Source organism: Streptomyces sp. NPDC031418 (assembly GCF_055581605.1).
Map to the genome: position 1 here is coordinate 57069 of NZ_JBVIJC010000016.1, position 56015 is coordinate 113083.

52 protein-coding genes and 1 pseudogene (2 of these 53 cut by a window edge) are annotated in these 56015 nt (G+C 72.3%); 38 read left to right on the top strand and 15 right to left on the bottom strand.

From position 1 onward, the window contains the following. The 3 genes in view from ACZ5CZ_RS23905 to ACZ5CZ_RS23915 are tightly spaced (at most 42 nt apart) and all read left to right on the top strand, a layout consistent with a single transcriptional unit that may run on beyond the window. Positions 1-850, top strand: the 3' portion of a protein-coding gene (locus tag ACZ5CZ_RS23905) for an amino acid permease (protein ID WP_467549740.1). It extends 617 nt beyond the left edge of the window; 850 of the gene's 1467 nt are visible here — the last part of the coding sequence; the start codon falls outside the window, past its left edge; it ends in the stop codon at positions 848-850. 42 nt (positions 851-892) lie between these two features. Continuing rightward, positions 893-1381: a macro domain-containing protein gene (locus tag ACZ5CZ_RS23910; protein WP_468945782.1), complete on the top strand. Its 489-nt coding sequence runs from the start codon at positions 893-895 to the stop codon at positions 1379-1381. Beyond that, positions 1378-2286 (top strand): adenosine kinase, encoded by a 909-nt coding sequence (locus tag ACZ5CZ_RS23915; RefSeq protein WP_468945784.1) that lies wholly within the window; start codon positions 1378-1380, stop codon positions 2284-2286. The genes ACZ5CZ_RS23910 and ACZ5CZ_RS23915 overlap by 4 nt, the downstream gene beginning before the upstream one ends. 3 nt (positions 2287-2289) lie before the next feature. On the opposite strand, the gene ACZ5CZ_RS23920 is transcribed toward ACZ5CZ_RS23915, so the two are convergent. Beyond that, the gene (locus tag ACZ5CZ_RS23920; protein WP_385845858.1) at positions 2290-3780 is read right to left on the bottom strand and encodes a M1 family metallopeptidase; all 1491 of its coding nucleotides are present in this window, start codon (positions 3778-3780) and stop codon (positions 2290-2292) included. A gap of 187 nt (positions 3781-3967) precedes the next feature. Here ACZ5CZ_RS23920 and ACZ5CZ_RS23925 point away from each other — a divergent pair. Continuing rightward, positions 3968-5952: pseudogene (locus ACZ5CZ_RS23925) on the top strand (Xaa-Pro dipeptidyl-peptidase). Here the strand turns inward: ACZ5CZ_RS23925 and ACZ5CZ_RS23930 are convergent. After that, positions 5871-6788: an FAD-dependent oxidoreductase gene (locus tag ACZ5CZ_RS23930; protein WP_468946007.1), complete on the bottom strand. Its 918-nt coding sequence runs from the start codon at positions 6786-6788 to the stop codon at positions 5871-5873. The pseudogene ACZ5CZ_RS23925 and the gene ACZ5CZ_RS23930 sit on opposite strands and share 82 nt — an antisense overlap. Positions 6789-6907: 119 nt before the next feature. Here ACZ5CZ_RS23930 and ACZ5CZ_RS23935 point away from each other — a divergent pair, with 119 nt between their 5' ends. Beyond that, on the top strand, positions 6908-7939 hold the full coding sequence (locus tag ACZ5CZ_RS23935; RefSeq protein WP_468945786.1) for an oxidoreductase: 1032 nt from the start codon (positions 6908-6910) through the stop codon (positions 7937-7939). Between the two features lie 39 nt (positions 7940-7978). Next, a complete protein-coding gene (locus ACZ5CZ_RS23940) occupies positions 7979-9619 on the top strand; it encodes an ABC-F family ATP-binding cassette domain-containing protein (RefSeq protein ID WP_468945789.1) in 1641 nt (546 codons plus the stop codon). Positions 9620-9708: 89 nt separating this feature from the next. Here the strand turns inward: ACZ5CZ_RS23940 and ACZ5CZ_RS23945 are convergent, their stop codons facing one another. After that, a complete protein-coding gene (locus tag ACZ5CZ_RS23945) occupies positions 9709-12096 on the bottom strand; it encodes a Tex family protein (RefSeq protein WP_385845854.1) in 2388 nt (795 codons plus the stop codon). Beyond that, positions 12093-12245: a hypothetical protein gene (locus tag ACZ5CZ_RS23950; RefSeq protein WP_468945792.1), complete on the bottom strand. Its 153-nt coding sequence runs from the start codon at positions 12243-12245 to the stop codon at positions 12093-12095. The genes ACZ5CZ_RS23945 and ACZ5CZ_RS23950 overlap by 4 nt, the downstream gene beginning before the upstream one ends. Here ACZ5CZ_RS23950 and ACZ5CZ_RS23955 point away from each other — a divergent pair. Further along, positions 12244-13203 (top strand): GlxA family transcriptional regulator, encoded by a 960-nt coding sequence (locus tag ACZ5CZ_RS23955; RefSeq protein WP_385845852.1) that lies wholly within the window; start codon positions 12244-12246, stop codon positions 13201-13203. The two genes, ACZ5CZ_RS23950 and ACZ5CZ_RS23955, sit on opposite strands and share 2 nt — an antisense overlap. A gap of 29 nt (positions 13204-13232) precedes the next feature. Beyond that, positions 13233-13868, top strand: a complete 636-nt coding sequence (locus ACZ5CZ_RS23960) for a DJ-1/PfpI family protein (RefSeq protein ID WP_468945795.1) — start codon at positions 13233-13235, stop codon at positions 13866-13868. On the opposite strand, the gene ACZ5CZ_RS23965 is transcribed toward ACZ5CZ_RS23960, so the two are convergent. Next, the gene (locus tag ACZ5CZ_RS23965; RefSeq protein WP_385845850.1) at positions 13855-14607 is read right to left on the bottom strand and encodes an enoyl-CoA hydratase/isomerase family protein; all 753 of its coding nucleotides are present in this window, start codon (positions 14605-14607) and stop codon (positions 13855-13857) included. The genes ACZ5CZ_RS23960 and ACZ5CZ_RS23965 overlap by 14 nt on opposite strands. 124 nt (positions 14608-14731) lie before the next feature. Between ACZ5CZ_RS23965 and ACZ5CZ_RS23970 the strand changes: the two genes are divergently transcribed. Then, positions 14732-15301 (top strand): HdeD family acid-resistance protein, encoded by a 570-nt coding sequence (locus ACZ5CZ_RS23970; protein ID WP_468945798.1) that lies wholly within the window; start codon positions 14732-14734, stop codon positions 15299-15301. Positions 15302-15503: 202 nt separating this feature from the next. Then, on the top strand, positions 15504-15998 hold the full coding sequence (locus ACZ5CZ_RS23975) for an ATP-binding protein (protein WP_468945800.1): 495 nt from the start codon (positions 15504-15506) through the stop codon (positions 15996-15998). A 24-nt stretch (positions 15999-16022) separates the two neighbouring features. On the opposite strand, the gene idi is transcribed toward ACZ5CZ_RS23975, so the two are convergent. The 3 genes from idi to galE form a co-directional block, all read right to left on the bottom strand. Further along, complete coding sequence (idi, locus tag ACZ5CZ_RS23980) at positions 16023-16616, bottom strand: isopentenyl-diphosphate Delta-isomerase (RefSeq protein WP_385845846.1); 594 nt, start codon at positions 16614-16616, stop codon at positions 16023-16025. A 182-nt stretch (positions 16617-16798) separates the two neighbouring features. After that, positions 16799-17734 carry a cation diffusion facilitator family transporter gene (locus tag ACZ5CZ_RS23985; protein ID WP_385845844.1) on the bottom strand — a complete coding sequence of 312 codons (936 nt, stop codon included), beginning with the start codon at positions 17732-17734 and terminating at the stop codon, positions 16799-16801. Positions 17735-17905: 171 nt separating this feature from the next. Beyond that, on the bottom strand, positions 17906-18877 hold the full coding sequence (galE, locus tag ACZ5CZ_RS23990) for a UDP-glucose 4-epimerase GalE (RefSeq protein ID WP_468945803.1): 972 nt from the start codon (positions 18875-18877) through the stop codon (positions 17906-17908). 264 nt (positions 18878-19141) lie between these two features. Between galE and ACZ5CZ_RS23995 the strand changes: the two genes are divergently transcribed. The 19 genes from ACZ5CZ_RS23995 (at position 19142) to ACZ5CZ_RS24085 (ending at position 39154) form a co-directional block, all read left to right on the top strand. Further along, a complete protein-coding gene (locus tag ACZ5CZ_RS23995; protein ID WP_468945805.1) occupies positions 19142-20935 on the top strand; it encodes a DUF5941 domain-containing protein in 1794 nt (597 codons plus the stop codon). Beyond that, positions 20932-21684 carry a phosphocholine cytidylyltransferase family protein gene (locus ACZ5CZ_RS24000; protein ID WP_385845839.1) on the top strand — a complete coding sequence of 251 codons (753 nt, stop codon included), beginning with the start codon at positions 20932-20934 and terminating at the stop codon, positions 21682-21684. The genes ACZ5CZ_RS23995 and ACZ5CZ_RS24000 overlap by 4 nt, the downstream gene beginning before the upstream one ends. Continuing rightward, entirely contained in the window at positions 21672-22733 is a 1062-nt protein-coding gene (locus tag ACZ5CZ_RS24005; RefSeq protein ID WP_385845838.1) for an iron-containing alcohol dehydrogenase family protein, read from the top strand. The genes ACZ5CZ_RS24000 and ACZ5CZ_RS24005 overlap by 13 nt, the downstream gene beginning before the upstream one ends. A gap of 13 nt (positions 22734-22746) precedes the next feature. After that, on the top strand, positions 22747-23490 hold the full coding sequence (locus tag ACZ5CZ_RS24010; RefSeq protein WP_385845837.1) for a CDP-alcohol phosphatidyltransferase family protein: 744 nt from the start codon (positions 22747-22749) through the stop codon (positions 23488-23490). A gap of 5 nt (positions 23491-23495) precedes the next feature. Further along, positions 23496-24368 carry a glycosyltransferase family 2 protein gene (locus tag ACZ5CZ_RS24015; protein ID WP_468945809.1) on the top strand — a complete coding sequence of 291 codons (873 nt, stop codon included), beginning with the start codon at positions 23496-23498 and terminating at the stop codon, positions 24366-24368. A 55-nt stretch (positions 24369-24423) separates the two neighbouring features. Further along, positions 24424-25353, top strand: coding sequence for an ABC transporter permease (locus ACZ5CZ_RS24020; protein WP_385845835.1), 930 nt, complete (start codon positions 24424-24426; stop codon positions 25351-25353). After that, entirely contained in the window at positions 25346-26125 is a 780-nt protein-coding gene (locus ACZ5CZ_RS24025) for an ABC transporter ATP-binding protein (RefSeq protein ID WP_385845834.1), read from the top strand. The genes ACZ5CZ_RS24020 and ACZ5CZ_RS24025 overlap by 8 nt, the downstream gene beginning before the upstream one ends. A 360-nt stretch (positions 26126-26485) precedes the next feature. Further along, positions 26486-27382 carry a squalene synthase HpnC gene (hpnC, locus tag ACZ5CZ_RS24030; protein ID WP_468945812.1) on the top strand — a complete coding sequence of 299 codons (897 nt, stop codon included), beginning with the start codon at positions 26486-26488 and terminating at the stop codon, positions 27380-27382. Further along, positions 27379-28341: a presqualene diphosphate synthase HpnD gene (hpnD, locus tag ACZ5CZ_RS24035; protein WP_385845831.1), complete on the top strand. Its 963-nt coding sequence runs from the start codon at positions 27379-27381 to the stop codon at positions 28339-28341. Before hpnC ends, hpnD begins: the two co-directional genes overlap by 4 nt. Before the next feature lie 23 nt (positions 28342-28364). Beyond that, a complete protein-coding gene (locus tag ACZ5CZ_RS24040; RefSeq protein ID WP_468946010.1) occupies positions 28365-28469 on the top strand; it encodes a DUF6380 family protein in 105 nt (34 codons plus the stop codon). Continuing rightward, positions 28466-29893 (top strand): hydroxysqualene dehydroxylase HpnE, encoded by a 1428-nt coding sequence (gene hpnE / locus ACZ5CZ_RS24045; RefSeq protein ID WP_385845828.1) that lies wholly within the window; start codon positions 28466-28468, stop codon positions 29891-29893. Before ACZ5CZ_RS24040 ends, hpnE begins: the two co-directional genes overlap by 4 nt. Further along, complete coding sequence (locus ACZ5CZ_RS24050) at positions 29893-31032, top strand: polyprenyl synthetase family protein (protein ID WP_468945815.1); 1140 nt, start codon at positions 29893-29895, stop codon at positions 31030-31032. Before hpnE ends, ACZ5CZ_RS24050 begins: the two co-directional genes overlap by 1 nt. 120 nt (positions 31033-31152) lie before the next feature. After that, positions 31153-33174 carry a squalene--hopene cyclase gene (shc, locus tag ACZ5CZ_RS24055; protein ID WP_468945818.1) on the top strand — a complete coding sequence of 674 codons (2022 nt, stop codon included), beginning with the start codon at positions 31153-31155 and terminating at the stop codon, positions 33172-33174. A 1-nt stretch (position 33175) separates the two neighbouring features. Then, on the top strand, positions 33176-33817 hold the full coding sequence (locus ACZ5CZ_RS24060; RefSeq protein ID WP_385845824.1) for a phosphorylase family protein: 642 nt from the start codon (positions 33176-33178) through the stop codon (positions 33815-33817). Positions 33818-33822: 5 nt separating this feature from the next. Further along, positions 33823-34848 carry an adenosyl-hopene transferase HpnH gene (hpnH, locus tag ACZ5CZ_RS24065; protein ID WP_385845823.1) on the top strand — a complete coding sequence of 342 codons (1026 nt, stop codon included), beginning with the start codon at positions 33823-33825 and terminating at the stop codon, positions 34846-34848. 223 nt (positions 34849-35071) lie between these two features. Then, a complete protein-coding gene (dxs, locus tag ACZ5CZ_RS24070) occupies positions 35072-36970 on the top strand; it encodes a 1-deoxy-D-xylulose-5-phosphate synthase (RefSeq protein ID WP_468945822.1) in 1899 nt (632 codons plus the stop codon). Further along, a complete protein-coding gene (locus ACZ5CZ_RS24075) occupies positions 36967-38352 on the top strand; it encodes an aspartate aminotransferase family protein (protein WP_468945825.1) in 1386 nt (461 codons plus the stop codon). The genes dxs and ACZ5CZ_RS24075 overlap by 4 nt, the downstream gene beginning before the upstream one ends. Positions 38353-38423: 71 nt before the next feature. After that, positions 38424-39035 (top strand): helix-turn-helix domain-containing protein, encoded by a 612-nt coding sequence (locus tag ACZ5CZ_RS24080; protein ID WP_385845818.1) that lies wholly within the window; start codon positions 38424-38426, stop codon positions 39033-39035. After that, on the top strand, positions 39032-39154 hold the full coding sequence (locus ACZ5CZ_RS24085) for a DUF6126 family protein (RefSeq protein ID WP_385845817.1): 123 nt from the start codon (positions 39032-39034) through the stop codon (positions 39152-39154). Before ACZ5CZ_RS24080 ends, ACZ5CZ_RS24085 begins: the two co-directional genes overlap by 4 nt. 9 nt (positions 39155-39163) lie before the next feature. Here ACZ5CZ_RS24085 and ACZ5CZ_RS24090 read toward each other — a convergent pair whose 3' ends face one another. Beyond that, positions 39164-39961 (bottom strand): tyrosine-protein phosphatase, encoded by a 798-nt coding sequence (locus ACZ5CZ_RS24090; protein ID WP_385845816.1) that lies wholly within the window; start codon positions 39959-39961, stop codon positions 39164-39166. Between the two features lie 169 nt (positions 39962-40130). Here ACZ5CZ_RS24090 and ACZ5CZ_RS24095 point away from each other — a divergent pair, with 169 nt between their 5' ends. Both ACZ5CZ_RS24095 and ACZ5CZ_RS24100 read left to right on the top strand, forming a co-directional pair. Continuing rightward, on the top strand, positions 40131-42215 hold the full coding sequence (locus ACZ5CZ_RS24095) for an alpha-galactosidase (protein ID WP_468945831.1): 2085 nt from the start codon (positions 40131-40133) through the stop codon (positions 42213-42215). A gap of 160 nt (positions 42216-42375) precedes the next feature. Next, the gene (locus tag ACZ5CZ_RS24100) at positions 42376-43161 is read left to right on the top strand and encodes an SGNH/GDSL hydrolase family protein (RefSeq protein WP_385845814.1); all 786 of its coding nucleotides are present in this window, start codon (positions 42376-42378) and stop codon (positions 43159-43161) included. A gap of 123 nt (positions 43162-43284) precedes the next feature. Here the strand turns inward: ACZ5CZ_RS24100 and ACZ5CZ_RS24105 are convergent, their stop codons facing one another. Then, complete coding sequence (locus ACZ5CZ_RS24105) at positions 43285-43905, bottom strand: TetR/AcrR family transcriptional regulator (RefSeq protein WP_385845813.1); 621 nt, start codon at positions 43903-43905, stop codon at positions 43285-43287. A gap of 91 nt (positions 43906-43996) precedes the next feature. Next, the gene (locus ACZ5CZ_RS24110; RefSeq protein WP_468945835.1) at positions 43997-45175 is read right to left on the bottom strand and encodes a Glu/Leu/Phe/Val dehydrogenase dimerization domain-containing protein; all 1179 of its coding nucleotides are present in this window, start codon (positions 45173-45175) and stop codon (positions 43997-43999) included. Between the two features lie 236 nt (positions 45176-45411). Here ACZ5CZ_RS24110 and ACZ5CZ_RS24115 point away from each other — a divergent pair, with 236 nt between their 5' ends. Then, positions 45412-46596 (top strand): MBL fold metallo-hydrolase, encoded by a 1185-nt coding sequence (locus ACZ5CZ_RS24115; protein WP_468945837.1) that lies wholly within the window; start codon positions 45412-45414, stop codon positions 46594-46596. A 40-nt stretch (positions 46597-46636) separates the two neighbouring features. On the opposite strand, the gene ACZ5CZ_RS24120 is transcribed toward ACZ5CZ_RS24115, so the two are convergent. After that, entirely contained in the window at positions 46637-47818 is a 1182-nt protein-coding gene (locus tag ACZ5CZ_RS24120; protein WP_468945839.1) for an enolase C-terminal domain-like protein, read from the bottom strand. A gap of 276 nt (positions 47819-48094) precedes the next feature. Here ACZ5CZ_RS24120 and ACZ5CZ_RS24125 point away from each other — a divergent pair, with 276 nt between their 5' ends. Next, positions 48095-48838 carry a TetR family transcriptional regulator gene (locus tag ACZ5CZ_RS24125; protein ID WP_385845806.1) on the top strand — a complete coding sequence of 248 codons (744 nt, stop codon included), beginning with the start codon at positions 48095-48097 and terminating at the stop codon, positions 48836-48838. A 71-nt stretch (positions 48839-48909) separates the two neighbouring features. On the opposite strand, the gene ACZ5CZ_RS24130 is transcribed toward ACZ5CZ_RS24125, so the two are convergent. Genes ACZ5CZ_RS24130 through ACZ5CZ_RS24140 form a run of 3 tightly spaced genes read right to left on the bottom strand, consistent with a single transcriptional unit; the run spans position 48910 to position 51345 of the window. After that, positions 48910-50310 carry a hypothetical protein gene (locus ACZ5CZ_RS24130; RefSeq protein ID WP_468945843.1) on the bottom strand — a complete coding sequence of 467 codons (1401 nt, stop codon included), beginning with the start codon at positions 50308-50310 and terminating at the stop codon, positions 48910-48912. Positions 50311-50316: 6 nt separating this feature from the next. After that, entirely contained in the window at positions 50317-51075 is a 759-nt protein-coding gene (locus ACZ5CZ_RS24135; RefSeq protein ID WP_468945845.1) for a hypothetical protein, read from the bottom strand. A 24-nt stretch (positions 51076-51099) separates the two neighbouring features. Then, complete coding sequence (locus tag ACZ5CZ_RS24140) at positions 51100-51345, bottom strand: ABC transporter permease (RefSeq protein ID WP_385845802.1); 246 nt, start codon at positions 51343-51345, stop codon at positions 51100-51102. 401 nt (positions 51346-51746) lie between these two features. Here ACZ5CZ_RS24140 and ACZ5CZ_RS24145 point away from each other — a divergent pair, with 401 nt between their 5' ends. The 5 genes from ACZ5CZ_RS24145 to ACZ5CZ_RS24165 form a co-directional block, all read left to right on the top strand. Next, entirely contained in the window at positions 51747-53963 is a 2217-nt protein-coding gene (locus tag ACZ5CZ_RS24145; RefSeq protein ID WP_468945848.1) for a sensor histidine kinase, read from the top strand. Positions 53964-54050: 87 nt separating this feature from the next. Continuing rightward, the gene (locus ACZ5CZ_RS24150) at positions 54051-54488 is read left to right on the top strand and encodes a roadblock/LC7 domain-containing protein (RefSeq protein WP_385845801.1); all 438 of its coding nucleotides are present in this window, start codon (positions 54051-54053) and stop codon (positions 54486-54488) included. Positions 54489-54490: 2 nt separating this feature from the next. Next, entirely contained in the window at positions 54491-54865 is a 375-nt protein-coding gene (locus ACZ5CZ_RS24155; protein WP_385845872.1) for a DUF742 domain-containing protein, read from the top strand. After that, the gene (locus tag ACZ5CZ_RS24160; RefSeq protein WP_450784175.1) at positions 54843-55436 is read left to right on the top strand and encodes a GTP-binding protein; all 594 of its coding nucleotides are present in this window, start codon (positions 54843-54845) and stop codon (positions 55434-55436) included. The genes ACZ5CZ_RS24155 and ACZ5CZ_RS24160 overlap by 23 nt, the downstream gene beginning before the upstream one ends. A 76-nt stretch (positions 55437-55512) precedes the next feature. Then, positions 55513-56015 carry the 5' portion of a GAF domain-containing protein gene (locus ACZ5CZ_RS24165; protein ID WP_385845798.1) on the top strand. The gene runs 73 nt beyond the window's last position, so 503 of the gene's 576 nt are visible here — the first part of the coding sequence; its start codon is at positions 55513-55515; its stop codon lies off the right edge, out of view.

Here is a 56015-nt window from a genome sequence, read left to right on the forward strand (position 1 = left end):
CGGTCTGAGCGTCATCACCGACCACGGCGGTCTGTTCCCGCACGGCATGATGCCGGTCGTCCTGGTCATGCAGGGCGTGATCTTCGCGTACGCCGCGCTGGAGCTGGTCGGCGTGGCCGCCGGTGAGACCGCCGAGCCGGAGAAGGTCGTCCCGCGCGCGGTGAACTCGATCATGTGGCGGGTGGGCCTCTTCTACGTCGGCTCGGTCGTGCTGCTCGCGCTGCTGCTGCCCGGTTCGGTGTACTCCGCCGACGAGAGCCCGTTCGTGACCGTGCTCTCCAAGATCGGTGTCCCGGCGGCCGGCGATGTGATGAACCTGGTCGTGCTGACCGCCGCCATGTCCTCGCTCAACTCCGGTCTGTACTCCACCGGCCGCATCCTGCGCTCCATGGCCATGGCGGGCTCCGCGCCGAAGTTCACCGGCCGGATGAACCGCAGCCAGGTGCCCTACGGCGGCATCCTGCTGACCTGCGCCGTCTGCGTGCTCGGCGTCGGCCTGAACTACCTGGTGCCCAGCCAGGCCTTCGAGATCGTGCTGAACATCGCCTCCCTGGGCATCATCAGCACCTGGGTGATCATCATGGTCTGCCACATGATCTTCGTCCGCCGGGCCCGCGCCGGCCTGGCGACCCGGCCGCACTTCCAGCTGAAGTTCAGCCCGGTCACCGAGATCGCCACGATCGCCTTCCTGCTGGTCTGCCTCGGCATGATGTGGAACGACCCCGACGTCGGCCGCAAGACCATCCTGCTCATCCCGGTCATCGCCGTCATGCTGGTCGCCGGCTGGTTCGGCGTCCGCCGCCGGGTGTCCGAGAACACCGCCCAGGAGCCGTCCGAGCTGACGAAGTAGCAGCTCACCGCCACTGTCAGTGGCATCGCCTACGGTGGCGTCATGTCGGAAGCCCAGTACATCCGAGGTGACGCCACCGCTCCGTCCGCCAAGGGCACCAAGGTGATCGCCCATGTCTGCAACGACATCGGCGGTTGGGGCAAGGGCTTCGTCCTCGCCCTCTCCCGCCGCTGGCCGGAACCCGAGGCGGCCTACCGCGCCTGGCACCGCGACCGCGCCCGGAACGACTTCGCGCTGGGTGCGGTGCAACTCGTCCAGGTGGAGCGTTACCTGTGGGTGGCCAACATGGTCGGCCAGCGCGGGATCAGGGCCGGCAGCAAGGGCGTCCCGGTGCGCTACGAGGCCATCGACACCGCCCTCGGCCGGCTCGCGGACCGCGTGACGGAACTCGGCGCCTCCGTGCACATGCCCCGCATAGGCTGCGGCCTGGCGGGAGGCAAGTGGTCCCGCGTAGAGCCGCTCATCACCGAACGGCTCGTACGGCGGGGGATCGCCGTGACGGTCTACGACCACGAGGAGGGCCGCGGATGAGCGTGCGGAACGATGTGCTGGTGCTCGGTGGGGCGGGTGTGGACACCATCGTGCACGTCCCGGAACTGCCCCTGCCGTACGCCGACAGCTACATGATCGGCTCCGGGATCCGCACCCGCGCCGGGCAGACCGGCGACTTCGTCGCCCTGGGCCTGGCCGCGCTCGGCCTGCGCACCCACCACCTCGACCTGCTCGGCGACGACCCCGAGGGCGAGCTGGTCCGCGCCCTGCACGAGGCGCACGGCATCGGGCTGACCGCGCTCCCGCAGCCCGCCGGGACCAAACGCGCGGTCAACCTCGTGGGCCCGGACGGCCGCCGCCTCTCCCTGTACGACACGACCCGCGCCCGCCCCGGCGACCGCTTCCCCGAGGCCATCCTGCGCGAGCTGGCGGCGGCGAGCCGCCATGTGCACGTGACCCTCACCCAGCCCTGCGCCGACGCCCTGCCGGTGCTGCGCACGACGGGCGTACCGCTCTCCACCGATCTGCACGACTGGGACGGCGAGAACCCCTACCACGAGCCGTTCGCCCACACCGCCGACCTCGTCTTCCTCTCCGCCGCCGCCCTCACCGACCCCGAGCGGACCATGCGGCGCATCGCCGAGCGGGGCCGGGCCGAGGCGGTCGTGGCCACCGCCGGGGCGGACGGCGCCCATCTGCTGGCCGACGGCGAGCTGATCCGGATCCCGGCGGCGGTCCCGCCCGCGCCGGTGGTGGACTCCAACGGCGCGGGCGACGCCTTCGCCGCCGCCTACCTCTACGGCCGGCTGAGCGGCGAGCCGCACGAGCGGTGCGCCCGCTACGGCGCGATCGCGGGCGCGTACGCGTGCACCGTCCCGGCCGTCCGCGCGGACGCGATAGACCGGGACGGGCTCCTCGAAGCGGCGGCGGAGCCGGCCGGGTGAGACTCAGCGCACGTCGTTCGTGGCCTCGATCTTCTTCCACGACTTCGGCTGCGTGACCTTCGCACCCGTCGCACCCGTGGCGGCGAAGGAGCGCGCGGCCGGCGCCGCCGGCTTCGACGGCTGGAACAGCCAGGTGTCGAACAGCGCGTCCAGCGGCTTGCCCGACACCTGCTCCGCGTACTTCTCGAAGTCGGCCACCGAGGCGTTGCCGTACGCGTGCTCCGCGGGCCAGCCCTTCAGAATGGCGAAGAAGGCATCGTCGCCGACCGCGTTGCGCAGCGCCTGCACGGCCAGCGCGCCCCGGTCGTAGACGGCGATGTCGAACTGGTCGTCGGGACCGGGGTCACCGGGCTTCACGGTCCAGAACGGGTCGTCGGCCGGGTGCGAGGCGTACACGTAGTCGGCAAGTTCCTGCGTGGTGCCCTCGCCCTCGTGCTCCGACCACAGCCACTGCGCGTACCGCGCGAAGCCCTCGTTGATCCAGATGTCCTTCCAGCCCTTGAGCGACACGTCGTCGCCGTACCACTGGTGGGCCAGCTCGTGCACGACGACGGAGGTGTTGGCGCCGTTCGCGAACTGCTTCGGGCTGTAGTAGACCCGGGTCTGCGTCTCCAGGGCGTACCCGGTGGTGGTGTTCGGCACATAGCCGCCGGCGCTGCTGAACGGATACGGCCCGAAATAGCCGCTCAGCCAGTCCACGAGTTCCCCGGTGCGCTCCACACTGGCCCGCGCCGCGCCGTCGTTGTCGCCGAGGTCCTTGCTGTAGGCGTTGACGATCGGCACCCCGCCGTCGGAGGTGCCGGTGGTGATGTCGAACTTGCCGACGGCGAGCGTGGCCAGATAGGTCGCCTGCGGCTTGTTCTCCCGCCAGTTGTAGCGGGTCCAGCCCAGCTTCGAACTCGACGACTGGAGCGTGCCGTTGGAGATGGCCTGGGTGCCGTCCGGCACCGCCACCGACACGTCGTAGGTGGCCTTGTCCAGCGGGTGGTCGTTGCTCGGGAACCACCACCAGGCGGCCTCGGGCTCGTCGGCGGCGACCGCGCCGTCCGGGGTGCGGTGCCAGGTGGTGAAGCCGTACGCGCTCTTCGTCGACGGCACCCCGCTGTAGCGCACCACGACCGTGATCGGCGTGTCCTTCTTCAGCGGGGTCTTCGGCGTGATCACCAGCTCGTGCTCGCCGGAGTGCGCGAAGGCCGCCGCGCTGCCGTTGACCCGTACCTCGCTGACGTCCAGCAGGAAGTCCAGGTCGAAGCTGGACAGGTCCTGCGTGGTCCGGGCCAGGATCGTCGCCGTGCCGTCCAACTCGTCCGTCGCCGGCTGGTACCGCAGCCGCAGGTCGTAGTGGGAGACGTCATAGCCGCCGTTGCCGTAGGACGGGTAGTAGGGGTCGCCGATGCCCGGCGCGCCGGGGGAGTAGCTCGCGGCCGATGCCGGGATCGCCAGCAGGAGGGAGGCCGCCGCCAGTGCGCCCGGCGCGATGATTCTGCGGTGCACGTCAGCTCCAAGTCGTCTGGACTGCAAGTCCGTTCGGAGAAGGTGTTCGGAGCCTATTCAGTCTCTGTGGTTCCTGACCTGTCCATGGCCCCTGCTGTCACACGATCGCCATTCAGCCGTCACGCGGCCACACGTGTCGCCCGTTTTCGCTCTCGTGCACCGCAGTTGCCGGGAGTACCGTCCGCCCATGCCGAGACACTCATCGGAAGACCCGCGCCGCACACCCTGGCGGGCGCCGGCCGTGGCGGTCGTCGCCCTCCTGACGGCCGCCCTCCTCACCCCGGCCGTCGCCCATGCCGCGCCCCGCGAGAACCACGGGAACCGCGAGAGCCGGCCCGTCTACTCCTATGCCCACGCCGTCCGTGAGTCCGTCTGGGTGGACACGGGCTTCGACGCGGACGGGGACGGCCGGACCGACCGGGTCGCCGCCGACATCGTCCGGCCCGCCGAACCCGCCCGGCAGGGCCGCAAGGTCCCGGTCGTCATGGACGCCAGCCCCTACTACGCGTGCTGCGGGCGTGGCAACGAGAACCAGGTCAAGACGTACGACACCCATGGCCGGGTGGTCCGTATGCCGCTCTTCCTCGACAACTACTTCGTGCCCCGCGGCTACGCCTTCGTCGGCGTCGACCTCGCCGGCACCGGCCGCTCCGACGGCTGTGTGGACGTCGGCGGCCGCTTCGACATCCAGTCCGCGAAGGCCGTCATCGACTGGCTGGGCGGCCGCGCCCGCGGCTACAGCAGCCGCACCGGCGGCAGGCCGGTCAAGGCGACCTGGACCGACGGCACGACCGGCATGATCGGCAAGAGCTGGGACGGCACCGTCGCCAACGGCGTCGCCGCCACCGGCGTCCGGGGACTGAAGACCATCGTGCCCATCAGCGCCATCTCCTCCTGGTACGACTACTACTTCGCCCAGGGCACCCCGCTCCACGACAGCGGCCCCGACCGGCTGGCAGGCGCCGTGGAGAGCGAGGGCGCGCGAGCCCACTGCGCCGCCGTCCAGCGAAGGCTCGCCGACGGCAGCCCGCGCAGCGGCGACTGGACCCCGCTGTGGACCGAGCGGGACTACGTCAAGGACGCGGCCAAGGTGCGCGCCAGCGTGTTCCTCGTGCACGGCATGCAGGACCTCAACGTCCGCACCCGGCACCTCGGCCAGTGGTGGGACGCCCTGGCACGGCACGGGGTGCGGCGCAAGATCTGGCTGTCCCAGAGCGGCCATGTCGACCCCTTCGACTACCGGCGCGGCGCCTGGGTCGACACCCTGCACCGCTGGTTCGACCATGAACTGCTCGGCTACGACAACGGGATCGACCGCGAGCCGATGGCCGACATCGAGCGCCACCCCGACCAGTGGGTCACCTCCGCGACCTGGCCCCCGCGCACCACCCGCACCGTCACCCTGCACCCGGCCCCGGGTGCCCGGCCCGGCGTCGGCACCCTCGGGGCGCGCTCCGCCACCGGCACCGAGGCCTTCACCGACGACCCGACGCTCGGCGAGACCGACTGGGCCGCGCACCTGACCACGCCCACCCCCGAGAAGGCCGGCTTCCTGACCGCACCGCTCAGCCACGACCTGCGCCTGTCCGGCTCCTCCCGGGTGACGGTCACCGCGACCCCGAGCACCGCGTCGGCCCATCTGTCCGCCGTACTCGTCGACCTCGGGCCCGACACCCTTCGCGACTACGCCGACGACGGCGAGGGCATCAGCACGCTGACCCGGCGCACCTGCTGGGGCGAGAGTACGGCCGGTGACAGCGCCTGCTTCAAGGAGACCCGGGCGAAGACGACCGAGGCCGGCTTCACGGTGTTCAGCCGCGGCTGGGCCGACCTCGGCCATCACGCCTCGCTCGACAGAGGCGTGCCGCTCACCCCGGGCACGGCCTACACCATGACCCTGAACCTCGCGGCCACCGACCATGTCGTACCCGCGGGGCACCGGCTGGCCCTGATCATCGCGGGCACCGACCGGGACCTCATCGAACCCCCGTCCACCAGGCCGACGCTCACCCTGGACCTCTCCCGCACGACAGCCGACCTCCCGCTCGCCTAGCCGGTGCGGCCGCCGAGGGGCGCACAACCCGCGCCCCTCAGACGGCCGTGAGCGCCAGCCCGGCCGCCTCCCGCGCGCATCCCCACGCCACCGTGACCCCGGCGCCGCCATGGCCGTAGTTGTGCACCAGCACCGGGCCGCCGCCCGGCAGCGCCTCCCGCTCCAGCCGTACCGCATCGCGCACCGGCCGCAGGCCCACCCGATGCTCCAGCACCCGGGCTCCCGCGATCTCCGCCCGTACCGCCGCACAGCGGGCGACGATCGCCGCGGCCACGGCCGGGTCCGGCTCCGGCGACCAGTCGTCCTCCTCCGCCGTACCGCCGAGCAGCAGTCTGCCGGGCTGCGGGATGAAGTAGGTGGAGTCGGTGGGGGAGCGGTCGACGGAGACGTACCAGTTCGTGATCCCCGGGTTCGCCACCACGACCAGCTGCCCGCGCACCGGCCGTACCGCCGGGTCCGGCACCAGGGACCGGGCCCCGAGTCCCGTGCAGTTGACCACGACGGCCGCCGGCACCGCGGCCAGGTCGGTCACCTCGCGCGACTCCACCGCGCCACCGGCCCGTACGAGCCGCTCCCGCAGCCAGCCCAGATACACCGGCATGTCGATCACCGGCAGCCGCGCCGCCAGCCCGTCCGGCACCGCCCGCAGCCCCGGCACCCGGCCGGCCCAGTCGCCCAGCTCGTCCAGCCGGACCCCCTCGTGTACGCCCTCGACCAGACGTACGCCCGTCTCCCGCGGCCGGTGGGCCAACTCCTCGTACACCGCGAGGGATTCCAGCGCCCACGCCCCGGCCAGCGGCTCCGGTTCGATGCGGTACGGCCACCACAGGCCGCCGGCGACCGCCGAGACCGTCCGCTCGGCCGGCTCCCGCGCCCACACCCGCACCCGCCGCCCCGACTCGGCCAGCACCACGGCCGTCGTGAGGCCGGCGACCCCGCCCCCGACCACGATCACTTCGTCACCCGGCTCGCTGTCCACGCCAGGACGATAGGCCCTGCCCGGACTAAGGGACAGCGCCCGGCGAATATGTCATGCGGCGCTCACATCCGCCCCGGTGTGGGGATACTCACAGCATGTCTGCCGTATACACGACCTTCGGCGTGGCTCCGGCGATGCGCGCCGGGGGTGTCCTCGCCGACGGCGGTGTCCGGACCCACCGCGACTTCCTGGACTTCGTCGTGGACGGCCGCCCCCTGCTGCCGCTCCTGTCCGACCTGGACGCCGTCTCCCCGCTCGCCTCCGACGTGCCGCCCGCGATCTTCACCGCGCACGTCCGGGCGCTGCTGCTGGAGGCCGGACCCCCGCTGCCGGACGGCCGGTTCGTCCTCTACGGCTGCCCCGAGTGCGAGGACCTGGCCTGCGGAGCGGTCACGGCCGTCATCGAGCGCGACGGCGAGGACTACGTGTGGCGGGACCTCGCCTGGCAGACGGGACCGCGGGCGGACCTGGAGCGCGACGGCTATCACGGCATAGGACCGTTCCGCTTCCACGGCCCCGAGTACCGCGCCGCCCTCACCGCCCTGGTCGACGGCCCCGCCGCACCCCGCCGCCGGGTCCTGCTGATCGGCGCCCGGGCCGGTGGGCTCGCCCGGACGGCCGCCGCGCTGCGCGCCATCGGCGTCGGTGCGGACATCACCCCGGACGCCCGGGACGTGCCCGCCGAGGAACTGCGCGGATACGGCGCCGTCGCCTTCGCCGACACGGTCACCGCGGCCGAACGCGCCGAGATGCGGCGGGCGTTGGAGCGCGCCGGCATCGAGGCCGGGTGCGTCGAGGCGCCCGCCCCGATCGTGCCGGTCTTCGTCGCCCAGATCGAGCAGGCCCTGGACCGCGGCCCGCTCCCGGGGCGCCGGCTGACGGCGCTGGCCGCCGCCGACGGCACGGCGGTCGTGGAGGTGACCTCGGCGTGCCGGGTGCGGATCACCGCGTACCGCCAAGGCCGGCTCCGCCGCAACCGCGCCCACGAGGTCTTCGACGGCACCCTGACACCCGGCCGGCACCGCGTCCCCCTGGACCCGGGGGCCGTCAAGGGGGACGCCTACCTGGTCGCCCGGACCGCACAGGCCGTGCTCGTGGCACCGGTGCACCACGGCACAACAGGCTGAGGCACACCCGACCAGCCAGCCCCTTAAACTCGGCGTCTGATGACTGCCACTCTCGTCGCCAAGAACCTCGCCGCCGGGCACGGCGACCGCTCCCTCTTCTCCGGGCTCGACCTCGTCGTCGCGCCCGGCGACGTGATCGGGCTGGTCGGTGCCAACGGCGCGGGCAAGTCCACCCTGCTGCGGATGCTCGCCGGGCTGCTCGCGCCCGAGCACGGCGAGCTGCGGCTGTCCCCGCCGGCCGCGACCGTCGGCCATCTGCCGCAGGAGCCGGAGCGCAGGCCGGGGGAGACCGTCCGGGAGTTCCTCGGCCGCCGCACCGGCGTGACCGCCGCACAGCGCGTGATGGACGAGGCCACGCAGGCGCTGGTGGACGGCGCCCCCGGTGCCGACGACGCCTACGCCACCGCCCTGGAGCGCTGGCTCGGCCTCGGCGGCGCGGACCTGGAGGAGCGTGCGGAGGAAGCGGCCGACTCGCTCGGCCTCGCCGTCGGCCTGGACCAGCCGATGACCTCCCTCTCCGGCGGCCAGGCCGCCCGCGCCGGCCTCGCCTCCCTCCTGCTGTCCCGCTACGACGTCTTCCTCCTGGACGAGCCCACCAACGACCTCGACCTCGACGGCCTGGAGCGCCTCGAACGCTTCGTCACCGGTCTGCGCGCGGGCACGGTCGTCGTCAGCCACGACCGCGAGTTCCTCACCCGCACGGTCACCAAGGTCCTGGAACTCGACCTGGCCCAGCAGCAGATCAACCTCTACGGCGGCGGCTACGCGGCCTACCTGGAAGAGCGCGAGGTGGCCCGCCGGCACGCCCGCGAGGACTACGAGGAGTACGCCGACAAGCGGGGCGCCCTCCAGGACCGCGCCCAGATGCAGCGCACCTGGATGGACAAGGGCGTGAAGAACGCCCGGCGCAAGGCCGGCAACGACAACGACAAGATCGGCCGCAAGTTCCGCAGCGAGGCCAGTGAGAAGCAGGCCGCCAAGGCCCGCCAGACGCAGCGCATGATCGAACGCCTGGAGGTGGTTGAGGAGCCGCGCAAGGAGTGGGAGCTGCGCATGGAGATCGCGTCCGCCCCGCGCTCCGGAGCGGTGGTCGCCACCCTGCGGGACGCCGAGGTACGGCGCGGGGACTTCACCTTCGGACCGGTGTCCCTCCAGATCGACTGGGCGGACCGGGTCGCGGTCACCGGCGCCAACGGCGCGGGCAAGTCGACCCTGCTGGGCGCGCTGCTGGGCCGTGTCCCGCTCGACTCCGGGCACGCCGCGCTCGGCTCCGGCGTCCTGGTCGGCGAGGTCGACCAGGCCCGGGGGCTGTTCCACGGCCCGGAGACCCTGCTGGACGCCTTCTGCGCGGCCGTGCCCGACACCGAGCCGGTCGAGGTCCGCACGCTGCTCGCCAAGTTCGGCCTGAAGTCGGAGCACGTCCTGCGCCAGGCCGCGACCCTCTCCCCGGGCGAACGCACCCGTGCCGCCCTCGCCCTGCTCCAGGGCCGGGGCGTCAACCTCCTCGTCCTCGACGAGCCGACGAACCACCTCGACCTGCCCGCCATCGAACAGCTGGAGCAGGCCCTGGACGCCTACACCGGCACCCTCCTCCTGGTCACCCACGACCGCCGCATGCTGGACGCGGTCAGCGTGACCCGCCACCTGGAGGTCGCGGACGGAAAGGTGACGGAGCGCTAGCAAGCGGAAGCCGGGTGCCGGGTCAAGGCGGTCCCCGGTTAAGGCGGGTCCCGGGTTTCGGCCCGGGACCCGGACAGTGCCCCGCCGGGCTACCGCTTCTTCGGGTCCAGCAGGCCCGCCCGCCGCAGCGCGTCGGCCATCGCGCTGTTGCCCGGCGGCGGGGCCTGACGTCCGCCCCGGTCGCCGCCCTTGTCGCCACCGCGGCCCTGGCGCTGGCCCTGCCGCTGCTGGGGCGGCCGGGCGCCGCCGCCGCGCTGCTGCCGGCCGCCGCCCTGGCCCTGCGGCGACGCCTCGTCGTCCAGGCGCAGGGTGAGCGCGATCCGCTTGCGCGGGATGTCCACGTCGAGGACCTTCACCTTGACGATGTCACCCGGCTTCGCCACATCGCGAGGGTCCTTGACGAACGTCTTCGACATCGCCGACACATGCACCAGGCCGTCCTGGTGGACGCCGATGTCCACGAACGCGCCGAAGGCGGCCACGTTCGTCACCACGCCCTCCAGGACCATCCCGGCGGCCAGGTCGGAGATCTTCTCCACGCCCTCCTTGAAGGTGGCCGTCCGGAACGCCGGACGCGGGTCACGCCCGGGCTTCTCCAGCTCCTTCAGGATGTCCGTCACCGTCGGCAGACCGAAGGTGTCGTCCACGAAGTCGGCGGGCCGCAGCGAGCGCAGCACGCCCGTGTTGCCGACGAGGGAGGCCACCTCCTGGCCCGTGGTCTTCACCATGCGGCGCACCACCGGATACGCCTCGGGGTGCACGCTGGACGCGTCCAGCGGGTCGTCGCCGCCCCGGATCCGCAGGAAGCCCGCGCACTGCTCGAACGCCTTCGGACCGAGCCGCGCCACCTTCTTCAGCTCCGAGCGGGAGCGGAACGGCCCGTTGGCGTCCCGGTGCGCGACGATGTTCTCGGCGAGCCCGGAGGAGATGCCCGACACCCGCGCGAGCAGCGGCACGGACGCGGTGTTCACGTCCACGCCGACGCCGTTCACACAGTCCTCGACGACCGCGTCCAGCGAGCGGGACAGCTTCACCTCGGACAGGTCGTGCTGGTACTGGCCGACTCCGATCGACTTGGGGTCGATCTTCACCAGCTCGGCCAGCGGGTCCTGGAGCCGACGGGCGATGGAGACCGCGCCGCGCAGCGACACGTCCAGGTCCGGCAGCTCCTGCGAGGCGTAACTCGAGGCCGAGTACACCGAGGCGCCGGCCTCGGACACCATCACCTTGGTGAGCTTCAGCTCCGGGTGCCTGGCGATCAGCTCGGTGGCGAGCTTGTCGGTCTCACGGGACGCGGTGCCGTTGCCGATCGCGACCAGCTCGACCGCGTGCTCCTTCGACAGCCGCGCCAGCTTGGCGATCGCCTCGTCCCACTTGTTGGCGGGGACGTGCGGGTAGATCACGTCGGTGGCCACCACCTTGCCGGTGGCGTCGACCACGGCGACCTTCACACCGGTGCGGAAGCCGGGGTCCAGGCCCAGGGTCGCCCGGGTGCCGGCCGGCGCGGCGAGCAGCAGGTCGCGCAGGTTCGCGGCGAACACGTTCACCGCCTCGTCCTCCGCCGCCGTACGCAGCCGGAGCCGCAGGTCGATGCCGAGGTGGACCAGGATCCGGGTGCGCCAGGCCCAGCGGACGGTGTCCGTGAGCCACTTGTCGGCGGGCCGGCCGCGGTGGGCGATGCCGAACCGCGCGGCGATGATGCCCTCGTAGGAGGACGGGCCGTCGGTGGCCTCCTCCGGCTCCAGGACGAGGTCCAGGACCTCCTCCTTCTCACCGCGCAGCATCGCCAGGATCCGGTGCGAGGGCAGCTCGGTGAACGGCTCCGCGAAGTCGAAGTAGTCGGCGAACTTGGCGCCCGCCTCCTCCTTGCCCTCGCGCACCTTCGCGGCCAGCCGGCCGCGCACCCACATGCGCTCGCGCAACTCGCCGATCAGGTCGGCGTCCTCCGAGAACCGCTCGGTGAGGATCGCCCGCGCGCCGTCCAGCGCGGCCTGCGGATCGGCGACGCCCTTGCCGGCGTCCACGAACGCGGCGGCGGCCGCCAGGGGGTCCACCGTCGGGTCGCCGAGCAGGCCCTCGGCCAGCGGCTCCAGGCCCGCCTCGCGCGCGATCTGCGCCTTGGTGCGCCGCTTGGGCTTGTAGGGGAGGTAGATGTCCTCCAGCCGCGCCTTGGTCTCGGCGCCCCGGATCCGGGCCTCGAGCTCCTCGGTCAGCTTGCCCTGCTCGCGCACCGACTCCAGGATCGCGGTCCGCCGCTCCTCCAGCTCCCGCAGATAGCGCAGCCGCTCCTCGATCGTGCGCAGCTGCGCGTCGTCGAGCATCTCGGTCGCTTCCTTGCGGTAGCGGGCGATGAAGGGCACCGTCGAACCGCCGTCGAGCAGCTCCACCGCGGCCTTCACCTGCCGCTCCCGTACGCCGAGTTCCTCGGCGATCCTGCCTTCGATGGATCCCGCTCCGATGGATCCGGGTGTCGTCACGATCCGGTACCGCCTTCTCCGCTGAGGTTGCGCGGCAATTGTGGCAGGTGGCGCCGACCACCGGGGATCAGGGCGGTACGCGGCATGGCGGAAAAGGTGGGAAATCCGTCGTTGCCGTCATCGCGCGGCCCGCCAACAATCGTGGACATGACGCCACGCACCCTTCTCGTCGTCCTCTTCGACGGCGTCCAGAGTCTCGACGTCACCGGTCCCGTGGAGGTCTTCACCGGTGCCGAGCGGCACACCCCCGGCTCGTACCGCCTCCGTACCGCCTCCCTGGACGGCGGCCCGGTGCGCACCTCCAGCGGGCTGACCGTCGTACCGGACGGGTCCCTGGCCGGGGAAGCCGGTCCGCACACGCTGGTGGTGCCCGGCGGGGAGGGCACCGAGGGACCCGATCCGCGGCTGGTGGAGTGGCTGCGGGCGCACGGCCCGCGGGCCCGGCGCCTGGTCTCCGTCTGCACCGGTGCCTTCCTGCTCGCCCGGGCCGGGCTGCTGGACGGCCGGCGGGTGACCACGCACTGGGCGTACTGCGCGAAGCTCGCCCGGGACCACCCGGCCGTCGAGGTCGACCCGGACCCGGTCTACGTCCGGGACGGGCCCGTGGCCACCTCGGCCGGGGTCACCGCGGGCATCGACCTCGCGCTCGCGCTGGTCGAGGAGGACCTCGGCCGGCAGGCCGCGCTGACCGTCGCCCGGCACCTGGTGGTGTTCCTGCGCCGGCCGGGCAACCAGGCCCAGTTCAGCGCCCAGCTCGCCGCCCAGACCGCCCGGCGCGAGCCGCTGCGGGACGTCCAGCAGTGGATCACCGAGCACCCGGACGCCGATCTGGGCGTCGAGGCGCTCGCCGCCCGCGCCGCCCTCTCCGCGCGCCAGTTCACCCGCGCCTTCCAGGCCGAGACCGGCACGACGCCCGGCCGGTACGTCGACCGGGTCCGCCTCGAACACGCCCGGCGGCTGCTGGAGGACACCTCCGACGGCGTCGAGCGGATCGCCCGCGCCAGCGGCTACGGCACCCCCGAGGCCATGCGCCGCGCCTTTCTGCGCACCCTCGGCACCTCCCCGGCCGAGTACCGGCGCCGGTTCCGCCCGGCGACCGCCCTCTGACCCCTCACCCTCTACGGAAGGACAAGCCTGTGCAGATCGCCGTCGTTCTCTACGACCGGTTCACCGCCCTCGACGCCGTCGGCCCCTACGAGACCCTGGGCCGGCTCCCGGACGCGGAGACCGTGTTCGTCGCCGAGCGCACCGGACCCCACCGCACCGACACCGGACACCTCGCGCTCACCGCCGACCGCACCCTCGCCGACGTACCGTCCCCGGACATCGTGGTGGTGCCGGGCGGTCCCGGCCAGAACGCGCAGATGGACAACCCGGTGCTGCTGGACTGGCTGCGCGCGGCCGACGCGACCAGCGCCTGGACCACCTCCGTGTGCACGGGCTCGCTGCTGCTGGCCGCCGCCGGGCTGCTCACCGGGCGCCGCGCCACCTCGCACTGGCTGGCCCTGGACCAGCTGCCGGGCTTCGGCGCCGAGCCCACCGGGGAGCGGGTGGTCGTGGACGGGAAGTACGTCACCGCGGCCGGGGTCTCCTCCGGCATCGACATGGGGCTGACGCTGCTCGGCAGGGTCGCGGGCGACGAACACGCCATGGCCGTCCAGCTGCTGACGGAGTACGACCCGCAGCCGCCCTACGACGCCGGCTCCCCTCAGAAGGCCCCGGCCCACCTGGTCGCGGAGTTCCGCACCAGGAGCCGCTTCATCCTGTCGTAGGGACGCTCCAGCCGAACCGCGGCGGCCGGCGTTCCAGGAACGCGGCGACACCCTCCTCCATCTCCCCGCCGGCCCGCGCCTGGGCGGCCCAGTGGGCGTCGCGGTCGGTCCGGCCGTTCGCGAACTCCTTCGCGGCGGCCTGGGTGAGCTGGGAGCGGGACACCAGGGTCCGGGCCAGCTCGGCCACCCGCTTGTCCAGTTCGCCCTCGGGCAGCACCTCGTCCACGAACCCGGTGCGCAGCGCCCGCTCGGTGTCGATCAACTCGGCCGAGAACAGCAGGTACTTGGCGGTGGCCGGGCCGACCAGCGACACCAGACGGCGGGTGGAGGAGGCCGGGTAGACGATGCCGAGCCGGGCCGGGGTCACCCCGAACAGGGCGCCCTCCTCCGCCAGCCGCAGATCGCAGGCCCCGGCGAGCTGCGCCCCGCCGCCCACGCAGTGCCCACGCACCGCGGCGAGCGTCGGCTTGGGGAAGGCGGCGAGGGCCTCCTCGGCCGCCACCGCGAGTTCCTGCGGCTCCGCCGAGCCCCGGAGCGAGGAGATGTCCGCGCCCGCGCAGAAGGTGGCGCCCGCGCCGGTCAGCACGAGCACCCGTACGCCGGGGTCGCGCGCCAGCTCGTCGAGCAGCGGCGGGAGGGCCCGCCACATCGCCGCGGTCATGGCGTTGCGCTTCGCCGGGTGACGGATCACCACGGTGGCTACGGAGTCGGCGATGTGGTGGGACAGCTCAGGGTCCATGGGCCGGATGTTACCGGCCGGTCCAGGCGCACCGGCGGGGACCGGTCACGCGTTACGGAGGGCGGTCCAGCGGGGACAAAGGGGAGATACGGCGGCAAAGGGGTTGTTGTTCGAGGAGGCGGCGATGGCCAGGTTCCGCAGGCGGAAGGACCGGGCGGCGAAGATGCGCCAGGGGTTCGGCTGGCTCGCGGCGCTCGGTGTGATCCTCGTGCTCGCCGGGCTCGTCGGACTCGTCTACACCGGTCTGGCCACCCTGACCTCCATGCTGCTGTTCGGCTGGCTGCTGCTGATCGGCGGGATCGTCGGCCTGCTGCACGCCATCCAGGCCCGCGGCACCAGCTTCTTCTGGCTCGGTGTCATCGTCGCCGCCCTGAACATCGCCGCCGGCGTCGTCGTCATCCGGCTGCCGCACGCGGCGGCCGCCGCGCTCACCATGTTCGCCGCCCTGCTGTTCCTCAGCGCCGGCCTCTTCCGGATCGTCGGCAGCCTGGTGGTGCGCGGTCCGCAGTTCGGCTGGACCCTGCTGCTCGGCGTCTTCGACCTGCTGCTCGGGATCCTGGTCCTCGCCCACTGGCCGAGCAGCAGCCAGTACGTCATCGGTGCCTTCTTCTCCCTGGCCCTGCTCTTCGACGGCCTCGGCCTGCTGGCCACCGGCTACAGCGGCCGCCGGGTCGTGGGGCTCGTCTCCCAGTAGGAGCGGCGGCCCGGACCCGCGGCACGGGAAGAGTGGGGTGCCGCCACCGGACAGGAACGCTCCCACACGTGACCGTGTCATACGCAGTCGGTCAGAAAGCGCTCGATACTCGCTGACTTGTGTTCAGTCAGAGGGGCCGGAGCCGGTCGTTGCCAACACTCGACCTGTGGCGACAATCGAGCGCGAAGGTGGCGATCGGACGATGGACGACCACGGGCGCGGGGACGGCCCGCGCCCAGCGGGGGGCGCCGAGCGGCAGCCCGATCCACTGCCGTACGAGGGTGTGTGGCGGTTCACCGCCCCCGCCGAGGACGCCTCGGTCCCGCGGGCCAGGCACGCGGTCCGGGACCTGCTGCTGCGCCAGGGCGTACCGGTCTCCGACGATCTGGCGGACGGGCTGCTGCTGATCGTCTCCGAGCTGGTCACGAACGCCGTACGGCACGCGGCCCTGCTGTCGCCGACGCTCGCCGTGGAGGTCGCCGTCGGGGCGGAGTGGGTGCGGGTGTCCGTGGAGGACAACCATCCGTACCGGCCGACCGCCCTGGAGGCCGATCACGGCCGGACCGGCGGCCGGGGCCTGCTCCTGGTCCGCGAGGTGGCCCGGGAGGCGGGCGGGGCGCTCGACGTGGAGCACACGGCGAGCGGCGGCAAGGTGATCTGGGCCACCCTGCCGCTCAAGCCCGCGGCGCTGTCGTAGCCGACGGGCCTGCCGGGCCGGGGTTCACCAGCCCGCGGACGGGCCGGTCAGCTCCCTGATCGCCGGGCGCGCCGCGTCCAGCACCGTCATGAACCACGCCGAGAACGGGTCCCGGGCGTGCCGCTCGGCCAGCTCGGCCGCCGTCACATACGCGGCCTGGGCGACCTCCTCGGGATCCGGGGCGAGCGGTGCCTGCACCAGACCGACGAACAGGTGGTTGAACTCCTGCTCCACCAGGCCCGACACCGGGTCCGGGTGGTTGTAGCGGACGGTGCCCGCCTCCGCGAGCAGCGAGGGGGAGACGCCCAACTCCTCGTACGTCCGCCGGGCCGCCGCGGCGAACGGCGCCTCGCCCGGGCAGGGGTGCCCGCAGCAGGTGTTGGACCACACACCGGGGGAGTGGTACTTGCCGAGCGCCCGCTGCTGGAGCAGCATCCGGCCCTGCTCGTCGAAGAGGAAGACCGAGAAGGCACGGTGCAACTGCCCGGGCGGCTGGTGCGCGGCCAGCTTCTCCGCCGTGCCGGTCGTCACACCCTTCTCGTCGACCAGTTCCAGCAAAATCGCCTCTGCGGTGCCGTTCGACGAGTTGTGCGTCGCGGTGGCAGGTGTGATCGGCATACCCATCCTTCGCCTCGGTCCTCGCGCTCCAGTCTGCCGTACGAATCCGGCACTCCCGGCACTTCCCCGCATGTCCGCATGTCCGTGCGCGGCCGGGCACCGGGAGGCGGACCCGGTGGATCATCGTGCCCGGTGGCAGATACACGGAACCCCGCGCCGGGGTCGAACATCCGTGCCCGGGGTCAGTGGCACAGGCGGGCCTCGTGCTCCGCGTGCCCGCTCGGCTCCAGCTGGAAGGTGCAGTGCTCCACGTCGAAGTGGTCGCCGAGGCAGCCCTGCAACTCGTGCAGCATCTTCTCGTGGCCGATGGCGTTCAGCGCCTCCGAGCTGACCACCACGTGCGCCGACAGCACCGGCATGCCCGAGGTGATCGTCCAGGCGTGCAGATCGTGGACGTCCTCCACGCCGTCCAGGGCCAGGATGTGCGCCCGGACCTCCGCCATGTCGACGTTCTTGGGGGCCGCCTCCAGCAGCACGTCCAGCGTCTCGCGCAGCAGCTTCAGCGTCCTCGGCACGATCATCAGCCCGATCACCAGCGAGGCGACGGGGTCGGCCGGCTGCCAGCCCGTGGTCAGGATCACCGCCGCCGAGATCAGCACGGCGACCGAGCCGAGCGCGTCCGCGGCCACCTCCAGGAAGGCGCCGCGCACGTTCAGGCTCTCCTTCTGCCCGCGCATCAGCAGCACGAGCGAGACGGAGTTCGCGACCAGCCCGATCAGACCGAAGACGACCATCAGGCCGCCCCGGGTCTCCGCGGGGGTGACGAACCGCTGGACCGCCTCGTACAGGACGTACCCGCCGACGCCGAGCAGCAGCAGACAGTTGGCCAGGGCGGCGAGGATCTCGGCGCGGGCGTAGCCGAAGGTGCGGTGGGTGCTCGGCGGGCGGCCGGCGAAGTGGATCGCGAGCAGGGCCATGCCGAGGCCCACCGCGTCGGTGGCCATGTGTGCCGCGTCGGCGATCAGCGCGAGCGAGTCCGCGACCAGGCCGCCGACGATCTCGACCACCATGATCGTGAGCGTGATGCCCAGCGCGATCCGCAACCGGCCCCGGTACGCGGCCGTGGCCGTACCCGGAGGCGCCGTGTGTGCGTGCCCGTGGTCGTGCCCAGCCCCCATGGAAACCGCCCTTCCCCGTTGTCTCGGGTCCGTTCTCGTGCCCCAGTCAACTACGGGTGGGGGGTATCGGGCAACGCGGCACTGAACACCGTTGTCATGTGCCCTGACCTGCGGAAACGATCCGCTGGTCAGGGCGCCGGCCGGAGCGCGGGCGGAGTGGGCGGGCGCGGGTCAGCCACCGTGGTGCAGCCGCCAGCCCTCCCAGGCCGACGCGACCATCTCGCGCACCCCGCGCCGGGCCTGCCAGGACAGCTCGCGGGCGGCCCGCTCGGCGGAGGCGACCGCGCGCGGCGCGTCCCCCGGCCGGCGCGCCTCGACCAGCGGCTCCCGGCGGTCCCCGGTGACCTCGCCGATCACCGTGATCAGCTCGCGCACCGAGACCCCCTCGCCCCGGCCGATGTTCAGCGTCAGATCACCGGAGAGGGTGCCGTCCGCCAGCCGCCGCGCCGCCGCCAGATGGGCCTCGGCCAGATCGGCGACATGGATGTAGTCCCGGACGCAGGTGCCGTCCGGCGTCGGATAGTCGTCACCGAAGATCCGCGGCGCCTCGTCACGGGTGAGCCGGTCGAAGACCATCGGCACGATGTTGAACACCCCCGTGTCCGCCAGCTCCGGGGCGGCCGCGCCCGCCACGTTGAAGTAGCGCAGGCACACCGTGGAGATCCCGTGTGCCTTTCCGGCCGCCCGCACCAGCCACTCCCCGGCCAGCTTGGTCTCGCCGTACGGGTTGACCGGCGCGCACGGGGTGTCCTCGGTGATCAGGTCCACGTCCGGATTGCCGTACACGGCCGCCGACGAGGAGAAGACCAGCCGGCGGACGCCCGCCTCGGCGACCGCGTCCAGGAGCGTGGCGAGGCCGCCGACGTTCTCCCGGTAGTAGCGGGTCGGCTGCGCCACCGACTCGGCGACCTGCTTGCGCGCCGCGAGATGGACGACGCCGGTCACGCCGTACTCCCGCAGCACCTGCCGCAGCCGGTCCCCGTCCAGCGTCGAGCCCTCGGCCAGCGGCACGTCCGCGGGCAGCCGCTCCGGTACCGCCGCCGACAGGTCGTCCAGTGCCACGACCTTCTCCCCGGCGCCCGCCATGGCCCGTGCCACATGCGCCCCGATGTATCCGGCCCCGCCGGTGATCAGCCACGTCATGGTCGTCCACCCTATGCCGACACCCAGGGTGTCCTGGATGCCCGGGTCTGCGCCCACGGGTTTGTGGGCCGGGCCCCCGATCCCCGATGATGATCGCGGCAAAGGCCCGGGCAGGCCCCGTGGACCGGGCTGTGAACGGCCGGTGAACACGGGCTTCCACCCATCCGATACCCTCTGCCGACATGCCGCCCGGGCCGCAGGCAGGGCGCCCACCATGCAGAAGTCCGGTGCCGCCGCGCGCCGGCGTCCAGGGAGTGAGTTCGGTTGTCGACCGCCATCGTCACGGGTCAGCCGGTCCCCGGATCGTCGCTCGACCACGATCTGCGGTCCCTCGGCTTCGATGTGCGCACGGCAGCGGACGCCGCCGAGGCCGAGACCCTGCTCGCCGCCGCCCCGGCCGGCGACCGCGTGGCCCTGGTCGACGCCCGCTTCGTCGGTCACCCGCACGCCCTGCGCCTCGGTCTGACCGACCCGCGCTTCCCGCTCTCCGCGATCCCCGGCGCCGTCACCGCCCAGCCGGCCGCCCGGCAGGCGCTGACCCGGGCCCTGGCCCGCGAGACCTCCGCCGGCGGCGGCACCGGTACGGCCGTGGACGTCGGCAGCCTCGCCGACCGCCTCGTCACCGCGCTCGACGCCGACGGCAGCGCCGTACACCGCCCGGAGCTCGGCAGCCTGGTCGCGGAGGTGCCCGAGGACCCGCAGGCCCGCAACGAGGCCCGGCAGGCCGTCGCCGCCGTCGACGACGAGGCCGTACGTCTGAAGTCGGCCGTGAAGTCCCGGGACGGCTTCTTCACCACCTTCTTCATCAGCCCGTACTCGCGCTACATCGCCCGCTGGTGCGCCCGCCGCGGCCTGACCCCGAACCAGGTCACCACCGCCTCGCTGCTCACCGCGCTCATCGCGGCCGGCTGCGCGGCCACCGGCACCCGGGGCGGCTTCGTCGCCGCCGGTGTGCTGCTCATCGCCTCCTTCGTGCTGGACTGCACCGACGGCCAGCTCGCCCGCTACGCCCTGAAGTACTCCACGCTCGGCGCCTGGCTGGACGCCACCTTCGACCGGGCCAAGGAGTACGCCTACTACGCCGGCCTCGCCCTCGGCGCGGCCCGCGGCGGCGACGACGTATGGGCCCTCGCCCTCGGCGCGATGGTGCTCCAGACCTGCCGGCACGTGGTCGACTTCTCCTTCACCGAGGCCAACCACGACGCCACCGCCAACACCAGCCCCACCGCCGCCCTCTCCGACAAGCTCGACAGCGTCGGCTGGACGGTCTGGGTACGGCGGATGATCGTGCTGCCGATCGGCGAGCGCTGGGCGATGATCGCGGTGCTCACGGCGGCCACGACCCCCCGGATCACCTTCTCCGTCCTGCTCGTCGGCTGCGCCTTCGCGGCGACGTACACCACGGCCGGGCGGGTGCTGCGGTCCGTGACCCGCAGGGCGAGCCGCACCGACCGGGCGGCACAGGCCCTCGCCGACCTCGCCGACAACGGCCCGCTCGCCGCCCTCGTGACCCGCCTCACACGCGTCCGCCTCGGCGCCCCGCTGCTCGTGGCCCTCGCCGGTACGGCGATCCTCGCCGCGTCCCTCTTCTCCGGAGTGACCTGGGCCCCGGTCGCGGGTGCCGTCGTCTACGCCATCACCGCGGGGCAGGCCCTGTACCGCCCGCTCAAGGGCGCCCTCGACTGGCTGGTGCCACCCCTCTTCCGGGCCGCCGAGTACGGCACCGTCCTCGTCCTGGCGGCCAAGGCCGGGGTGAACGGAGCACTGCCCGCGGCTTTCGGGCTGGTGGCGGCCGTCGCCTACCATCACTACGACACGGTGTACCGCATCCGCGGCAACGCCGGAGCGCCCCCGGCCTGGCTGGTGCGCTCCATCGGGGGGCACGAGGGGCGCACGCTCCTCGTCACGGTCCTGGCCGCGGTCCTCACCGCGGCGCAGTTCAAGGTCGCGCTCACGGTGCTCGCCGTGGCCGTCGCCCTCGTGGTGCTCGCCGAGAGCATCCGCTTCTGGGTGTCCGCTGGGGCGCCCGCCGTACACGACGAAGGAGAACCCGCATGATCGGCCTCGTGCTGGCGGCCGGCGCCGGACGGCGTCTGCGCCCCTACACCGACACCCTGCCCAAGGCGTTGGTGCCGGTGGGGCCCGCGGGCATCGAGGGTGAGCCCACGGTCCTCGACCTGACCCTGGCCAACTTCGCCGAGGTCGGTCTGACCGAGGTCGCGGTCATCGTCGGCTACCGCAAGGAGGCCGTGTACGAGCGCAAGGCGGCCCTGGAGGCGAAGTACGGCCTGAAGCTCACCCTCATCGACAACGACAAGGCCGAGGAGTGGAACAACGCCTACTCCCTGTGGTGCGGCCGGGACGCCCTGAAGGACGGCGTGATCCTCGCCAACGGCGACACCGTGCACCCGGTCTCGGTCGAGAAGACGCTGCTGGCCGCCCGCGGTGAGGGCAGGAAGATCATCCTCGCGCTGGACACCGTGAAGTCCCTGGCCGACGAGGAGATGAAGGTCGTCGTCGACCCCGCCAAGGGGATGACGAAGATCACCAAGCTGATGGACCCGGCCGAGGCGACTGGTGAGTACATCGGGGTCACCCTCATCGAGGGTGACGCCGCCGCCGAGCTGGCCGACGCACTGAAGACGGTCTGGGAGACGGACCCGCAGCAGTTCTACGAGCACGGCTACCAGGAGCTGGTCGACCGCGGTTTCCGGATCGACGTCGCGCCGATCGGCGACGTCGACTGGGTGGAGATCGACAACCACGACGACCTCGCCCGTGGCCGGGAGATCGCATGCCGCTCCTGACCCGGCTCATTCCCTCGCCGGTCGTCGTGGACATCCGCCCGGGTGCCCTGGACGACCTGGGGGCGGTCCTCGCCGATGAACGCATCGCCCAGTCCGGGCGGCTCGCGGTCGCCGTCAGCGGCGGCTCCGGCGCCCGGCTGCGCGAGCGGGTCTCGCCCTCGCTGCCCGGCGCCAGCTGGTACGAGGTGGGTGGCGGCACCCTGGACGACGCGGTCCGGCTGGCCGGCGAGATGAAGTCCGGCCACTACGACGCGGTGGTCGGCCTCGGCGGTGGCAAGATCATCGACTGCGCCAAGTTCGCGGCGGCCCGGGTGGGCCTGCCGCTGGTCGCCGTCCCCACCAACCTCGCCCACGACGGCCTGTGCTCACCGGTCGCGACCCTGGACAACGACGCGGGCCGCGGCTCCTACGGCGTGCCCAACCCGATCGCCGTGGTCATCGACCTGGACGTGATCCGCGAGGCCCCGGCCCGCTTCGTCCGGGCGGGCATCGGCGACGCGATCTCCAACGTCAACGCGATCGCGGACTGGGAGCTGTCCAACAGGGTCAACGGCGAGAAGATCGACGGTCTGGCCGCCGCCATGGCCCGGCAGGCCGGCGAGGCCGTGCTGCGGCACCCCGGCGGCATCGGGGACAACGACTTCCTCCAGGTGCTCGCCGAGGCGCTGGTCCTCAGCGGTATCGCGATGTCCGTGTCGGGCGACTCCCGCCCGTCCTCCGGCTCCTGCCACGAGATCAACCACGCCTTCGACCTGCTGTTCCCCAAGCGGGCGGCGGCCCACGGCGAGCAGTGCGGACTCGGCGCCGCCTTCGCGATGTACCTGCGCGGAGCGCACGAGGAGTCGGCCCACATGGCCGAGGTGCTGCGCCGGCACGGGCTTCCGGTGCTGCCGGAGGAGATCGGCTTCACCGTGGACGAGTTCGTCCGCGTCGTGGAGTTCGCTCCGGAGACCCGGCCCGGGCGCTACACGATCATCGAACACCTCGACCTCAAGACGAACCAGATCAAGGACATCTACGCCGACTATGTCAAGGCCATCGGTAGCTGAACTCCGTCCGGTCGTGCACCCCGCCGGGGTGAAGGACCGGCGCAGCGGTGAGCACTGGGCGGGGCGCCTCTACATGCGTGAGGTCTCCCTGCGGATCGACCGCTACCTGGTCAACACCAGGGTCACGCCCAACCAGCTCACCTACCTGATGACCGTCTGCGGTGTGCTCGCGGCCCCGGCCCTGCTGGTGCCGGGGATCGCGGGCGCCGTCCTCGGTGTCGTCGCCACCCAGCTGTACCTGCTGCTGGACTGCGTGGACGGCGAGATCGCCCGCTGGAAGAAGCAGTACTCGCTCAGCGGTGTCTATCTGGACCGGGTCGGCGCCTATCTCACCGACGCGGCCGTGCTGGTCGGCCTCGGTCTGCGCGCCGCCGACCTGTGGGGCGGCGGCCGGATCGACTGGCTGTGGGCCTTCCTCGGCACCCTCGCCGCGCTCGGCGCCATCCTGATCAAGGCCGAGACCGACCTCGTCGGCGTCGCCCGGCACCAGACCGGCAAGCCGCCGGTCCAGGAGGCCGCCGCAGAGCTGCGCTCCTCCGGGATGGCGCTGGCCCGCCGGGCCGCCGCCGCGCTCAAGTTCCACCGGCTGATCCTCGGTATCGAGGCCTCGCTGCTGATCGTGGTCCTCGCCGTCGCGGACCACATCCGCGGCGACCTGTTCTTCACCCGTCTCGGCACCGCCGTGCTGGCCGGCATCGCGATGCTCCAGACCGTGCTGCACCTGGTGTCCATCCTCGCCTCGCGCAGGCTGAAGTGAGTGCCATGAAGGTCGGCGCCGTCATCATCACCATGGGCAACCGGCCGGAGGAGCTGCGGGCCCTGCTCGACTCCGTGGCCAAGCAGGACGGCGACCGCGTCGAGGTGGTCGTCGTCGGCAACGGTTCCCCGGTGCCGGACGTGCCCGAGGGCGTACGGACCGTCGAGCTGCCCGAGAACCTGGGCATCCCCGGCGGCCGCAACGTCGGCATAGAGGCCTTCGGGCCGGCCGGCCGGGATGTCGACATATTGCTGTTCCTGGACGACGACGGCCTGCTCGCCCGCCATGACACCGCCCAGCTGTGCCGGGAGGCGTTCCAGGCGGACCCGGAGCTCGGCATCATCAGCTTCCGGATCGCCGACCCCGAGACCGGTGAGACCCAGCGCCGGCACGTGCCCCGGCTGCGTGCCTCCGACCCGATGCGCTCCTCCCGGGTGACCACCTTCCTCGGCGGCGCCAACGCCGTACGCACCCGTGTCTTCGCCGAGGTCGGCGGGTTGCCGGACGAGTTCTTCTACGCCCACGAGGAGACCGACCTGGCCTGGCGCGCGCTGAACGCGGGCTGGCTGATCGACTACCGGTCCGACATGGTGCTGTACCACCCGACGACCGCGCCCTCGCGGCACGCGGTCTACCACCGCATGGTCGCCCGCAACCGGGTCTGGCTCGCCCGCCGCAACCTGCCCGCCCTCCTCGTCCCCGTCTATCTCGGGGTGTGGCTGCTGCTCACGCTGCTCCGCCGCCCCTCCGGTCCGGCCCTGAAGGCCTGGTTCGGCGGCTTCAAGGAGGGCTGGACCACGCCCTGCGGCCCGCGCCGGCCCATGCGGTGGCGTACGGTCTGGCGGCTGACCCGGCTGGGACGACCCCCGGTGATCTGAGAAGCTTCTTACCTGAAGAGCAAGCTTCTTACCGAGAGAGTCCTGGTTTCCACTCGTGAGTCACACAACGCATGACGGCGGTGTCGCGGTGAGCGCGGCGCCGTCGCCCGACGAGGGGCTGACGGCGGCCGAGCTCGCCGCCAAGTACGGGCTCGCCGTGAGCGGCGCCAGGCCCACGCTCGTCGAGTACGTCCGGCAGCTGTGGGGGCGGCGCCACTTCATCCTCGCCTTCTCCCAGGCCAAGCTGACGGCGCAGTACAGCCAGGCCAAGCTGGGCCAGCTCTGGCAGGTGGCCACCCCGCTGCTGAACGCCGGCGTGTACTACTTCATCTTCGGCGTCATCCTGCACGCGAGCCGGGGCCTGTCCCAGGACGTGTACATCCCGTTCCTGGTCACGGGCGTGTTCGTGTTCACCTTCACGCAGAGCTCGGTCATGTCGGGCGTCCGCGCGATCTCCGGCAACCTCGGTCTGGTGCGCGCCCTGCACTTCCCGCGCGCCTCGCTGCCCGTCTCCTTCTCGCTCCAGCAGCTCCAGCAGCTGCTCTTCTCGATGATCGTGATGTTCATCGTGGCGATCGGCTTCGGCAGCTACCCGAGCGCCTCCTGGCTGCTGATCGTGCCGGTCCTGCTGTTGCAGTTCCTGTTCAACACCGGGCTCGCGCTGATCGTGGCCCGCATGGGCGCCAAGACCCCGGACCTCGCCCAGCTGATGCCGTTCATCCTGCGCACCTGGATGTACACCTCCGGCGTGATGTTCTCCATCCACAAGATGATGGAGGGCCGCTCGGAGATCGCGGTCCGGCTGCTCCAGGTCAACCCGGCCGCGGTCTACATGGACCTGATGCGCTTCGCGCTGATCGACGGCTACGGCGCCTCGAACCTGCCCCCGCATGTGTGGGCCATCGCGCTGTTCTGGGCCGTGGCCGTCTTCGCGGGCGGCTTCGTGTACTTCTGGAAGGCGGAGGAGAGGTACGGCCGTGGCTGAGCAGCACACCGGGGACCGCCGCCCCACTGTCATCGCCGACGATCTGCACATCGTCTACCGGGTCAACGGCGCCAAGACCGGCAAGGGCAGCGCCACGGCGGCGCTCAGCCGGATCGTCCGGCGGGGCGAGGAGCGCGGGGTGCGCAAGGTGCACGCCGTGCGCGGGGTGTCCTTCGTCGCCTACCGCGGCGAGGCCATCGGCCTGATCGGCTCCAACGGCTCCGGCAAGTCCACTCTGCTGCGTGCCATCGCCGGACTGCTGCCCGCGGAGCGGGGCAAGGTCTACACCGACGGCCAGCCGTCCCTGCTGGGCGTGAACGCGGCTCTGATGAACGACCTGACGGGTGAACGGAACGTCATCCTGGGCGGGCTCGCCATGGGGATGTCCCGGGAGCAGATCAAGGAGCGTTATCAGGAGATCGTCGACTTCTCGGGCATCAATGAGAAAGGCGACTTCATCACGCTGCCGATGCGCACCTACTCCTCCGGTATGGCGGCCCGGCTCAGGTTCTCCATCGCCGCCGCCAAGGACCACGACGTCCTCATGATCGACGAGGCGCTCGCCACCGGTGACCGGAAGTTCCAGAAGCGCTCGGAGGACCGCATCCGGGAACTGCGCAAGGAAGCCGGCACGGTCTTTCTGGTCAGCCACAACAACAAGTCCATCCGGGACACCTGCAACCGCGTGCTCTGGCTGGAACGCGGTGAACTGCGTATGGACGGCCCGACCGAAGAGGTCCTGAAGGAGTACGAGAAGTTCACGGGTAAGTGACCCGGTTCGGCAGGGGCCCCGTCGGAAGCCTTCCGGCGGGGTCTCGCGCCTGTAAAGGAAACGTCAACTACGGTGGCCCCGAGGAATCTTGAGGGCAATCGGTGTGTTGTTGTGATGCGCAGGACACCCCCCCTGAAGGCAGCTGCGTTGTACAACGTAAGCTGTACCGGTGCCGGAAAGCGGCAAGTAGGGAGATAATGCGCGACACCCTCCACCGGGCCGACCCACGAATTGCTGGGCGGCGTGTCCGAAATAGTGTGTATTGGGTCGGCAGTGTAGAACGGGAGATGTGACGGCAATGGCTACGGAAACTCCCCAGCTCAACGCAGCATGTGCCGTCCCCGCCCCGGGCAGCGCGCGATGACGGCCGCGGAAACGGCGTCGGACCCGGAGCACGCCACCCTGTCGAAGGCCACGAGCGAGAACTTTCCCGTGGCCCCGTTCTTCCTGCCCAGGGAGTGGCGCGACGACCTCATGGCCGTCTACGGCTTCGCCCGGCTCGTCGACGACATCGGCGACGGCGATCTCGCCCCCGGCGGAGCCGACGCACGGCTGCTCGGCGTGTCGGCCACCGAGGCCGAGAACCGGCTGGTCCTGCTCGACGCCTTCGAGGCCGACCTGCACCGCGTCTTCGACGGCACCCCGCGCCACCCGCTGCTGCGCCGGCTCCAGCCGACCGTCCGCCGCCGCGGCCTCACACCGGCACCGTTCCTCGGTCTGATCGCCGCGAACCGCCAGGACCAACTGGTCACGCGGTACGAGACCTACGACGACCTGCTCGCCTACTGCGAGCTGTCCGCCAACCCCGTCGGCCGCCTGGTCCTCGGGGTCACCGGCACCGCGACCCCCGAGCGGATCCGGCTGTCCGACGCGATCTGCACCGCGTTGCAGATCGTGGAGCACCTCCAGGACGTCGCCGAGGATCTGCGCCGGGACCGGATCTATCTGCCGGCCGAGGACATGAAGCGTTTCCATGTGCAGGAAACCGACCTCTCCGCGAAAACCGCGGGCGCATCGGTGCGCGCCCTGGTTGCATACGAAGCGCAACGCGCCCGCGTTCTGCTGAATGAAGGCGCCCCCCTGGTGGGTAGCGTCCACGGCAGGTTGAAGCTGCTGCTCGCAGGGTTCGTGGCGGGGGGAAGGGCGGCGATCCGCGCGATCGCCGCCGCCGAATACGACGTACTTCCCGGCCCGCCCAAGCCCGGCACGATCCAGTTGCTGCGTGAGGCGGGCGTGATTCTGCGAGGAGAGGGGTGATCGGGGCCGTGGATTCTCCGCCGCACGTGTCCGCACCGGTACTCGCCGCCTACAGCTACTGCGAGACGGTCACGGGTCAGCAGGCCCGCAACTTCGCCTACGGCATCCGGCTGCTGCCGGCGCCCAAGCGCCGCGCCATGTCGGCGCTGTACGCGTTCTCCCGGCGCGTGGACGACATCGGCGACGGCGACCTGGCCGACGACGTGAAGCTGACGCGGCTCGAGGACACCCGGGCCCTGCTCGCCCGGGTCCGCGCGGGCGCGGTCGAGGAGGACGACACCGATCCGGTGGCCGTCGCCCTCAGCCATGCCGCACGCGCCTTCCCGATCCCGCTCGGCGGCCTGGACGAGCTGATCGACGGCGTCCAGATGGACGTGCGCGGCGAGACCTACGAGACCTGGGACGACCTGAAGGCCTACTGCCGGTGTGTCGCCGGTGCCATCGGACGCCTCTCGCTCGGCGTGTTCGGCACCGAGCCGGGCGCGCGGGGCGCCGAGCGCGCGGCCGAGTACGCCGACACCCTGGGCCTCGCCCTCCAGCTCACCAACATCCTGCGGGACGTCCGCGAGGACGCGCAGGGCGGCCGTACCTACCTGCCCGCCGACGACCTCGCCAAGTTCGGCTGCTCGGCCGGGTTCGACCGGCCGACCCCGCCGGAGGGCTCGGACTTCGCGGGCCTGGTGCACTTCGAGGTCCGGCGGGCCCGCGCCCTGTTCGCCGAGGGCTACCAGCTGCTGCCCATGCTCGACCGGCGCAGCGGCGCCTGCGTGGCGGCCATGGCCGGCATCTACCGCCGGCTCCTCGACCGCATCGAGCGCGACCCGGAGGCGGTGCTGCGCGGCCGGGTCTCGCTGCCCGGACACGAGAAGGCGTATGTCGCCGTGCGCGGCCTGTCCGGTCTCGACACCCGCCATGTGACCCGCCATGTCTCGCCGCGGACCATCCGGAGGCGCGTCTGATGGACCGCACCGAACCAGGGGACATGCGCCGGGCAACCCTCCACCACGGCGTGGCGTCCCTGACTGCGACGACTGACCGTGCACCGTTCAACCAGCACGGTCGGCACGCAGGGAAGGACGCACGATGAGCGACGGCTCACGGTCCGCACAGGCGCAGGCACACACCCGGGACAGGGCGGGGCGCAGCGCCGTCGTGGTCGGCGGCGGACTCGCCGGGATCACCGCGGCACTCGCGCTCGCCGACGCGGGCATCGATGTCACCCTGCTCGAAGGCAGACCCAGGCTGGGCGGTCTCGCCTTCTCCTTCCAGCGCGGCGAACTGACCGTCGACAACGGCCAGCACGTGTACCTGCGCTGCTGCACCGCCTACCGCTGGTTCCTCGACCGGATCGAGGGCGCGGCGCTGGCACCGTTGCAGGACCGCCTGGACGTGCCCGTCGTCGACGTCGCCAAGCCCGAGGGCAGACGGCTCGGCCGGCTGCGGCGCGACCCCCTGCCCGTCCCCCTCCACCTGGGGCGCAGTCTGGCGACCTATCCGCATCTCTCGCTCGCCGAGCGTGCCGCGGTCGGACGGGCCGCGCTCGCGCTCAAGGGACTCGACCTCGCCGATCCGGCCCTGGACGCCCAGGACTTCGGCAGCTGGCTGGCCGGGCACGGCCAGTCGGCGCGCGCCGTCGAGGCCCTGTGGGACCTGGTCGGGGTCGCCACCCTCAACGCGGTCGCGGGCGACGCCTCGCTGGGGCTCGCCGCGATGGTGTTCAAGACCGGTCTGCTGTCCGACCCGGGCGCGGCCGACATCGGCTGGGCCCATGTCCCGCTGGGCGAACTGCACGACCGGCTGGCCCGCAAGGCGCTCGACTCCGCGGGCGTGCGTACCGAGGTCCGTACACGCGTCACCTCCGTCTCTAAGAACGAGAACGGCACGTGGAGCGTTCAGGTTCCCGGCGAGACACTCGAAACCGACGCCGTCGTCCTTGCCGTACCCCAGCGCGAGACCCACGCCCTGCTGCCGCCCGGCGCGCTGGACGCCCCCGAGCGGCTGCTGCGGATCGGCACCGCGCCGATCCTCAACGTCCATGTCGTGTACGACCGTACGGTGCTCACGCGGCCCTTCTTCGCGGCCCTCGGCACCCCGGTCCAGTGGGTCTTCGACCGCACCCACGCCTCCGGACTGCGCACCGGCCAGTACCTGGCGCTGTCCCAGTCGGCCGCGCAGGACGAGATCGACCTGCCGGTCGCCGACCTGCGCCGGCGCTATCTGCCCGAGCTGGAACGGCTCCTGCCGGGTACGCGCGGCGCCGTGGTGCAGGACTTCTTCGTGACCCGGGAGCGCACGGCCACGTTCGCCCCCACCCCCGGCGTCGGGCGGCTGCGGCCCGGCGCCCGCACCAAAGCCCCCGGCCTGTACCTGGCCGGAGCGTGGACCGCCACCGGGTGGCCCGCGACCATGGAGAGTGCGGTCCGCAGCGGCGTGAGTGCGGCCGACGCCGCACTCGGCGCCCTGGGCCGGCCCCGCCCGAGCCGTCTCTTCGCCTTCGAGGAGGCGGCCTGATGCTCGATCAGCACCCGGCGGCGGGCCCCCGCACCCCCGGTACCGCAACAAGAGGAGAGACTGTGCCCACTGTGCCCCCGGCCTCGACGCCCGCGGGAGGAGAGACCGCGGTGGACGTGACCGCGCTGCTGGAGCGCGGCCGCACCCTGGCCACACCGGTTCTGCGGGCGGCCGTCGACCGCCTGGCGCCGCCCATGGACACCGTCGCCGCCTACCACTTCGGCTGGATCGACGCCGCCGGGAACCCGGCCGACGGCACGGGCGGCAAGGCCGTCCGCCCCGCCCTCGCGGTGCTCTCCGCCGAAGTCACCGGCAAGGCGCCCGAGGTGGGCATCCCCGGCGCCGTGGCGGTGGAGCTCGTGCACAACTTCTCGCTGCTGCACGACGACCTGATGGACGGCGACGAGCAGCGCCGGCACCGCGACACCGTATGGAAGCTGCACGGCCCCGCCCAGGCCATCCTGGTCGGCGACGCCCTGTTCGCGCTCGCCAACGAGGTGCTGCTGGAGCTGGGCACGGTCGAGGCCGGCCGCGCCACCCGCCGGCTGACCACCGCCTCCCGTGCCCTGATCGACGGTCAGGCGCAGGACATCTCCTACGAGCACCGCGACCGCGTCAGCGTCGAGGAGTGCCTGGAGATGGAGGGGCAGAAGACCGGCGCGCTGCTCGCCGCGTCCAGCTCCATCGGCGCCGTGCTCGGCGGCGCGGACGACACCACCGCGGACGCGCTGGAGAAGTACGGCTACCACCTCGGACTCGCCTTCCAGGCGGTCGACGACCTGCTCGGCATCTGGGGCGACCCCGAGTCCACCGGCAAGCAGACCTGGAGCGACCTGCGCCAGCGCAAGAAGTCCCTGCCGGTGGTGGCCGCCCTCGCGGCCGGCGGCCCCGCCTCCGAGCGGCTCGGCGAGATCCTCGCCGCGGACGCCAAGAGCAGCGACTTCGAGAACTTCTCGGAGGAGGAGTTCGCGGCCCGCGCCGCCCTCATCGAGGAGGCCGGCGGCCGCGACTGGACGGCGGAGGAAGCGCGCCGTCAGCACGCCATCGCCATCGAAGCCCTCGACACCGTCGGCATGCCCGACCGGGTACGGGCCGCCTTCACGGCGCTCGCCGACTTCGTCGTCGTACGAAAGAGATGATCATTATCGGCTCGACAAGCCTCGCGTAGTCGCCGGCCGGTGTCGCACGCACGACGCAGGACACCGGCCGACGGCGGACCCACAGCAGCACGACTCGCACGACTGCACGAAGGGGAAGCCATGACAGCGACGACCGACGGAAGCACCGGGGCGACTCTGCCGTCCCGGGCGGCCGCGGCCAGCGACACCACCCTCACCCCCGAGGCGGCCGGGGTACAAGAAGCCGCCGCGCGTGCCGCCCGGCGCGCCACCGACCACCTGCTCTCCCGGCAGGACGCCCAGGGCTGGTGGAAGGGCGACCTGGAGACCAACGTCACCATGGACGCCGAGGACCTGATGCTCCGCCAGTTCCTGGGCATCCTGGACGACAGGACCGTACAGGCCGCCGCGCTGTTCATCCGCGGCGAGCAGCGCGAGGACGGCACCTGGGCCACCTTCTACGGCGGCCCCGGCGATCTGTCCGCCACCGTCGAGGCGTACGTCGCCCTCCGGCTGGCCGGTGACGCGCCCGACGCCCCGCACATGGCCCGGGCGGCCGCCTGGATCCGCGAGCGCGGCGGTATCGCCGCCGCCCGGGTGTTCACCCGGATCTGGCTCGCCCTGTTCGGCTGGTGGAAGTGGGAGGACCTGCCCGAGCTGCCGCCGGAGCTGATCTGGTTCCCCACCTGGTTCCCGCTGAACATCTACAACTTCGGCTGCTGGGCGCGGCAGACCATCGTGCCGCTCACCATCGTCTCCGCCAAGCGCCCGGTGCGCCCGGCGCCCTTCGCGCTGGACGAGCTGCACACCGACCCGGCCGTGCCCAACCCGCCGCAGCCGCTCGCCCCGGTGACGAGCTGGGACGGGCTCTTCCAGCGGCTCGACAAGGTGGTCCGCGGCTACCGCAAGGTCGCCGTGCGCCGACTCCGCAAGGCCGCGATGGGCTCCGCGGCCCGCTGGATCGTGGAGCGGCAGGAGAACGACGGCTGCTGGGGCGGCATCCAGCCCCCGGCGGTGTACTCGGTCATCGCCCTGCACCTGCTCGGCTACGACCTCGAACACCCGGTGCTGCGCGAGGGCCTCGCGTCGCTGGACCGTTTCGCCGTCTGGCGCGAGGACGGCGCCCGGATGATCGAGGCCTGCCAGTCACCGGTCTGGGACACCTGCCTCGCCACCATCGCGCTTGTCGACGCCGGGCTGCCCGCCGACCATCCGGCGCTGGTCAAGGCGGCCGACTGGATGCTGGGCGAGGAGATCGTCCGGCCCGGCGACTGGGCCGTACGCCGGCCCCAACTGCCCCCGGGCGGCTGGGCGTTCGAGTTCCACAACGACAACTACCCGGACATCGACGACACCGCCGAGGTGGCGCTCGCGCTGCGCCGGGTGCGGCATCACGACCCGGAGCGGGTGGACCGGGCGATCGGGCGCGGGGTGCGCTGGAACCTCGGGATGCAGTCGAAGAACGGCGGGTGGGGCGCCTTCGACGTCGACAACACCAGCCCGTTCCCGAACCGGCTGCCGTTCTGCGACTTCGGCGAGGTCATCGACCCGCCGTCCGCGGACGTCACCGCGCATGTCGTGGAGATGCTCGCCGCCGAGGGCCTGGCGCACGATCCGCGCACCCGGCGGGGCATCGACTGGCTGCTCGCCGAACAGGAGCCGAACGGCTCGTGGTTCGGCCGCTGGGGCGTCAACTACCTCTACGGCACCGGGTCCGTCGTACCGGCGCTGACCGCCGCCGGCCTGCCCGGCTCGCACCCGGCGATCCGGCGGGCCGTGGCCTGGCTGGAGAGTGTGCAGAACGACGACGGCGGCTGGGGCGAGGACCTGCGCTCCTACAAGTACGCCAAGGAGTGGAGCGGCCGCGGCGTTTCCACGCCCTCGCAGACCGCGTGGGCGCTGATGGCGCTGCTCGCCGCCGGGGAGCACGGCTCCAAGGCCGTCGAGCGCGGCGTCCGGTGGCTGGCCGAGACCCAGCGGGAGGACGGCAGCTGGGACGAGCCGTACTTCACCGGCACCGGTTTCCCCTGGGACTTCTCCATCAACTACCACCTGTACCGGCAGGTGTTCCCGCTCACCGCGCTCGGCCGCTATCTGCACGGCGACCCCTTCGAGCGCAAGCTGCTCGCCCGGACACCGCGTCGCGAGGCGAAGGGGAGCTGAGATGAGCGCCGTGCCCGCCCCGGCCCCGCTGCTGATCGCCTGCGCGCTCGGCATCGAGCACCTCGCCCTGCGCACCGGCGACCGCACCGGGACGGGCGGGCCGGTGAGCTTCGTCCGTACCGGCATGGGGCCCCGGGCGGCGGAACGCTCCGTCACCCGGCACCTCGCCACCCCGGCGCTCGCCGACGCGGCCGTCCTGGCCACCGGCTTCTGCGCCGGGCTCGCCCCCGGGATGCACCCCGGTGACCTGGTGGTCGCCGAGGAGACCCGGGACCCGCACGCCACCGTCGCCTGTGTGGGCACCGAACTGCTCGTCAAGGAGCTGGTGCGCATCCTGCCCGGGCGCACGGTCCACACCGGCCCGCTCACCGGCTCCGACCACGTCGTCCGGGGCCCCGAGCGGTTCGATCTGCTCGCGACCGGGGCGATCGCGGTCGACATGGAGTCCGCGGCCACGCTGCGCGCCGCCGTACGGGCCGGTGAGCGCCCGGTCGCGGCCGTACGGGTCGTCGTGGACGCCCCCGAACACGAACTCGTCCGGATCGGCACGGTACGCGGTGGAATATCCGCGTTTCGCGTTCTTCGTTCTGTTCTTCCCGCATTTTTTGAATGGCACCGTTCTTTGTTGCTCCCCCGGAGGTGAGCCAGATGGCCATGCCGCTGCGTCAGACCGTCAAGGTCGCTACTTATCTGTTCGAACAGAAGCTCAGGAAGCGGGACAAGTTCGCCCTGCTGGTGGAGTTGGAGCCGTTGTTCGCGTGCAACCTCAAGTGCGAGGGCTGCGGCAAGATCCAGCACCCGGCCGGCGTCCTCAAGCAGCGCATGCCCGTGGCGCAGGCCGTGGGAGCCGTTCTGGAGTCCGGTGCGCCGATGGTGTCCATCGCCGGCGGCGAGCCGTTGATGCATCCTCAGATCGACGAGATCGTGCGCCAGTTGGTGGCCAAGAAGAAGTTCGTCTTCCTCTGCACCAACGCGCTGCTGATGCGCAAGAAGATGGACAAGTTCAAGCCCTCGCCGTACTTCGCGTGGGCCGTGCACATCGACGGACTGCGGGAGCGGCACGACGCCTCCGTGGCCAAGGAGGGCACCTTCGACGAGGCGGTCGAGGCCATCAAGGAGGCCAAGCGACGCGGCTTCCGGGTGACCACCAACTCGACCTTCTTCAACACGGACACCCCGCAGACCGTCGTCGAGGTGCTGAACTTCCTCAACGACGACCTGGGCGTGGACGAGATGATGCTCTCGCCCGCCTACGCCTACGAGAAGGCCCCCGACCAGGAGCACTTCCTCGGCGTCCAGCAGACCCGGGAACTGTTCAAGAAGGCGTTCTCGGGCGGCAACCGCAGGCGGTGGCGGCTCAACCAGAGCCCGCTCTTCCTGGACTTCCTGGAGGGCAAGGTCGACTTCCCGTGCACCGCCTGGGCGATCCCCAGCTACTCCCTCTTCGGCTGGCAGAAGCCCTGCTATCTGATGAGCGACGGCTATGTGCCCACCTACCGGCAGCTGCTGGAGGAGACCGACTGGGACAAGTACGGCCGCGGCAAGGACCCGCGCTGCGCCAACTGCATGGCCCACTGCGGCTACGAACCGACCGCCGTGCTCGCCACCATGGGCTCCCTGAAGGAGTCGCTGCGGGCCGCGCGGGAGACGATGACCAGCGGAAAGCAGGAGTGATGCGATGACCGCCGTGCCGCCGGGCGTGCCCGGGGCGCCGCCCCGGCCGCCCGCCCGGCGGCGCCGGTCGCGGCACGCCGATCCGCATCGGCGTCAACGCCGGTTCCCTGGACCGGACCGTCCCCGAGTCCAGGATCGTGGACACCCTCATCGAGGAGGCGCATAAGCAGGCCGAGCAGCACAGTTGAGTCCAGGCAAGGCACGGACCGAGAGGGGGCCGAGCGTGACGATTCTGGAGACGATCCGGCAGCCGCGCGACCTGAAGACGCTGTCCGAGGCGGAACTCGGCGAACTGTCCCGAGAGATACGCGACTTCCTGGTGCACGCGGTGACCCGGACCGGCGGTCATCTCGGGCCCAACCTCGGGGTGGTGGAACTCTCCATCGCCCTGCACCGGGTCTTCGAGTCACCGGTCGACCGCATCCTGTGGGACACGGGCCACCAGAGCTATGTGCACAAACTCCTGACCGGACGCCAGGACTTCTCCAAGCTGCGCGGCAAGGGCGGACTGTCCGGCTATCCCTCGCGCGAGGAGTCCGAGCACGACATCATCGAGAACAGCCACGCCTCCACCGCGCTCGGCTGGGCCGACGGCCTCGCCAAGGCCAACCAGGTGCGGGGCGAGACGGGCCATGTCGTCGCGGTCATCGGCGACGGCGCGCTGACCGGCGGCATGGCCTGGGAGGCGCTGAACAACATCGCGGCCGCCAGGGACCGCCCGCTCGTCATCGTCGTCAACGACAACGAGCGCTCCTACGCGCCGACCATCGGGGGCCTCGCCCACCACCTGGCCGCCCTGCGCACCACCGACGGCTACGAGAAGGTCCTCGCCTGGGGCAAGGACGTCCTGCTGCGCACCCCCGTGGTCGGCAGCACCGTCTACGAGTCCCTGCACGGCGCGAAGAAGGGCTTCAAGGACGCCTTCGCCCCGCAGGGCATGTTCGAGGACCTCGGCCTGAAGTACGTCGGCCCGATCGACGGCCACGACATCGGGGCCGTCGAGTCCGCGCTGCGCCGCGCGAAACGCTTCCACGGCCCCGTCCTGGTCCACTGCCTCACCGAGAAGGGCCGCGGCTACGAACCCGCCCTCGCGCACGAGGAGGACCACTTCCACAGCGTCGGCGTGATGGACCCGCTGACCTGCGAGCCGCTCGCACCGTCGGGCGGACCCTCCTGGACCTCGGTCTTCGGCGAGGAGATGGTGCGGATCGGCGAGGAGCGGGACGACGTCGTCGCCATCACCGCGGCCATGCTGCACCCGGTCGGCCTCGGCGCCTTCGCCGCGCGCTTCCCGGACCGGGTCTGGGACGTCGGCATCGCCGAGCAGCACGCGGCCGTCTCCGCGGCCGGCCTCGCCACCGGCGGACTGCACCCCGTCGTCGCCGTCTACGCCACCTTCCTCAACCGCGCCTTCGACCAGGTGCTGATGGACGTCGCCCTGCACCGCTGCGGGGTGACCTTCGTGCTGGACCGGGCCGGCGTCACCGGCACCGACGGCGCCTCCCACAACGGCATGTGGGACATGTCCGTCCTCCAGGTCGTGCCCGGCCTGCGGATCGCCGCCCCGCGCGACGCCGACCAGCTGCGCGCCCAGCTCCGCGAGGCCGTCGCCGTGGACGACGCGCCCACCGTGGTCCGCTTCCCGAAGGAGTCGGCCGGCCCGGCGATCCCGGCCACCGGCCGCGTCGGCGGCATGGACGTCCTGCACCGCGACGAGAACCCCGAGGTGCTGCTGGTCGCCGTCGGCGTCATGGCCCCGGTGTGCCTCCAGACCGCCGAGCTGCTGGCCGCCCGGGGCATCGGCTGCACCGTCGTCGACCCCCGCTGGGTCAAGCCCGTCGACCCCGCGCTGCCCGCCCTCGCGGCCCGACACCGGCTGGTCGCCGTGGTCGAGGACAACAGCCGGGCCGCGGGCGTCGGTTCGGCCGTGGCGCTGGCCCTCGGCGACGCCGACGTGGACGTGCCGGTACGGCGGTTCGGCATCCCGGAGCAGTTCCTCCCGCACGCCAAACGCGGCGAGGTCCTGGCCGACATCGGCCTCACGCCCGTCGAGATCGCCGGGCGGATCAGTGGGAGCCTGGCCGTCGCGGACGCGCGCGGCACAGCCAAGGAGAGTGAATGACCACCGAGTTCGACCTCGGCGCCCTGCTCGCCGAGCGCGGAGCCGAACGCTACGAGCTGCACAGCCGCTATCTCAACCCGCAGCTCCCGCGGATGCTGCACACCATCGGCTTCGACAAGGTCTACGAGCGGGCCGAGGGCGCCCACTTCTTCGACGCGGACGGCAACGACTACCTGGACATGCTCGCCGGGTTCGGGGTGATGGGCCTCGGCCGCCACCACCCGGTCGTCCGCAAGGCGCTGCACGACGTCCTGGACCTGGACCTCGCCGACCTCACCCGCTTCGACTGCCAGCCGCTGCCCGGCCTGCTCGCCGAGCGGCTGCTCGCCCGCAGCCCGCACCTGGACCGGGTGTTCTTCGGCAACAGCGGTACCGAGGCCGTCGAGACGGCCCTGAAGTTCGCCCGGTACGCCACCGGCAAGCCCCGTGTCCTCTACTGCGACCACGCCTTCCACGGCCTGACCACCGGCTCCCTGTCGGTCAACGGCGAGAAGGGCTTCCGGGACGGCTTCGCGCCGCTGCTGCCCGACACCGCCGTACCGCTCGGTGATCTCGACGCGCTGGCACGGGAGCTGAAGAAGGGCGACGTGGCCGCCCTGATCGTGGAACCGATCCAGGGCAAGGGCGTGCACGAGGCGCCGCCCGGCTATCTGCGCGCCGCGCAGGACCTGCTGCACCGGCACAAGGCGCTGCTCATCGCCGACGAGGTGCAGACCGGCCTCGGCCGCACCGGCGACTTCTACGCCTACCAGCACGAGGACGGCGTCGAACCCGACCTGGTCTGTGTGGCCAAGGCCCTCTCCGGCGGCTATGTCCCGGTCGGCGCCACCCTCGGCAAGGACTGGATCTTCAAGAAGGTCTACTCGTCCATGGACCGCGTCCTGGTCCACTCCGCCAGCTTCGGCGCCAACGCCCAGGCGATGGCGTGCGGCCTGGCGGTGCTGTCGGTGATGGAGAACGACCAGATCGTCGCCCAGGTGCGTGCCACCGGCGAGCTGCTGAAGTCCCGGCTCGCCGCCCTGGTCGACAGCTACGAGCTGCTCGCCGACGTCCGCGGCCGGGGCCTGATGATCGGCATCGAGTTCGGCCGGCCGGCCTCGCTGAAGCTGCGCAGCCGCTGGACCATGCTCCAGGCCGCCCGCAAGGGCCTGTTCGCCCAGATGGTCGTCGTACCGCTGCTCCAGCGGCACCGGATCCTCACCCAGGTCTCCGGCGACCACCTGGAGGTGATCAAGCTGATCCCGCCGCTGATCATCGACGAGGCCGACGTCGACCGGTTCGTGACGGCCTTCACCGCCGTCATGGACGACGCCCACAGCGGCGGCGGCCTGGTGTGGGACTTCGGCAAGACCCTGATCAAACAGGCGGTGGCCAACCGCTAGCACGCGGGGCGGCAGCTTGCCTCTGAGGCAAAAAATTTGTCCCACAGGCAAGCTTCCGGCTCAATGGAGACATGACCGCCCCCGAGCCGGGGACCGGCGGCGAACTGCCCGCCGTGGCCCCCCAGCTGCGTACCCTGCGCCGCCGCGCCGGCCTGACCCTGGAGGCCGCGGCGCAGTCCGCCGGCCTCTCGCCGGCGCATCTGTCCCGGCTGGAGACCGGGCAGCGGCAGCCCTCGCTGCCGATGCTGCTCGCCCTGGCCCGTATCTACGGTACGACCGTCTCCGAGCTGCTCGGCGAGCGGGTCGCCGACCGGGACGCGGTCGTCCGGGCCGCCGAGATGGAGCCCACCCGGGCCGGCGGCTGGACGTACGTCCAGGCCGGGGCGCCCGGCCGGGGCATGCAGGCGCTGCGGGTGCGCGTGCCCTACGGCTCGCAGGGCGACATCGTGCGCGTCCACCCCGGCGAGGAGTGGCTCTACGTCCTCACCGGCCGGCTGCGTCTGCGCCTCGGCGACACCGCGCACCTGCTCGGCCCGGGCGACAGCGCCCACTTCGACTCGCTCACCCCGCACCGCCTCGCCGCCGAGGACCCCGACGGCGTGGAGCTGCTGTTCGTCCACACCCTGTTGCAGAGCCCCACCGCCGCGCTGTGCCTGGGGCCGCTTACCGGAGAGTTGCCATGAGCGACCACGAGACCAGTTTTCCCCGCGCCCTCTGGATCCGCCTGATCATCTACATCGCCCTCGGCCATGTGCTGGCCGCCTTCCTCTACCTGCTGTTCGCCCTGGGCGGCCGGCAGTGAGGGGCTTGGTCAGTCCAGCAGGCGCTCGCGCAGCCGGTCCCGGGTCTGCGGGGTGAGCCGCAGGCCCCGCTCGAGGTAGTCGTCGAAGCCGCCCCAGGTCTCCTCGATGCTCGCGAAGGCCGCTTCCAGGTACTCGGCGCGGGCGTCGAAGAGCGGGCTGAGCAGCTCCATCACCTCGGGGGTGTACGCGGTGTCCGCGCTGCCGCTGCGGCGGACCTTGTAGCGGCGGTGCTTGGCGTTGGACTCCAGGTAGTCGGCGACGATCGCGTCCCGCTCCACGCCCACCGCGAGGAGCGTGACGGCTATGGATATGCCCGCCCGGTCCTTGCCGGCCGCGCAGTGCATCAGCGCCGGGACGCTGTCCTCGGCGATCGCGTGCAGCACCCGGGAGTGCTCGGCGGTGCGCTCCCGGACGATCGTGCGGTACGAGGCGATCATCCGGCCCGCCGCCTTGCCGTCGTCCAGGATCGCGCGCAGCTGGGCGAGGTCGCCGTCGCGGACCATCTTCCAGAACTCGGCGCCGTCCGCCGGGTCGCTCAGCGGCAGGTTCACGTTCCGCACACCGGGCAGCGCGACGTCCGGGCCCTCCAGCTTCTGGTCGGCCGCGTTGCGGAAGTCGAAGATCGTGTGCAGGCCCAGGCCGGCCAGGAAGGCCGCGTCCTCCGATGTCGCGTGCGCCAGGTGCCCGCTGCGGAACAGCACTCCGTGCCGCACCCGCCGTCCGTCCGTGGTCGGCAGCCCGCCCACGTCACGGAAATTGCGCACTCCGGCCAGCTCCGGCTCGGTCGACGGGACCTGCTGCGTCACGGGGGCTCCTCCCGGTCGGTCCCGCCGTCGCGGCTCGTCGGCGGGGCTCAGTCGACGATACGACATCGCTTGACTGGGGCAATGAGTTGTCCACAGGCATTGTCACCAGGGCGATCCCGGCTGATGATGTTCGTGCTTGAGCGGATCTGTTGGCACTTGTGAGGCCTCGATGGTGGACATCGCCGAAGACGGACGTACCTGGCTCCTCTCGGGGCCCACCAGCAGTTACGCCCTGCATCTCACCGAGCGGGACGAGCTGCTGCACCTGCACTGGGGACCGCGGATCGCCCTCCCGGACGCCGAGGCCCTGGCGGTGCGTCCACTGCCCGGCTACCGCCCCTTCGAGTCCCCGCTCGACGGCCGCGAGGAGTACCCCGTCGAGGGCGGCCCCCGCTTCGTCCGGCCCGCCCTGTCCGTGCGCACCGAGCAGCGCCGCGGCACCGAGTGGCGCTTCGTGTCGTACGACACCGGGGGCGAGGGCGGGGCTGAGGAGCTGCGGCTGCGCTTCGACGACGACGGGCTGGCCGTCACCCTGCACTACCGGATGCGCGGCGATGTCGTGGAGCGCTGGGTGACCGTGGCGAACGGCGGGCACGCGCGCGTGGAGCTGCTGCGCGCCGACGCGGCGACCTGGACCCTGCCCGACCGCGAGGGCTGGCGGCTGTCCCAGCTGCACGGCCGCTGGGCCGCGGAGTCCCGGCTCACCGCCGCCCCGCTCACCTACGGCGAGAAGGTCATCGGCAGCCGCCGCGGCCACACCGGCCACCAGCACCTGCCCTGGGTCGCGCTCGACACCGACGCCACCGAGGAGCGCGGCGAAGTCTACGGCTGCGCGCTCGGCTGGTCCGGCTCCTGGCGCATCGCGGTCGCCCAACTCCCTGACGCGCGCGTACAGATCACCGGGGGCGCCGGATACGACGACTCGGGCCTGCTGCTCCTGCACCCGGGGGAGTCGTACACCACCCCGGTCTTCGCCGGCCTGTGGAGCGACGGCGGCTTCGGCGGCGCGAGCCGGGCCTGGCACGCCTACCAGCGCGCGTATGTGATCCCGGACGCCGATCGGGACCGGCCGGTGCTGTTCAACTCCTGGGAGGCGACGACCTTCGACATCTCCGAGGAGCAGCAGCTCGCGCTCGCCCGCCGGGCCGCCGCGATCGGGGTCGAGCTGTTCGTCGTCGACGACGGCTGGTTCGGCGCCCGCACCAGCGACCGCGCCGGGCTCGGCGACTGGAGCCCCAACCCCGACCGCTTCCCGCACGGCCTGGCACCGCTGGCCGAGCAGGTGCACGGCCTCGGGATGCAGTTCGGCATCTGGGTCGAGCCGGAGATGGTCAACCCCGACAGCGACCTGTACCGGGCCCACCCGGACTGGGTGCAGTACCAGCCGGGACGGAGACGGACGGAGCTGCGCAACCAGCTCGTGCTCAACCTGGCCCGCGAGGACGTCCAGGAGTACCTGTGGAAGCAGCTCGACACCCTGCTCTCCAGCGCCCGGATCGACTATGTGAAGTGGGACTTCAACCGCTGCTTCACCGACGCCGGCTGGCCCGGCGAGCCGTATCCGCAGCGCCTGTGGGTGGACCACGTCCGCGCCCTGTACGCCCTGCTGGACCGGCTGCGTGCCGCACATCCCGGGGTCGCCTTCGAGTCCTGCTCGGGCGGTGGCGGCCGGATCGACCTGGGGGTGCTGAGCCGCACCGACCAGGTGTGGACCTCCGACAACACCGACCCGCTGGACCGGCTCGCCATCCAGCACGGCTTCAGCCAGATCCATCCGGCGCGGGTCATGGCCGCCTGGGTCACCGACAGCCCGAACACCCAGCTCAACGGCAGGGTCAGCACGCTGCGCTTCCGCTTCGTCAGCGCCATGGCGGGGGTGCTCGGGGTCGGCGGCGACCTCACCGAGTGGACCGAGGAGGAGCTGGCCGAGGCCCGCCGGTGGGTGGAGCTGTACAAGGAGGTCCGGCCCGTCGTCCAGCGCGGCGACCTGTACCGGCTGCGGCCCCCGACGGGCGGCCTGAGTGCGGTCCAGTACATCCTCGGCGACGAGTCGGTGGTCCTGGCCTGCCTCCAGGCGCAGAGCCACGGCGAACCGGTACCGGCCGTACGGCTGCGCGGACTCGACCCGACAGCATCGTACGAATGCCTCGAAACGGGCGAAGTCCATCGCGGGGCGGTCCTGCTGCACCACGGGCTGCATACCGGACTCAAGGGCGACCTGGATGCGACCGTTCTCCGACTGCGCCGCATCTAAGTCCTCAACACGGGTGAGACCGGCTCTATTCCCCTGGCGCAAATGATTTAAGAGTGTCTCATCTCACCGCTCGTCAACCCCTCCCTACGGTCGCGTAAGTCACACGCACCGTGAATCATGGTCCGATGTGGCAGACGATTCGAAGAATGACAACAGATCAGTGATCGGGTCGTACGTAGCGGTGGGGGACAGCTTCACCGAGGGCGTCGGCGACCCCGGCCCCGACGGGGCCTTCGTAGGCTGGGCCGACCGGTTCGCGGTGCTGCTCGCCGACCGGCGGCCCGAGGGGGACTTCCAGTACACCAACCTCGCGGTCCGCGGGAAGCTGCTCGACCAGATCGTGGAGGACCAGCTCCCGCAGGCCGTCGAACTCGCCCCGGACCTCGTCTCCTTCTGTGCGGGCGGCAACGACATCATCCGCCCCGGCACCGACCCGGACGAGGTGGCCGAGCGGTTCGAACGCGCCGTGGCCCGACTGGCCGAGGCCGCGGGCACGGTGCTGGTGACTACCGGGTTCGACACCCGGGGCACCCCGGTGCTCAAGCATCTGCGCGGCAAGATCGCCACCTACAACGGGCATGTGCGCGCCATCGCCGACCGGTACGGCTGTCCGGTGCTGGACCTGTGGTCCCTGAAGTCCGTGCAGGACCGCAGGGCCTGGGACAGCGACCGGCTCCATCTCTCGCCCGAGGGGCACACGCGCGTGGCGCTGCGCGCGGGCCAGGCCCTCGGTCTGGAGGTCCCGGCCGACCCGGAGCAGCCCTGGCCGCCGCTGCCGCCCCGGGGCACCCTCGACATCCGCCGCGACGACGTCCACTGGGCCCGCGAGTACCTGGTGCCGTGGATCGGCCGCCGGCTGCGGGGCGAGTCCTCCGGCGACCATGTGACGGCGAAGGGCACCCTGTCCCCGGACGACATCAAGCTGCGGATCGCCGCGGTGGCGTAAGGGCATGACGACCGTTGTTCCGCCCGGCACCGGATGCGGTGCGGTGCCGGGCGGAACAGGGGTGCGGGCCCGGAGGTCCGACGTGCCGGGTGCGGCACCCGCAGGTCCTGCGCGGTGACCAGGTCAACGGGTTCGCTGGATCAATGTCTCGCGGTCCAGGCCCAGTTCGCGGGCGAGGGCGTCGTCCGCCCATTCCTGCGCCCGGGTCCGTGGCAGCGCGCCGGGGTACGACGTCAGCTGCACCGCGAGGCCGTCCAGCAGGGCGGTGAGGCGCAGCGCGGTACCGGCCGGGTCGGCGCAGCAGAACTCGCCGGCCGCCACACCTTCCGTGATGACCTCCGTGAGCGCCGCCTTCCACTGCCTGTCCAGGTCCCGGGTGACCTCCCGCAGGGCGGGCTCGCGCAGCGCGACCGCCCAGCCCTCGATCCACAGCCGCCAGCCCTTGGCCTGACCGGTGGGGGCGTACCAGCGCACCGCGGTCCGCAGCCGGCGCAGCGCGGAGGTGCGCCGCCCCAGGAGCTTGCGCAGATGCGCCAGATCGTCCTCGGCGGCGAAGGCGAAGGCGGCGGCGACCAGCTTCTCCTTGGTCGAGAAGTGGTACAGCACCAGCGCGCTGCTCACCCCGAGCGACGCGGCCACGTCGGCGATCCGCACCGCCGCCACGCCCCGCTCCTCGATCTGCCCGACGGCGGCCCGCAGCAGCTCCGCCCGCCGCTCGGCCACGCTCAACCGCACTCTCGCCACGCCGTCACCTTAGTGCGTTGCGTCAGGTGTTCGGATCATCGGCGGCCGTCTTGCGGGGAGTTCGCCGTCCGAGGGCCCGGCCGCCGGTGCGTCACCGGTACCAGCCGAACCGCTCCGCGATCACCGGCAGCCGGTCGGCGGCCAGGGCGTGGGCGGCCGCGCGCGGGGTCGTCCCGTCGGCCTCCGCGCGGTCCAGCGTCAGGCCGACCAGGGTGCGCATCGCCCGTCGGATGTGTGCGAACGCCTCGTCGGCGGCGGGGCCGATGTCGCCGAACAGCGTCCACCACCACCAGGCGTTGGTGGCCGAGTTGACCACCACGTCGGGCAGCACCGTCACCCCGCGCGCGGCCAGCAGCGACTCCGCCTCCGGCAGCACGGGCATGTTGGCGGCCTCCACGACCCAGCGGGCGCGGACCCGCTCCTGGTTCGCGGTGTCGATCGCGTACGACACGGCTGCGGGCACCAGCACCTCCGCGTCCACCGACAGCCAGGTGTCACCGGGCAGTTCGAGGTCGCCGGGGCGCAGCACACCGCGGTCGACGGTGCCGTACGCGTCCCGCGCGGCCAGCAGCGCCGCCACGTCGAGACCGGCCGGGTTGGCGATCGTGCCCTTGATGTCGGCCACGGCCACCACGGTCAGCCCCGCCCGCGCGAGGAACCGCGCCGTGGCCCCGCCCATCGTCCCGAGTCCCTGCACGGCGACCCGGGTGTCCGCGCGGGGCACGCGCGCGCGGTCCAGGGCCGTGAGCACCGACTCGGCGACGCCGCAGCCGCCCGCCAGCTCGTCCAGGCCGATGCCGTCCACCTCGACCGCGAAGGCGTCCGCGAGGCGCCTGCGGGCCGCCGCCTCGTCGTCCAGCAGCGGGAACACCGCCTGGACGGAGGAGACCAGCCCCGCCTCGGCCGCCGCGCGGTCCACCAGGTCCTGGCTCAGTCCCAGGTCCTCACCGGTCGCCCAGACACTCTCCAGATACGGCCGCATCGCGCGCAGGTAGCGCACCAGCAGCCCGTACGCCCCCGGGGCCCGAGGGTCGCAGTCGATGCCGCCCTTGGCGCCGCCGAGGGGGACGTAGCGGCCCTCGGGGTCGTAGTGCAGGGCCTCCTTCATGGTCATGCCGCGGGCGAGCCCCGTCACCTCCTCCAGCGTGCAGCCCGGGCGCATCCGCAGGCCGCCGCTGGCCACACCGCGCACCAGCCGGTCCACGACCAGAAAGCCCCGCCGTCCGGTGACGTGGTCGGTCCAGACGAGCGACAGCAGGGGGCCGGTCATGAGGCTCCTCGATACGGGTGCGGATACGGGTGCGGCGGAAGGCGGTCGGTCCCGGGTGGGCCGCGCTGGGTTGGTACTGAATCGCGGGTCAGTATCCGGAGCCGGTTCCGCACCTGTCAACGCGCTGAACGACGGGTCGGCAGGGCGTGGGGGGCGGAGCGCGGTCCGGCCGGTGCCCGGGCTGTCGTAGGGGCCGACCATAATGGAGGGCCTCAGCGACTCCACCGGGAGGTACCGTGACCGGACTGCGTTCCCCGAACCCCGGGCTCCGCGGGCTGCGGCCCGAGGCCTTCGGCGCGGAACCGGGTGGTGAGCGCCTGGCACGCATCCGCCGCTCCCCCCACTTCAAGGACGGGGTCTTCCAGAACCCCGGCGGCCCCGCGCGCACCCGGCCCGCGGGCTCCCCGCTGGACCTCGCGAAGGTGTTCTTCGACAAGGAGACCCGCCCGCTGCGCGTCCCGCGCGGCACCGTCCCGGTGCACCCCACCACCTTCGCCGAGCTGGCCCAGCCGCCCGCCACCGGGCTGCGGCTGACCTGGATGGGCCACTCCAGCGTGCTCGCGGAGATCGACGGCCGGCGGGTCCTGTTCGACCCGGTCTGGGGCGAGCGCTGCTCCCCGTTCCCCTTCGCCGGCCCCAAGCGGCTGCACCCGGTGCCGCTGCCGCTGGCCGCGCTCGGCCCGGTCGACGTGGTCGTCATCTCGCACGACCACTACGACCACCTGGACCTGCCCACCATCAGGGCGCTGGCCGGCACCGACACGCTGTTCGCCGTACCGCTCGGCGTCGGCGCCCACCTGGAGCACTGGGGCGTCTCGCCGGACCGGCTGCGCGAACTGGACTGGGAGGAGTCCACCGAGGTCGGCGGTCTCACCCTCACGGCTACCCCGGCCCGCCACTTCTGCGGCCGCGGCCTGCGCAACACCCAGCACACCCTGTGGGCGTCCTGGGTCGTCGCCGGCGCGGAGCACCGGATCTTCCACAGCGGCGACACCGGCTATTTCGACGGCTTCAAGGACATCGGCGCCGCACACGGCCCGTTCGACGCCACGATGATCCAGATCGGCGCGTACAGCGAGTTCTGGCCCGACATCCACATGACCCCCGAGGAGGGCGTGCGCGCCCACCTCGACCTCCAGGGCGGTGTGCCGCACGGCGCGCTCCTGCCCATCCACTGGGGCACCTTCAACCTCGCCCCGCACGCCTGGGCCGAGCCGGGGGAGTGGACGCTGGCCGCCGCCACCGCGGTCGAGCAGCCGGTCGCCCTGCCCGTCCCGGGCCAGCCCTTCGAGCCGTCCGGAGCCCTTCCCACCCGCCCGTGGTGGCGGTCCGCGGCCCTGCCGCTGAACCGCACCTGGCCGGTTCCGGAGATCACCGTGGTGGCGGCGCGCGAAGCCCTCGACCTGGTGGGCGAGGGCTGAGCGCGGACGCGCTGAGGCCGACTCTCCGGTGCGGACCGGGTCAGGTGGTCCGTGTTCCGTACACCCGGTAGCGCTCGGCGTCGGGCCACTTGACCTCCAGGCCGAGGCCGGGCCGGCCGGTGTCGGGGCGCAAGGCGCCGTCGTCGGGTGACAGGGTGCCGTCGAAGAGCAGGCGCTCGACGCGCACATGGTCGTGGAAGTACTCCAGGTGCCGCAGCCGGCGTACGCCGCAGAACGCGTGGGCCGAGACCGCCGGCGCGCAGTGTGCGGACAGGTCCAGATCGTGCCCCGCCGCCAGGCCGGCCGTCTCCAGTACGCCGGTGACGCCCCCGCAGCGGGTGACGTCGGCCTGGAGGCAGTCCACGGCGGGGCCTTGGACGAGGTTGGTGAAGTCCCGTGTGGTGTAGGCGTATTCGCCCGCCGCGATCTCCAGCCGGCCGGGCCCGTGCTCGCGCAGCATGCGCAGACCGGTGAGGTCCGCGGAGCTGACGGGCTCCTCCAGCCACCGCACGTCCCACTCCTCGTGGAACCGGCGGGCCCAGTACAGGGCCTCCTTGCGGCCCAGTGCCCCGTTGGCGTCGGTGAACAGCTCCGGCCCGTCGCCGATGGCCGTACGGGCCGCGGCCAGACGCTCCGGGTCGCGGTCCGGGCGCCGGGAGGTCTTGATCTTGACGCGTGGGATGCCCTGCTCCACCCACCCGGTGAGCTGGTCGGTGAGCCGGTCCAGGGAGTAGTTCGTGAAACCTCCGCTGCCGTACACCGGGACCCGGTCGTGGAACGCCGGCAGCAGCCGGATCAGCGGCAGCTCCAGCAGCCTCGCCTTGAGGTCCCACAGCGCCACGTCGACCGCGGAGACCGCCATGGCGCCGAGGCCGGGGCGTCCCGCGTTGCGGATCTGGCGGCCCATCACCTGCCAGAGCGCGGGCGGCGAACCGGCACCCTGTCCCTTGACGACGTCCGCGAGCTGGGACTCGACGAACGAGGCGACCGACACGTCCCCGTAGGTGTAGCCCAGCCCGGTACGGCCGCCGGCATGCACCCGGACGAGGACCAGGGTGGTGGAGCCCCACTCCAGCGTGCCGTCCTCCTCCATGCCGTCCGGGCCGTCGGTGGGCACCTCGAAGGCGTGCACGTCGACCGCGTCGACACGGCACCCGTCCAGCTGCGCCGCACCGTCGGTGCCGGACCTCGGGGCGGGCCGAAGGGGGTCGGGGAGAGTCATCTGAGCCTCTGCGCTGAGTCGGCTTCGTGAGCACCGTCATGGGTCCCCGGCTTCGTCGGGCTCATGCAGAGATCACTCTGTCGCCCGGACGATTCCCTCCGGTCGGCGGGCAGGACGGCCCCTTCGTGCTCATGCCGGGCCAGATCAGCACCGTCCTGCCCCTGACCGGCCAGGTCAGCACCTCCCTGCCCATGGCCGGCCAGGTCAGCAGAGGCGCTCTCATCCGGATAAAACGTACAATTACGAAGGACGTGTACGACGTATCCGGAGCACCCCATGGCCCAGCGCGACCTTCCCGAGCGGCGCGGGCGCCTCAGCCGGCCGCTGGTGCTCGGTGCGGCCGTCGCCCTCGTCGACCGAGCCGGGCTCGCGGCCCTGACCATGCGCGCCCTCGCGGCCGACCTCGGCGTGGAGCCCATGGCGCTCTACCGCTACGTCGATGGCAAGGAGGCCCTTCTCGACGGCCTGGTCGAGGCCTTCTTCGAGGAGGTCAACGAACGGCTGCGCACCACGGCGCAGGAGCCGCGCGCCGACGCGAGCGGCGCACCGGCCGAGCCGCCCTGGCACACCGAACTGCGCCGGGTGGTGCGATCCTTCGCCTGCGTTGTGCACGCCCATCCCGAGATCCTGCCCGTGGTCGCCACCCGGCCGCTCGCCGTGCCCGTGGCCCGGCGCCCGAAGGCATGGCTCCAGCTCACCGAGCACATGCTGGCGGTCCTCGCCCGCGCCGGGTTCGACGACGCCACCGCCCTGAGCGTCTACCGCACCGTCGTGGCCTGGAACCTCGGCTGCCTCCTGGTGGACAAGCGCCAGGTCGTCGACGACCCCGACGAGCCGGACGTCCTGCTGCGCCTCGGCCTGCACCGGCTGCCCGCCGCCGAGTACCCGCGGCTGCGCGCGCTCGTCCCGCGCTTCGCCGACTACGACGACGAGCGGGAGATGATGGCAGGCCTGGACGCCCTCCTCGCCCGCCTCCCCGAGCCCCCGGCGGACACCTTCTACGGCGGCCGGGCCCCCTGAGGGAGCGGCGCGCATACACGGCGGGGCCGGGACCGCCCTACGCGGACGGCCCCGGTCCCGGACGTGGGCTGCTAGGCGGCCCAGTGGTAGAAGAACGGGTCGATGGACGGCGGCACGCGCGTGGCGTTGTCCAGGTCGAGCAGCTGGTGGTGCGCGAAGTCCGCGTGGCGCTGGAACACCACGTCGTCGGCGTCCGGGAAATGGGACATGTCGGGTGTGTTGTTGCCCGAGAAGACCCCGTAGAGGTCCCGGTCGACGGCGAGCAGCCGCATGTAGTCGCCGAGGTACGGCAGGAACTCGGCGACCGGCACGTCCGCCCGCGCCCGGTGGAGCACGAGCGGCTGGACCGCGGTCTGCCAGGCGTTGTGCGTCACCTCCAGGGCGGTCACCCACTGCCCCTGGGTGAACTGCTGGTAGGCCAGCCCGAGCACGGCGTCGGAGGTCACCGCCAGCGCCGGGTTCTTGGCGTCGGTGACCGTGCGCAGATCGTCCGACCAGGTCTGGCCGTGGTCGGTCGAATGGCGCACATGCAGGGTGCAGCCCGGCTGATGGCCCACCCGGTCGCACCAGGCCACCACGACATGGCCGGCGTTCGTGGGGTCCACCGCGATCGACAGATCGCCGCCCAGCCGCTCCTGGCCCATCATCGCGCTGAACCGCTCGGACACCTCCGTCGCCACCCGCTGGCCGATGGCCGAGTCGGTGGCGTCCTTCAGGTTCTGGAACGCGTTCGGCCCGATGCCTCCGCCGTCGTCCCGGGTGACGACGACGTCGAAGACGACGTCCACGATGCCGCCACCGAGGTCCCTCGCCCGCTGCCAGCTCTCGTAGGCGGCGTACGCCGTCCCGCCGGGGTGCAGGGCGAGCCGCACCGGCGGTCCGTCCTGGCCCGCGGTGGGGCGCTGTTCGAGGGTGTCCTCGCGGAACCCGGTGGTCGGCGTGGCCGCCCGGCCGTCCGCGGACAGATCCACGGCAGCGGACTGCGGTCCCCGGCCCAGATCGTTGTTGGTGACGTAGACCCGGTCGTGGGCGGTGCCACCGGCCTGGACGCTGCCGGCCACGACCCACGGCTGGTCCACCTCGTCCCGGGACACCAGCACCTGCATGGGGGCCATGGAGGAGACGTCCGGCGAGCGCAGGATCTGCAAGCGGGTGATGCTCTGGACCGCTGCCGCGCCGTTCAGGATGCCGGCGTACACGACGCCGCCCTTGGTGGCGAAGCCGACCGAGATGTCCCCGGTGCCCAGGTCGGGGGTGCCGCCCGGGACGATGCTCCGCATCACCCAGCTGTTCCCGCCGTCGGTCGACACGAAGACGGGGGCGAGCGGTCCGCCCATGGGGTCGGGGGTGAGCGCGGTCGCGACCATCTCGTTGGGACGCTCGGGGTTGACGGCGAGGCTCGGCTCAGAGTCCTGAGTGCGGTTGCCGCTCAGTGCGGCGGGGGTGATGTCGACGACTTTGAGCGTGGGCATGTCCGTTCACCTCCGGGCTGCCTGCATGGTTTCCAGCCGGTGCACCGGCTGGACGTCGTGCGGGTCGCGGATCTGGAAGGGCGCGACCCGGGCCAGATCGCCCTCGGCGGCGTGCAGGAGGAACATCCCCTCCTGGGAGGCCTTGAGGGCCGGCGCCATGTGCCAGTGGATGTCCCGGCTGTTGGAGTACAGCACCTCGAGCGGGCCCTCGGACACGTCCCCGCGCACCACATGGGTCACGTTGAGGTGTGCGAGCCACCAGTCGGGGTCGTGCTCCGTCACCGGCGTGTCGGCGGTGTGCTCCGCGCCGAGCTGTTCGAGGGCGACCACGACGCCGACCACGACCGCGGCCACCTCCTCGGCGTGGGACACCAGCTTTTTGTTCTGCTGGGTGCGCTCCAGACCGGAGAGCGGCATCGGCTCGCCGGTCGTCGCCGCGCGTTCGACGTGCTGCTGCACCTCGTCGGCGGGCAGTCGGCCGATCTCCTGTACGACGAGTCCCTCGCCGTACACCGCGCTGCCGGTGAAGAACGCGTCCGTCTCGCCGACGGCCGGCGGGTCCCGGTCGTCGGGCAGCCGTACGGTGACCTCGCTGCCGGCGAGCCGTGCGAAGGCGGCCTTGGCGTGCAGCACCTGGGACACCCGGACCACGGCCGTACGCTCGTCGGCCGGGACACTGGCGACCCGGCTCTCGCCGAGGCGGGTGACCGTCCCCACGAAACTCAGATCGCTCTTCTTGAAGAGTTCGGTGAGCGTGTCAGGCATGGCAGCCTCCTTACACCTCAGCCGCTACCGCGGGGAGTGCGCGGTGACCGGGTGGGTGCGGCGCCACTCGATCCGCGCACCGAGGACGCTCACCACGGTGACCAGGGCCGTGACGGCGACGACCAGCCACTCTGCCGCTCCGTCGCCCGCGTCGGGGTCGACGGCGAAGACCGTCTCGATCCACTGCGGCCAGGCGAGCGTGATCAGGAGGAGCAGCCCCGACAGGGCGCCGAGACCGGCCTCCAGCCAGAACCGGGTACGGAAGGCCATGACAGGCCTCCCTTCATAGGGGGAATCTTCATGTACGGGGCATATGTACGAGGCACATATACCTCGTACACAGTGTCCGTTTCTGGCGATGGCCGGGTCAAGGCCAAAGCGAATGCGCTGCGTAACAATATGCGGTCCCGGATCCCGGCGGGCCGGGCCGCCGAATGCCCGGAAAGCCGGAATCGAAGGCCTGTTCCCCTGATCGGTTCCGACCGGGTCGCATCGATCCCTTTCGGATTCAACTGCCTTGTCCTGGCCGGGTTATCGGTCCTCCGTGCGAGGCTTCATACCAGAGCGGGACCATCCGTGGGGGACTTTGTCAACTGCCCACCGCACATGAGGCCGAGGCGACTACTGTCAGTCGCCGAATGGCAGCCCGACGGACCAGTACGAGGACGCAGATGTCTCACCTCCGAGCACCGGCCACCCGCGCCGACCGCCGCGACGGCGGCCGGCACGGTCGGCCGGTCGCCCGACCCGCCCCCGCACTGCCCGAGACGCACATACGGCCCCAGCTCATGCGGTTCGCCGTGCTGCCACCGCTCGCGGTTGCGCTCAGCGCCACCGCCGCCGTGCTGTTCAGCATCCGCTCCACCGGCGCGCGCACCGGCCCCATGCTCTGGGCCGTGCTCTCCGGAGCCGTCACCGTGACCGTCGCCGGCATCCTGATCGCCGCCGTGGCCGCCGACCGCGCCGCCCGCACGGTCGCCGACCGCGTCGCCGCGCTCCGCCGCACCGCCGCACGCGGCGAGGCCGAGCTGCACGCCCTGGTCGACGCCCTGCGCCAGGGGGAGACCCCGCCCCCGCCTCCGCAGCGCCGCCGGCCGCCCGCGGACGCCGACGACTTCGAGCTGCTCGCCGCCGACCTGGCCCGCGCGTACGACGGCGCCGTCACCGCCGTCGTCCGCGCCGCCCAGCTCTCCAGCCAGACCGGCAGCGAGCAGAAGCTGGAGGTCTTCGTCAACCTCGCGCGGCGGCTTCAGTCCCTCGTGCACCGGGAGATCTCGATCCTCGACGACCTCGAGAACGAGATCGAGGACCCCGACCTGCTCAAGGGCCTGTTCCACGTCGACCACCTGGCCACCCGCATCCGGCGGCACGCCGAGAACCTCGCCGTGCTCGGCGGCGCCGTCTCCCGGCGCCAGTGGAGCAACCCGGTGAACATGACCGAGGTCCTGCGCTCCGCCATCGCCGAGGTCGAGCAGTACTCCAGGGTCAAGCTGGTGCCGCCGATCGACGGCGAACTGCGCGGGCACGCCGTCGCCGACGTCATCCATCTGCTCGCCGAACTCATCGAGAACGCCACGGTGTTCTCCGCCCCGCAGACCCAGGTGCTGCTCCGCGCCAACCTCGTCACCTCCGGGCTCGCCGTGGAGGTCGAGGACCGCGGCCTCGGCATGCCCGTCGGCGAGCAGGACAAGATGAACGCCCTGCTCGCCGACCCCGACCAGGTCAACGTCGCCAGCCTGCTGTCCGACGGCCGCATCGGCCTGTACGTCGTCTCCCAGCTCGCCCGCCGGCACGGCATCAACGTGCGTCTCCAGACCAACATCTACGGCGGGGTGCAGGCGGTCCTCGTCGTGCCCCAGGTGCTGTTGGGCTCGGCGCCCGGCGCGCCGGCGGCAGCCGGGGCCACCGCCGGGGAGACTCCGCGGGAGCAGGGCGCCGCGGGCGCCGGAGCAGGGCAGCGGCCGGAGGCGGCCGCCCCGGCCCCGGCCGTGCCCCCGGCCGGGGCGGGCCCGGCGCCGGGCACGGGCACCGGGCGGCACCGGCACGCCCAGCCGGAGCCCGCACAGTACAGCGGGGCCGGAAGCGGTGCGGAGACCGGCCGGAGCGAGGAGGACGCCCACGGCGGCGGTGGCCCCGCCCCGCTTCCGGTGCGCGGCGCCCGTCCGGAGCGGCCCACGCCCGCCGAGGCCGTGCCCGGCGTCAGCGCCCAGCACCGGCCGATCGTCGAGGCGCGCGCGGGCCTGCCGCCCACCCCGCGCACCGGCCCGGTCCGCGGCACCATGGGCAAGCCCCAACTGCCGCGCCGCCGCGCCCAGGAGCACATCGTGCCCCAGCTGCGTGGCGGCCCCGCACCCCGCCAGGACACCGACACCGTCGCCGGCCACGATCCCGGGCTGATGGCCGCGTTCCAGCGCGGCATCACCCTCGCCGAGGCCCAGCAGCACATGGAACCGGCACACGGCGGCATGGAACCGGCGCCGGGCGAGTCGCCGTACGACACGTCCGGATACCTGGCGACCCCGCCCACCGCGCCGGTCCGCGGAGAACTGCCCCGCCGCGAACCGATGCACCGCGAGCCGCGCGCCATGGGTTCCGCGCACACCGGTTCCGCCTCCATGGATGCCGCGCACATGGGGTCCGCCGCTATGGATGCCGCCCACATGGGGTCCGCCCCCATGGGGCCCGGGCACACCGCTTCCCCCTACATGGGCTCCGCCCCCATGGAGCCCACCTCCATGGCCGGCTTCGCCCACCCCGACACGACCCGTCGCCCTTCCGGTCCGGAGCACCCCGCTCCGGCGCCCATACCCCCGGCGCACCCCCATGCGCCCCATGGCGACGGCACCCGTGAGACCGGCCGGTCCGCCGGGAGCGCCCCGGCCGGCTGACCGCACCCGCGACGGCACCCGTACGCACCCGCACCCCCCATCCCAGCGCTCCCGCTGACCTTCGTACCTTCAAGGAGTCGATCCCCCATGCCGAGCGATGCGCCGACCGCCCCCCACGCATCCGACCTCGACTGGCTGCTGAGCGGCCTCGTACAGCGCGTCCCGCACACCACCAGTGCGGTGCTCCTGTCCTGCGACGGACTGGTGAAGTCCGTGCACGGCCTCGACCTCGACAGCGCCGACCACATGGCGGCCCTCGCCTCCGGCCTCTACTCGCTCGGCCGCAGCGCGGGCGTCCGGTTCGGCGACGGCGGGGACGTCCGCCAGGTCGTCGTCGAGCTGGACGCGACGCTGCTGTTCGTCACCACCGCCGGGTCCGGCACCTGTCTCGCCGTGCTGGCCGGCCGCGAGGCCGACGCGGCCGTCCTCGGCTACGAGATGGCGATGCTGGTCAAGAGCGTCCGCCCCTACCTGGTCACCGCCCCCCGGCAGCATGCCGCCGAACCCACGGCGACGAGGCCTTGAGCGTGGCCGCGGCGGCCGGCGACGGGCCGTGGCTGGACGACGCGGCCGGGCGGCTGGTGCGGCCGTTCACGGTCAGCAACGGCCGCACCGAGCCCAGCATCGCCCTCGACCTGATGTCGCAGGTGATGGCCACCGGCGTTACCCCGCTCGGCTACCTCGGCCCGGAACACGCGCAGGCACTCGACCTGTGCCGCGCGCCCGTCTCGGTCGCCGAGGTCGCCGCCCAGCTGAAACTGCCCGCGGTGGTCACCAAGGTGATCCTCGCGGACCTGGTCGACTGCGGGGCGCTGACCACCAAGCCGCCCGCCTACCACCACACTCCCACTGACCGGTCTCTGCTGGAGGCAGTGCTCGATGGACTACGACGACAGCTCTGACCCGTTCCCCACCGCGCTCAAGATCCTTGTCGCGGGCGGGTTCGGGGTCGGGAAAACCACCTTCGTGGGCGCGGTGAGCGAGATCGCGCCGCTCAGCACGGAGGAGCTGCTCACCACGGTCAGCGTCGGCACGGACAGTCTCGAGGGCGTCGAGAACAAGATGGAGACCACGGTCGCCATGGACTTCGGCCGGATCACGCTCGACCGGGACCATGTGCTGTACCTGTTCGGCACACCCGGACAGGAGCGGTTCTGGTTCATGTGGGACGAGCTGTCCGAGGGCGCGCTCGGCGCGGTGATCCTCGCCGACACCCGCCGGTTGCAGGACTGCTTCGCCGCCGTCGACTTCTTCGAGGAGCGCGGGCTCGCCTTCATCATCGCCGTCAACGAGTTCGACGGCGGCCACCGCTACGACCCCGAGGAGGTGCGCGCGGCCATCGACCTCGACCCGGAGATCCCGGTGGTCCGCTGCGACGCGCGCATCTCCAGCTCCGGCGTGCAGACCCTGCTCACCCTCGTACGCCATCTGCTCGCCCACACCCCCGCGCCCAGCCAGCGCACCCCCATGTGATGCCACCACACGGCCCACGGAGTCCACACCCACGGAGTCCCCATATGCGATACGCCCACAGCGACGGAGCCCGGCCATGAGCTACGAGCCACCCCGGCCGGTCCGGGGGCTGCTGCTCACCCCCGAGGACAAACAGGCCCCCGCCCGCGTCCACCGGCTGCGCCGGCTCGGCCTGGCGGACCGCCCCGACCCGGCGCTCGACGCCTTCGCCGACCATCTCACCCGGATCACCGGCGCGCCCTACGCCATGGTCAACTTCGTCGGGGAGCACCACCAGTTCTTCGCCGGCCTGTCCGTCCCGGCCGCCGCCCCGGTCGTCCGGGACGACGGCAGCAGGCCCGAGCTGGGCCGGGTCCTGCCGCGCGACCATGGCTTCTGCCCCCATGTGGTGGTCCGCCACAGAGCGCTGGTCCTGGACGACGTCCGCGACTACCCCCGGTTCGCCGGGAACCCGGTCGTCGACGAGTACGGCATCCGCTCCTATCTGGGCGCCCCGCTCATCGACAGCTCCGGCATGGCGCTCGGCACGGTGTGCGTGCAGGACGTGGCGTCCCGGAGCTGGGGGCGGTCCGGGCTGGA

What these genes read in the sequence shown, in the direction of transcription:
- ACZ5CZ_RS23910 (WP_468945782.1), top strand. Translation starts at nt 893, where the DNA reads ATGTCGGAAGCCCAGTACATCCGAGGTGACGCCACCGCTCCGTCCGCC.
- ACZ5CZ_RS23915 (WP_468945784.1), top strand. Translation starts at nt 1,378, where the DNA reads ATGAGCGTGCGGAACGATGTGCTGGTGCTCGGTGGGGCGGGTGTGGAC.
- ACZ5CZ_RS23935 (WP_468945786.1), top strand. Translation starts at nt 6,908, where the DNA reads ATGTCTGCCGTATACACGACCTTCGGCGTGGCTCCGGCGATGCGCGCC.
- ACZ5CZ_RS23940 (WP_468945789.1), top strand. Translation starts at nt 7,979, where the DNA reads ATGACTGCCACTCTCGTCGCCAAGAACCTCGCCGCCGGGCACGGCGAC.
- ACZ5CZ_RS23955 (WP_385845852.1), top strand. Translation starts at nt 12,244, where the DNA reads ATGACGCCACGCACCCTTCTCGTCGTCCTCTTCGACGGCGTCCAGAGT.
- ACZ5CZ_RS23950 (WP_468945792.1), bottom strand. Translation starts at nt 12,245, where the DNA reads ATGTCCACGATTGTTGGCGGGCCGCGCGATGACGGCAACGACGGATTT.
- ACZ5CZ_RS23965 (WP_385845850.1), bottom strand. Translation starts at nt 14,607, where the DNA reads ATGGACCCTGAGCTGTCCCACCACATCGCCGACTCCGTAGCCACCGTG.
- ACZ5CZ_RS23970 (WP_468945798.1), top strand. Translation starts at nt 14,732, where the DNA reads ATGGCCAGGTTCCGCAGGCGGAAGGACCGGGCGGCGAAGATGCGCCAG.
- ACZ5CZ_RS23975 (WP_468945800.1), top strand. Translation starts at nt 15,504, where the DNA reads ATGGACGACCACGGGCGCGGGGACGGCCCGCGCCCAGCGGGGGGCGCC.
- idi (WP_385845846.1), bottom strand. Translation starts at nt 16,616, where the DNA reads ATGCCGATCACACCTGCCACCGCGACGCACAACTCGTCGAACGGCACC.
- ACZ5CZ_RS23985 (WP_385845844.1), bottom strand. Translation starts at nt 17,734, where the DNA reads ATGGGGGCTGGGCACGACCACGGGCACGCACACACGGCGCCTCCGGGT.
- galE (WP_468945803.1), bottom strand. Translation starts at nt 18,877, where the DNA reads ATGACGTGGCTGATCACCGGCGGGGCCGGATACATCGGGGCGCATGTG.
- ACZ5CZ_RS24000 (WP_385845839.1), top strand. Translation starts at nt 20,932, where the DNA reads ATGATCGGCCTCGTGCTGGCGGCCGGCGCCGGACGGCGTCTGCGCCCC.
- ACZ5CZ_RS24005 (WP_385845838.1), top strand. Translation starts at nt 21,672, where the DNA reads ATGCCGCTCCTGACCCGGCTCATTCCCTCGCCGGTCGTCGTGGACATC.
- ACZ5CZ_RS24015 (WP_468945809.1), top strand. Translation starts at nt 23,496, where the DNA reads ATGAAGGTCGGCGCCGTCATCATCACCATGGGCAACCGGCCGGAGGAG.
- hpnC (WP_468945812.1), top strand. Translation starts at nt 26,486, where the DNA reads ATGACGGCCGCGGAAACGGCGTCGGACCCGGAGCACGCCACCCTGTCG.
- ACZ5CZ_RS24040 (WP_468946010.1), top strand. Translation starts at nt 28,365, where the DNA reads ATGCGCCGGGCAACCCTCCACCACGGCGTGGCGTCCCTGACTGCGACG.
- hpnE (WP_385845828.1), top strand. Translation starts at nt 28,466, where the DNA reads ATGAGCGACGGCTCACGGTCCGCACAGGCGCAGGCACACACCCGGGAC.
- ACZ5CZ_RS24050 (WP_468945815.1), top strand. Translation starts at nt 29,893, where the DNA reads ATGCTCGATCAGCACCCGGCGGCGGGCCCCCGCACCCCCGGTACCGCA.
- shc (WP_468945818.1), top strand. Translation starts at nt 31,153, where the DNA reads ATGACAGCGACGACCGACGGAAGCACCGGGGCGACTCTGCCGTCCCGG.
- ACZ5CZ_RS24060 (WP_385845824.1), top strand. Translation starts at nt 33,176, where the DNA reads ATGAGCGCCGTGCCCGCCCCGGCCCCGCTGCTGATCGCCTGCGCGCTC.
- hpnH (WP_385845823.1), top strand. Translation starts at nt 33,823, where the DNA reads ATGGCCATGCCGCTGCGTCAGACCGTCAAGGTCGCTACTTATCTGTTC.
- ACZ5CZ_RS24075 (WP_468945825.1), top strand. Translation starts at nt 36,967, where the DNA reads ATGACCACCGAGTTCGACCTCGGCGCCCTGCTCGCCGAGCGCGGAGCC.
- ACZ5CZ_RS24080 (WP_385845818.1), top strand. Translation starts at nt 38,424, where the DNA reads ATGACCGCCCCCGAGCCGGGGACCGGCGGCGAACTGCCCGCCGTGGCC.
- ACZ5CZ_RS24085 (WP_385845817.1), top strand. Translation starts at nt 39,032, where the DNA reads ATGAGCGACCACGAGACCAGTTTTCCCCGCGCCCTCTGGATCCGCCTG.
- ACZ5CZ_RS24095 (WP_468945831.1), top strand. Translation starts at nt 40,131, where the DNA reads ATGGTGGACATCGCCGAAGACGGACGTACCTGGCTCCTCTCGGGGCCC.
- ACZ5CZ_RS24110 (WP_468945835.1), bottom strand. Translation starts at nt 45,175, where the DNA reads ATGACCGGCCCCCTGCTGTCGCTCGTCTGGACCGACCACGTCACCGGA.
- ACZ5CZ_RS24120 (WP_468945839.1), bottom strand. Translation starts at nt 47,818, where the DNA reads ATGACTCTCCCCGACCCCCTTCGGCCCGCCCCGAGGTCCGGCACCGAC.
- ACZ5CZ_RS24125 (WP_385845806.1), top strand. Translation starts at nt 48,095, where the DNA reads ATGGCCCAGCGCGACCTTCCCGAGCGGCGCGGGCGCCTCAGCCGGCCG.
- ACZ5CZ_RS24130 (WP_468945843.1), bottom strand. Translation starts at nt 50,310, where the DNA reads ATGCCCACGCTCAAAGTCGTCGACATCACCCCCGCCGCACTGAGCGGC.
- ACZ5CZ_RS24135 (WP_468945845.1), bottom strand. Translation starts at nt 51,075, where the DNA reads ATGCCTGACACGCTCACCGAACTCTTCAAGAAGAGCGATCTGAGTTTC.
- ACZ5CZ_RS24140 (WP_385845802.1), bottom strand. Translation starts at nt 51,345, where the DNA reads ATGGCCTTCCGTACCCGGTTCTGGCTGGAGGCCGGTCTCGGCGCCCTG.
- ACZ5CZ_RS24145 (WP_468945848.1), top strand. Translation starts at nt 51,747, where the DNA reads ATGTCTCACCTCCGAGCACCGGCCACCCGCGCCGACCGCCGCGACGGC.
- ACZ5CZ_RS24150 (WP_385845801.1), top strand. Translation starts at nt 54,051, where the DNA reads ATGCCGAGCGATGCGCCGACCGCCCCCCACGCATCCGACCTCGACTGG.
- ACZ5CZ_RS24160 (WP_450784175.1), top strand. Translation starts at nt 54,843, where the DNA reads ATGGACTACGACGACAGCTCTGACCCGTTCCCCACCGCGCTCAAGATC.